Annotated in this window: 51 protein-coding genes, 1 rRNA gene and 1 riboswitch (1 of these 53 running past the window's edge); of the genes, 36 read left to right on the forward strand and 16 right to left on the reverse strand. The window is 35.7% G+C overall.

All coding sequences use genetic code 11. From position 1 onward, the window contains the following. Positions 1-8: 8 nt before the first annotated feature. A 5S ribosomal RNA gene (rrf, locus tag OMO38_RS14195) occupies positions 9-116 on the forward strand. 853 nt (positions 117-969) lie between these two features. Here rrf and OMO38_RS14200 read toward each other — a convergent pair. Together OMO38_RS14200 and OMO38_RS14205 are read right to left on the reverse strand one after the other, a co-directional pair. Beyond that, positions 970-2,346: an alpha-amylase family glycosyl hydrolase gene (locus OMO38_RS14200; protein WP_264750856.1), complete on the reverse strand. Its 1,377-nt coding sequence runs from the start codon at positions 2,344-2,346 to the stop codon at positions 970-972. Positions 2,347-2,424: 78 nt separating this feature from the next. After that, positions 2,425-4,047, reverse strand: a complete 1,623-nt coding sequence (locus OMO38_RS14205) for an ABC-F family ATP-binding cassette domain-containing protein (RefSeq protein ID WP_264750857.1) — start codon at positions 4,045-4,047, stop codon at positions 2,425-2,427. Positions 4,048-4,163: 116 nt separating this feature from the next. Here OMO38_RS14205 and smpB point away from each other — a divergent pair, with 116 nt between their 5' ends. From smpB to OMO38_RS14230, 5 genes are all read left to right on the forward strand, one after another. After that, positions 4,164-4,622: an SsrA-binding protein SmpB gene (gene smpB, locus OMO38_RS14210; RefSeq protein ID WP_264750858.1), complete on the forward strand. Its 459-nt coding sequence runs from the start codon at positions 4,164-4,166 to the stop codon at positions 4,620-4,622. Positions 4,623-4,699: 77 nt separating this feature from the next. After that, positions 4,700-6,178, forward strand: coding sequence for an OmpA family protein (locus tag OMO38_RS14215; RefSeq protein ID WP_264750859.1), 1,479 nt, complete (start codon positions 4,700-4,702; stop codon positions 6,176-6,178). Between the two features lie 95 nt (positions 6,179-6,273). Further along, positions 6,274-7,014 carry a YebC/PmpR family DNA-binding transcriptional regulator gene (locus tag OMO38_RS14220; protein ID WP_264750860.1) on the forward strand — a complete coding sequence of 247 codons (741 nt, stop codon included), beginning with the start codon at positions 6,274-6,276 and terminating at the stop codon, positions 7,012-7,014. 437 nt (positions 7,015-7,451) lie between these two features. Beyond that, on the forward strand, positions 7,452-8,276 hold the full coding sequence (locus OMO38_RS14225) for a UDP-2,3-diacylglucosamine diphosphatase (RefSeq protein WP_264750861.1): 825 nt from the start codon (positions 7,452-7,454) through the stop codon (positions 8,274-8,276). Between the two features lie 13 nt (positions 8,277-8,289). Beyond that, positions 8,290-9,261 carry a glycosyltransferase family protein gene (locus OMO38_RS14230; protein WP_264750862.1) on the forward strand — a complete coding sequence of 324 codons (972 nt, stop codon included), beginning with the start codon at positions 8,290-8,292 and terminating at the stop codon, positions 9,259-9,261. Here the strand turns inward: OMO38_RS14230 and OMO38_RS14235 are convergent. Together OMO38_RS14235 and OMO38_RS14240 are read right to left on the reverse strand one after the other, a co-directional pair. Beyond that, positions 9,250-9,540 (reverse strand): GNAT family N-acetyltransferase, encoded by a 291-nt coding sequence (locus tag OMO38_RS14235; protein ID WP_264750863.1) that lies wholly within the window; start codon positions 9,538-9,540, stop codon positions 9,250-9,252. The two genes, OMO38_RS14230 and OMO38_RS14235, sit on opposite strands and share 12 nt — an antisense overlap. A 163-nt stretch (positions 9,541-9,703) precedes the next feature. Continuing rightward, a complete protein-coding gene (locus OMO38_RS14240) occupies positions 9,704-10,447 on the reverse strand; it encodes an RDD family protein (RefSeq protein ID WP_264750864.1) in 744 nt (247 codons plus the stop codon). 27 nt (positions 10,448-10,474) lie between these two features. On the opposite strand from OMO38_RS14240, the gene OMO38_RS14245 reads away from it, so the two are divergent. The 10 genes from OMO38_RS14245 (at position 10,475) to OMO38_RS14290 (ending at position 19,060) form a co-directional block, all read left to right on the forward strand. After that, positions 10,475-11,464, forward strand: a complete 990-nt coding sequence (locus tag OMO38_RS14245) for a stage II sporulation protein M (protein ID WP_264750865.1) — start codon at positions 10,475-10,477, stop codon at positions 11,462-11,464. Next, positions 11,448-12,410 carry a DUF4013 domain-containing protein gene (locus OMO38_RS14250; protein ID WP_264750866.1) on the forward strand — a complete coding sequence of 321 codons (963 nt, stop codon included), beginning with the start codon at positions 11,448-11,450 and terminating at the stop codon, positions 12,408-12,410. Before OMO38_RS14245 ends, OMO38_RS14250 begins: the two co-directional genes overlap by 17 nt. Further along, positions 12,403-13,212, forward strand: a complete 810-nt coding sequence (locus OMO38_RS14255) for a DUF4129 domain-containing protein (protein ID WP_264750867.1) — start codon at positions 12,403-12,405, stop codon at positions 13,210-13,212. The genes OMO38_RS14250 and OMO38_RS14255 overlap by 8 nt, the downstream gene beginning before the upstream one ends. 114 nt (positions 13,213-13,326) lie before the next feature. Further along, complete coding sequence (locus tag OMO38_RS14260) at positions 13,327-14,484, forward strand: hypothetical protein (RefSeq protein WP_264750868.1); 1,158 nt, start codon at positions 13,327-13,329, stop codon at positions 14,482-14,484. A gap of 190 nt (positions 14,485-14,674) precedes the next feature. Then, positions 14,675-15,142 carry an IS200/IS605 family transposase gene (tnpA, locus tag OMO38_RS14265; RefSeq protein WP_264750869.1) on the forward strand — a complete coding sequence of 156 codons (468 nt, stop codon included), beginning with the start codon at positions 14,675-14,677 and terminating at the stop codon, positions 15,140-15,142. Positions 15,143-15,229: 87 nt separating this feature from the next. Continuing rightward, the gene (locus OMO38_RS14270; protein WP_264750870.1) at positions 15,230-16,261 is read left to right on the forward strand and encodes an AAA family ATPase; all 1,032 of its coding nucleotides are present in this window, start codon (positions 15,230-15,232) and stop codon (positions 16,259-16,261) included. Positions 16,262-16,327: 66 nt separating this feature from the next. After that, positions 16,328-16,474, forward strand: coding sequence for a GxxExxY protein (locus OMO38_RS14275; RefSeq protein WP_264750980.1), 147 nt, complete (start codon positions 16,328-16,330; stop codon positions 16,472-16,474). A 90-nt stretch (positions 16,475-16,564) separates the two neighbouring features. Further along, entirely contained in the window at positions 16,565-17,887 is a 1,323-nt protein-coding gene (locus OMO38_RS14280) for a DUF58 domain-containing protein (RefSeq protein ID WP_264750871.1), read from the forward strand. Positions 17,888-17,911: 24 nt separating this feature from the next. Continuing rightward, positions 17,912-18,616: a phosphodiester glycosidase family protein gene (locus OMO38_RS14285; RefSeq protein ID WP_264750872.1), complete on the forward strand. Its 705-nt coding sequence runs from the start codon at positions 17,912-17,914 to the stop codon at positions 18,614-18,616. Between the two features lie 18 nt (positions 18,617-18,634). After that, positions 18,635-19,060 (forward strand): OsmC family protein, encoded by a 426-nt coding sequence (locus OMO38_RS14290; protein WP_264750873.1) that lies wholly within the window; start codon positions 18,635-18,637, stop codon positions 19,058-19,060. An 85-nt stretch (positions 19,061-19,145) separates the two neighbouring features. Here OMO38_RS14290 and OMO38_RS14295 read toward each other — a convergent pair whose 3' ends face one another. Next, positions 19,146-21,758 carry an MGH1-like glycoside hydrolase domain-containing protein gene (locus OMO38_RS14295; RefSeq protein ID WP_264750874.1) on the reverse strand — a complete coding sequence of 871 codons (2,613 nt, stop codon included), beginning with the start codon at positions 21,756-21,758 and terminating at the stop codon, positions 19,146-19,148. Positions 21,759-21,944: 186 nt separating this feature from the next. Further along, positions 21,945-22,056, forward strand: a riboswitch (SAM riboswitch). Between the two features lie 66 nt (positions 22,057-22,122). On the opposite strand from OMO38_RS14295, the gene OMO38_RS14300 reads away from it, so the two are divergent. The 8 genes from OMO38_RS14300 (at position 22,123) to metF (ending at position 32,528) form a co-directional block, all read left to right on the forward strand. Further along, positions 22,123-23,061: an alpha/beta fold hydrolase gene (locus OMO38_RS14300; protein WP_264750875.1), complete on the forward strand. Its 939-nt coding sequence runs from the start codon at positions 22,123-22,125 to the stop codon at positions 23,059-23,061. Next, a complete protein-coding gene (locus OMO38_RS14305; protein WP_264750876.1) occupies positions 23,062-24,603 on the forward strand; it encodes an ACT domain-containing protein in 1,542 nt (513 codons plus the stop codon). A gap of 96 nt (positions 24,604-24,699) precedes the next feature. After that, on the forward strand, positions 24,700-25,866 hold the full coding sequence (locus OMO38_RS14310) for an O-succinylhomoserine sulfhydrylase (RefSeq protein WP_264750877.1): 1,167 nt from the start codon (positions 24,700-24,702) through the stop codon (positions 25,864-25,866). Positions 25,867-26,019: 153 nt separating this feature from the next. Continuing rightward, on the forward strand, positions 26,020-27,030 hold the full coding sequence (locus OMO38_RS14315; RefSeq protein ID WP_264750878.1) for a homocysteine S-methyltransferase family protein: 1,011 nt from the start codon (positions 26,020-26,022) through the stop codon (positions 27,028-27,030). Between the two features lie 64 nt (positions 27,031-27,094). After that, a complete protein-coding gene (locus tag OMO38_RS14320) occupies positions 27,095-28,186 on the forward strand; it encodes a fatty acid desaturase family protein (protein WP_264750879.1) in 1,092 nt (363 codons plus the stop codon). 221 nt (positions 28,187-28,407) lie between these two features. After that, positions 28,408-31,074, forward strand: coding sequence for a methionine synthase (gene metH, locus OMO38_RS14325; protein WP_264750880.1), 2,667 nt, complete (start codon positions 28,408-28,410; stop codon positions 31,072-31,074). Between the two features lie 181 nt (positions 31,075-31,255). Then, positions 31,256-31,555 (forward strand): hypothetical protein, encoded by a 300-nt coding sequence (locus OMO38_RS14330; RefSeq protein ID WP_264750881.1) that lies wholly within the window; start codon positions 31,256-31,258, stop codon positions 31,553-31,555. A gap of 16 nt (positions 31,556-31,571) precedes the next feature. Next, the gene (metF, locus tag OMO38_RS14335) at positions 31,572-32,528 is read left to right on the forward strand and encodes a methylenetetrahydrofolate reductase [NAD(P)H] (protein WP_056076163.1); all 957 of its coding nucleotides are present in this window, start codon (positions 31,572-31,574) and stop codon (positions 32,526-32,528) included. A gap of 48 nt (positions 32,529-32,576) precedes the next feature. On the opposite strand, the gene OMO38_RS14340 is transcribed toward metF, so the two are convergent. Beyond that, positions 32,577-33,068, reverse strand: coding sequence for a hypothetical protein (locus OMO38_RS14340; RefSeq protein WP_264750882.1), 492 nt, complete (start codon positions 33,066-33,068; stop codon positions 32,577-32,579). A gap of 19 nt (positions 33,069-33,087) precedes the next feature. Next, a complete protein-coding gene (locus OMO38_RS14345; RefSeq protein WP_264750883.1) occupies positions 33,088-34,239 on the reverse strand; it encodes a hypothetical protein in 1,152 nt (383 codons plus the stop codon). A gap of 100 nt (positions 34,240-34,339) precedes the next feature. Between OMO38_RS14345 and folE the strand changes: the two genes are divergently transcribed. From folE to OMO38_RS14380, 7 genes are all read left to right on the forward strand, one after another. Beyond that, a complete protein-coding gene (gene folE / locus OMO38_RS14350) occupies positions 34,340-35,008 on the forward strand; it encodes a GTP cyclohydrolase I FolE (protein WP_056076172.1) in 669 nt (222 codons plus the stop codon). 123 nt (positions 35,009-35,131) lie between these two features. Continuing rightward, entirely contained in the window at positions 35,132-36,598 is a 1,467-nt protein-coding gene (gene cysS, locus OMO38_RS14355; protein ID WP_264750884.1) for a cysteine--tRNA ligase, read from the forward strand. 301 nt (positions 36,599-36,899) lie between these two features. Continuing rightward, positions 36,900-38,063 (forward strand): T9SS type A sorting domain-containing protein, encoded by a 1,164-nt coding sequence (locus OMO38_RS14360; protein WP_264750885.1) that lies wholly within the window; start codon positions 36,900-36,902, stop codon positions 38,061-38,063. Between the two features lie 128 nt (positions 38,064-38,191). Next, a complete protein-coding gene (locus OMO38_RS14365) occupies positions 38,192-40,843 on the forward strand; it encodes a 4-alpha-glucanotransferase (protein WP_264750886.1) in 2,652 nt (883 codons plus the stop codon). A gap of 143 nt (positions 40,844-40,986) precedes the next feature. Then, entirely contained in the window at positions 40,987-41,988 is a 1,002-nt protein-coding gene (locus tag OMO38_RS14370) for a hypothetical protein (protein WP_264750887.1), read from the forward strand. A 183-nt stretch (positions 41,989-42,171) separates the two neighbouring features. Then, positions 42,172-42,633 carry a hypothetical protein gene (locus tag OMO38_RS14375; RefSeq protein ID WP_264750888.1) on the forward strand — a complete coding sequence of 154 codons (462 nt, stop codon included), beginning with the start codon at positions 42,172-42,174 and terminating at the stop codon, positions 42,631-42,633. A 139-nt stretch (positions 42,634-42,772) separates the two neighbouring features. Continuing rightward, positions 42,773-43,282 carry a ferritin gene (locus tag OMO38_RS14380; protein WP_264750889.1) on the forward strand — a complete coding sequence of 170 codons (510 nt, stop codon included), beginning with the start codon at positions 42,773-42,775 and terminating at the stop codon, positions 43,280-43,282. A 99-nt stretch (positions 43,283-43,381) separates the two neighbouring features. On the opposite strand, the gene OMO38_RS14385 is transcribed toward OMO38_RS14380, so the two are convergent. Further along, a complete protein-coding gene (locus tag OMO38_RS14385; RefSeq protein WP_264750981.1) occupies positions 43,382-46,531 on the reverse strand; it encodes a UvrD-helicase domain-containing protein in 3,150 nt (1,049 codons plus the stop codon). Between the two features lie 355 nt (positions 46,532-46,886). On the opposite strand from OMO38_RS14385, the gene OMO38_RS14390 reads away from it, so the two are divergent. From OMO38_RS14390 to OMO38_RS14405, 4 genes are read left to right on the forward strand one after another with little or no spacing between them, the layout of a single operon-like run. Beyond that, positions 46,887-47,633: a carboxypeptidase-like regulatory domain-containing protein gene (locus OMO38_RS14390; protein WP_264750890.1), complete on the forward strand. Its 747-nt coding sequence runs from the start codon at positions 46,887-46,889 to the stop codon at positions 47,631-47,633. Between the two features lie 29 nt (positions 47,634-47,662). Continuing rightward, entirely contained in the window at positions 47,663-48,421 is a 759-nt protein-coding gene (locus tag OMO38_RS14395; protein WP_264750891.1) for a carboxypeptidase-like regulatory domain-containing protein, read from the forward strand. Further along, complete coding sequence (locus OMO38_RS14400) at positions 48,422-49,225, forward strand: carboxypeptidase regulatory-like domain-containing protein (RefSeq protein WP_264750892.1); 804 nt, start codon at positions 48,422-48,424, stop codon at positions 49,223-49,225. Then, complete coding sequence (locus tag OMO38_RS14405; protein WP_264750893.1) at positions 49,222-50,031, forward strand: hypothetical protein; 810 nt, start codon at positions 49,222-49,224, stop codon at positions 50,029-50,031. Before OMO38_RS14400 ends, OMO38_RS14405 begins: the two co-directional genes overlap by 4 nt. 14 nt (positions 50,032-50,045) lie before the next feature. Here the strand turns inward: OMO38_RS14405 and OMO38_RS14410 are convergent, their stop codons facing one another. The 6 genes from OMO38_RS14410 to OMO38_RS14435 all read right to left on the reverse strand — a co-directional run bounded on the left by OMO38_RS14410 (position 50,046) and on the right by OMO38_RS14435 (position 55,918). Beyond that, positions 50,046-50,558 carry a GNAT family N-acetyltransferase gene (locus tag OMO38_RS14410; RefSeq protein ID WP_264750894.1) on the reverse strand — a complete coding sequence of 171 codons (513 nt, stop codon included), beginning with the start codon at positions 50,556-50,558 and terminating at the stop codon, positions 50,046-50,048. 69 nt (positions 50,559-50,627) lie between these two features. Beyond that, positions 50,628-50,849 (reverse strand): PspC family transcriptional regulator, encoded by a 222-nt coding sequence (locus OMO38_RS14415; protein ID WP_034678114.1) that lies wholly within the window; start codon positions 50,847-50,849, stop codon positions 50,628-50,630. Next, positions 50,842-52,116, reverse strand: coding sequence for a DUF2851 family protein (locus tag OMO38_RS14420; protein ID WP_264750895.1), 1,275 nt, complete (start codon positions 52,114-52,116; stop codon positions 50,842-50,844). The genes OMO38_RS14415 and OMO38_RS14420 overlap by 8 nt, the downstream gene beginning before the upstream one ends. A gap of 277 nt (positions 52,117-52,393) precedes the next feature. Next, positions 52,394-53,542, reverse strand: coding sequence for an N-acetyl-alpha-D-glucosaminyl L-malate synthase BshA (gene bshA / locus OMO38_RS14425; RefSeq protein WP_264750896.1), 1,149 nt, complete (start codon positions 53,540-53,542; stop codon positions 52,394-52,396). Between the two features lies 1 nt (position 53,543). Then, a complete protein-coding gene (locus tag OMO38_RS14430) occupies positions 53,544-54,203 on the reverse strand; it encodes a hypothetical protein (RefSeq protein ID WP_264750897.1) in 660 nt (219 codons plus the stop codon). Positions 54,204-54,205: 2 nt separating this feature from the next. Next, positions 54,206-55,918 carry a glycoside hydrolase family 3 protein gene (locus tag OMO38_RS14435; RefSeq protein ID WP_264750898.1) on the reverse strand — a complete coding sequence of 571 codons (1,713 nt, stop codon included), beginning with the start codon at positions 55,916-55,918 and terminating at the stop codon, positions 54,206-54,208. 115 nt (positions 55,919-56,033) lie between these two features. Here OMO38_RS14435 and OMO38_RS14440 point away from each other — a divergent pair, with 115 nt between their 5' ends. Next, positions 56,034-56,564: a hypothetical protein gene (locus OMO38_RS14440; protein WP_264750899.1), complete on the forward strand. Its 531-nt coding sequence runs from the start codon at positions 56,034-56,036 to the stop codon at positions 56,562-56,564. Positions 56,565-56,650: 86 nt separating this feature from the next. On the opposite strand, the gene ribA is transcribed toward OMO38_RS14440, so the two are convergent. Both ribA and OMO38_RS14450 read right to left on the reverse strand, forming a co-directional pair. Then, positions 56,651-57,244, reverse strand: a complete 594-nt coding sequence (gene ribA, locus OMO38_RS14445) for a GTP cyclohydrolase II (protein ID WP_264750900.1) — start codon at positions 57,242-57,244, stop codon at positions 56,651-56,653. Positions 57,245-57,254: 10 nt separating this feature from the next. After that, positions 57,255-57,671, reverse strand: the 3' portion of a protein-coding gene (locus tag OMO38_RS14450; protein WP_264750901.1) for a hypothetical protein. 42 nt of this gene lie beyond the right edge of the window; 417 of the gene's 459 nt are visible here — the last part of the coding sequence; the start codon falls outside the window, past its right edge — the gene reads right to left on this strand; its stop codon occupies positions 57,255-57,257.

Below are 57,671 nucleotides of genomic sequence, written 5' to 3' on the forward strand. Positions count from 1 at the left end.
ACAGCCTTTAGGGTGGTTTTAGCGGTGGGGCTCACCTGTTCCCATTCCGAACACAGAAGTTAAGCCCACCAGCGCCGATGGTACTGCGAAAGCGGGAGAGTAGGTCGCCGCCAGTTTTTTTAAATCCTCATCATTTACTTGATTGAGGATTTTTTTTGTGATATACTTCTGTGAAAAAAAAAGGTAAATGTAAAAAGTAAAAGGAAAGTAAAAGGTAAAAAGTAAAAGGTAAAAGAGCCAATAAGTTACATGATGCTAGATTGATGTTTCGGGTTTAGAGTTTTGTGTTTTACAATGGCTTCTTTTGGTAAAGGAATCTCAATATTATATTACGTTTTACGACAGTATAATTTTGAAATTTTTAGGTAAGCGGGCGAACTCTGTAATTGTCAATTCGGCATTTGTAGATAAATTGTAAAGGAAATAACAGGCCACTCCTACGGAATTCAGATTAGCAGTCATGATAATGTCGTTCTATGTACATTTCACCGCGCTGCGGTTATTAAAATCACATTTGTTAACTGAAACTATCTTATCTAATACTAAAAAGGTTTTGAGTATCTGAATTTCAAAAATAAAGAAAAAATCCGTGAAAATATTTAATTGCTTCACAAAACGTAATTTTGTATAAACATCGAACATCGAACATCGAACATCGAACATCGAACATCGAACATCAAACATCGAACATCGAACATCAAACATCTGACATCTGACATCTGACATCTGACATCTGGCATTAAACAATTAGACGTCGAAGAAGTCGGTAATGACAAAATCCCGTCATCCTCCACTCCTCCCTAGCCCAGATCGCAACGGCATCCTTTTTTGTTGGTGGCCAAAAGCAAGGGCACAAAAAAGATATAGTGGAGAGCTGGATAAAGCTCCTGAAAATTTAAAGTATTCGATAACGGATCAAGGTCTGCCTAATGATTCAGATAAAGTAAAATAGGGTGTGTTTTATGAAAATTACTTTGACTTCACCAAAATCAAATATTGCCAAGGTTTGATATCGAAATGGGTCTGATCTTGTGTTATGATGATTTCTTTTCCGGAAAACAGTTCGGTATATTTCCCTTTAAAATATTTTGTGTCTAGGTTTACTGATGATTCTTTATCGGAGAAATTGATGATTGGCAAAACTGCATCGTTATTTTTCTCCCGATAGAATGATAAGACATTATTCATGTTGTCGTTATGAACGCGAATCATTTCTCCGCCCCATTTTCCGTTCCATAATGCCTGGTTTTTGTGTTTAAGATTGAAGAGAGTTTCGTAGATTTTTGAATTTTTATGTTCTTTCCAGTCGATTAAATCTTTTTCAAAAAATGCTAAACTTCTGTCCAAACCGGCTTCCTGTCCACTGTAGACCAATGGCATTCCGTTGACGGTGCTGGAGAAGACCATTGCTGCTTCCAAACCTTTTCCAAAATTGGAGTACTGATTTCCTTCCCACGAATTTTTGTCGTGATTATCGGTAAAAGTCATTCTGTACGAATTGTGAGGGAAACTGTTAACATCATGCGCCATATATTCAAAAAGGGCAGGAGCGCCTTTGCCTTCTATGGTTGCGAGTTTCATTTTATCCCAAAGAGACCAGGAATATGTCATATCAAATGATTTTCTGTAAAGATCTCTGGATTCCCATTCTGCCAACATGAAAACAGGTTTAATCTGATCAAGCTCTGTTCTTGCATTTTCCCAAAAATCAACTGGAATAAACCCGGCGACATCACATCGGTAACCGTCAATATTTGCTTCCTTCACCCAAAATTTCAACGCGTCCGTCATGTATTTTCTGAAGTCAGGATTGTCGTAATCAAAATCGATTACGTCATCCCAATCATACCAAGGTGTGGGCTGAAATTTTCCTTCTTTAGTTTTTGTGTACCAATCCGGATGCTCTTTTGCCAAAGGATTGTCCCATGCAGAATGATTTCCAACCCAATCAATAATCACATACATTCCCATGGAATGAATTTTGTCCACAAGATTTTTTAAATCTTTCATCGTTCCAAAATCAGGATTGACTCCTCTGAAATCTTTTACAGAATAGTAACTTCCCAATTTTCCTTTTCTGTTAAGTTCGCCAATGGGATGTATTGGCATCAGCCAAATGATATCTACGCCCATTTTTTTTAGTCGAGGCAAATGTTTTTCAAAAGCTTTGAATGTTCCTTCAGGAGTGTACTGTCTGATATTAGCTTCGTAGATCGTCGCATTTTTAGTCCATTCAGGATGACTGATTTCTATATATTCTTTAGGTTGATAACGAAGGTCTTTCGTCTGGGCATTAAAGTTGGTGAAGTAAAAGATGAGTAAGAAATAAAATATCTGACGTTTCATAAGTTTACATATTTTAATTCTAAGTTAAATAAAAAAAGCGTTTCAAAATGAAACGCTTTGGTATAATGTCAAGTATTTTTAAGAATACATCTTTTCTCTTAATTCTTTGATCTTCTTATCAGCAAGATACTCGTCATAAGTTGTTTCTCTGTCGATAATTCCTTTTGGAGTCAATTCAATGATTCTGTTACAAACGGTTTGTAGCATTTCGTGGTCATGAGAAGACAGTAGAAGATTTCCTTTGAAGTTTGACAATGAGTTGTTCAAAGTGGTAATACTTTCAAGATCTAAGTGGTTGGTAGGCTCATCCAATAGCAATACGTTAGCTTTCTGAAGCATCATTCGGCTAAACATACATCTCATTTTTTCTCCTCCGGAAAGCACCTTACAAGATTTTAAAGCTTCATCTCCTGAGAATAACATTCTTCCCAAAAATCCTCTCATAAATTCTTCGTGACGCTCTTCATCGTTTTTGGTAAACTGTCTCAACCAATCAACTAAGTTGATATCTTCCTGGAAGAAAGTTGTGTTATCCAAAGGCATGTGAGACTGGTTTGTGGTAACTCCCCACGCAACATTTCCTTTGTCTGCCTGAGTATTTCCTGCTAAAATTTCAAAAAATTCTGTAATGGCTAAAGAGTTTTTAGAAATGATTGCAACTTTATCTCCTTTTTTAAGATTTAAATCGATGTTTGAGAATAGTAATTCTCCGTCTTTAGTTTTTTCTAAACCTTTAACATCCAAAATCTGATCTCCGACCTCTCTTTCCATCTCGAAAATGATTGCCGGATATCTTCTTGATGACGGTTTAATATCATCGATGTTCAATTTATCGATCATCTTCTTTCTAGCCGTTGCCTGCTTAGCTTTTGCAACGTTTGAACTAAATCGAGCGATGAAATCCTGAAGTTCTTTCTTCTTTTCTTCCGCTTTTTTGTTGGCCTGCGCTCTTTGTCTTGTCGCCAGCTGTGAAGCCTGATACCAGAAAGAGTAGTTACCTGTGTAAAGGTTTAATTTAGCATAATCTAAATCTCCGATGTGTGTACAAACGGTGTCTAAGAAGTGACGGTCGTGAGATACTACAATTACTGTATTTTCGTAATCTGCCAAGAAATCTTCTAACCAAGCGATGGTATCAATATCTAGGTCATTCGTAGGTTCATCAAGGATCAATACATCCGGATTTCCAAAAAGCGCCTGAGCCAAAAGAACTTTTACTTTGTCCTTATTCTCCAGTTCACTCATCATCTGCCAGTGCATATCGTCTTTGATACCAACATTTGAAAGCATGGTCTGCGCATCAGATTCTGAGTTCCATCCACCCATTTCATCATAGACAACACCAAGCTCACCTGCTTTAATTCCGTCTTCATCAGAGAAGTCTTCTTTGGCATACAAAGCATCCATCTCCTCTTTTATTTCGAATAATTTCTTATTTCCTCTAAGCACAGCCTCAAGAACTGTATATTGATCATATGCGAAGTGATCCTGCTCCAAAACCGACATTCTTTTCCCCGGTTCCAGAGATACATGTCCTGTGGTTGGATCTTGCTTGCCTGTAAGTATTTTAAGGAATGTAGATTTTCCTGCGCCATTTGCTCCGATAATCCCGTAGCAGTTCCCTTTCGTAAACATAATGTTTACCTCGTCAAAAAGGACTCTTTTCCCAAATTGTAAAGATAAGTTAGATACTGTTAACATATTAGTTTGTAAATTTGGCGCAAAATTACGAAAAGAATTCGGGTAATTATAATATTGTAATACTCAAGTTTTTAATGTGTGGTATTTTTGTATATTACCGTAATGAAATTTTAGATATGAAGATCGAAAAAACAGTTAATATATTTAACAAAAGAGCCAGATTTGAGTATGAAATCATGGAGGAATTTGAGGCCGGAATGGTACTTACCGGAACGGAAATAAAATCCTTACGCTCTTCTAAGGCATCTATCACGGAGGCCTTCTGTCAGTTTATTGACGGAGAATTGTACATTATCAATATGATGATTGATGAATATAAGTTGGGCACTTTTTATAATCATAAAACAAAAAGGGAACGAAAGTTGCTGTTGCACAAAAGAGAATTGTTAAAACTCGAAAAAAAACTCAAAGATGCAGGTAACACAATTATACCTTTAAAGTTATATATTAACGATAGAGGAAGAGCAAAAGTTCTCATTGCGTTAGGAAAAGGTAAAAAGCTTTTTGATAAAAGAGAGGCAATAAAAGATAGAGAAAGTAAACGAAGCCTCGATAGAATATTAAAGAAAAGTTAAAAATCATCCTGAAAACTTTGTTTATAAAGAAAAATTATATTTATTTTGCAATATCAATTATTTAATCATTTAATTCTATGAAAAATCTAAAATTAGGAATTTCAGCATTGGCGCTTACTGTTGCCTCTACTGTGTTCGCTCAGACTACCAACAATCCGTGGATGATCGGAGTTGGTGCTCATGCAGAGAACCATAAAGCACAGGCAGGTAACTTCAGTAATACGTTTTCTGCTACAAATTTGACGAAGACTATGTTCAATGTGGACAACTTCTCTATCACTCCACCATTATCTAAACTTACTGTTGCAAGAAACATCGGTAAAGGTTTGGTAATCGACTGGCAGACTACTGTTGGAAACGTTGAAAACCAAAGATTCAACATGGGTAAAGAATTCATGTTAATGACAGGTTTAGGTTTCCAGGCTAAAGCAGCTGGTCTTATCTGGGATGAAGAGTCTTGGTTTGATCCGTATTTAAGAGTAGGTGCTAACTACCTTAGACATGACTACACAGATCTTACTTTCCCAAGAACTGACTGGAGAGGTGAAGTTACTTCAAATGGTGATAACGGAAACGAAAACGGTAAAGCTAATCACTTTACGGTTTCTACAGGTGCTGGTGTAAACTTCTGGTTAACTAAAAACTTCGGTTTAGGTGTACAGGGAGATTATGTTTCAACTCCAGGTGACAAAGCAAACTATGCTAACTTTTGGCAAGCTTCTGCTTCTTTGAACTTTAGATTCGGAAACAGAGATAGAGATAAGGATGGTATCTTAGATAAAGACGATTTATGTCCAGATACACCAGGTTTACCAGAATTCCAAGGATGTCCTGATACTGACGGAGATGGAGTTCCAGATAAAGACGATCAGTGTCCAGAAGTTGCTGGTCCAGTTGAAAACAACGGTTGTCCTTGGCCAGATACTGACGGAGACGGTGTAATCGACAAAGATGATGCTTGTCCTACAGTTGCAGGTCCTGCAGAAAACAATGGTTGTCCTTGGCCAGATACAGACGGTGACGGTATCTTAGATAAAGATGATGCTTGTCCTACTGTTCCAGGTCTTCCAGAATACAACGGATGTCCTAAGCCTAAGAAGCAAACTGCTATCGAATTAGAGCAAAGCTTCGGAAGTGTATTCTTTGACTTCAACAAAGCTACAATCAAAGCTGACTCTAAAGGTGCTTTAGATGCTGCTGCTGACTTGATCAAGAAAGACGGAGGTAACTACTTATTAGAAGGTAGAACTGATGCTAAAGGTGCTGAAGCTTACAACTTGAAATTATCTAGAGAAAGAGCTGCTGCTGTAGTTGCTGCTTTAGATGCAAGAGGTGTTGATGCTAATGCTCTTAAATCTATCGGTGTAGGTGAATCTAAAGCTACAGTTTCTGAAAAAGCTTCTGATGCTGAAAGACAAGTAGACAGAAAAGTTGTTGTAACTGCTGTTGAAGATGCTGCTGAATGGAATGCTCTTAAGAAAAGAGATTACGAAGATGCTCCAGTGAAAAAAGCTCCAGCTAAGAAAAAAGCTCCAGCTAAGAAAAAGAAAAAATAATTAATTTTTCTAAATAATAAATACCTCCAGATTTTTCTGGGGGTATTTTTTTTGTTGTTGATTTTGAGTAATTTTGTGAAAATTTAAATTATAAAATGGGAAGAGCATTTGAATATAGAAAAGCATCAAAAATGGCACGTTGGGATAAAATGGCCAAAACTTTTTCTAAAATCGGTAAAGATATTGCCTTAGCGGTAAAAGCTGGCGGTCCTGATGCAGAAGCCAATCCGGCACTGAGAAGGTGCATCCAGAATGCTAAAGGTGCCAATATGCCTAAAGATAATGTAGAAAGAGCCATTAAAAAAGCAAGTGGAGCAGATGCAGAAAACTATGAGGAAATCAACTATGAAGGTTACGGACAAGGTGGTGTTGCATTTTTTGTAGAGTGTACAACGAATAATACAACGAGAACCGTTGCCAATGTAAGAGCAATCTTTAATAAGTTTGATGGTAATCTGGGAAAGAATGGAGAACTGGCATTTATCTTCGACAGAAAAGGAATATTCAGTATCGATTTGACCCAAATCAAAATGGATTGGGATGACTTCGAAATGGAAATGATCGATGGTGGAGCTGAAGATGTAGAAAAAGATGACGAGGAAGTAATGATCACTACCGCATTTGAAGATTTTGGTTCTTTATCTCACAAATTGGATGAATTGAAGATTGAAGTAAAAAGCGCAGAACTTCAGAGAATTCCAAATAATATTAAAGAAGTTACTGCAGAGCAGTTTAAAGCAAACATGAAGATGCTTGACCGTTTTGAAGAAGATGATGACGTTCAAAACGTTTATCATAACATGGAGATTACGGATGAGTTGTTAGAATCATTATAGAGGGTAGCTAATCCTATTGCTGGTATATTTTCGCCACGAATACACGAATTGTTAAATCTTTGATCAGTTGAAAAATTTATTAAACTGAAGTTAAGATTCTATCCGTGCATTCGTGGCATTTTTTCCATTTAGAGCCTGTCTAGAAATGGTTAAAAAATAAAATTTTCAAAGCATTTTTCTTTACCCCAACCCTAAAGAGTGAAAAAGCGCTTTGAAAATTCATCAAAATTACTCACTTTAGAGTTGGAGAAATAATTTTGATTAAATTTAAACAGGCTCTTACTACTGATGGAAATAAATAATATAGCATTCATATACAATTCATATTCAATTAGTTTCTTTGCATAGAATCAATTGTGAAATCGCCATCCTTGGTAAATTGAAATACTGATAGATATGGCGATCACATTTGATTATTTTAAGATAAATATCTGCGAATGAAAAGAAGCGTTGAATTGGTTGTCATTTCGGATGTACATTTAGGAACTTATGGATGTAAGGCAAAAGAACTCTTAAGATATTTGAATTCTATACAACCGAAAACATTAGTTTTAAATGGTGATATTATTGATATCTGGCAGTTTAAAAAGTCTTACTTTCCCAAAACTCATCTGAAAGTTATAAAAAAAATCATTTCATTTGCCACAAAAACTACTGATGTCTACTACATTACAGGCAATCACGATGAAATGTTCAGAAAGTTTACCGATTTTGAATTGGGTAAATTGAAGGTCATTAATAAACTTTGCTTAAATTTAAACGAAAAGAAAACCTGGATTTTTCATGGTGATGTTTTTGATGCTTCTGTTCAACATTCGAAATGGATTGCGAAATTAGGCGGCAAAGGATATGATCTTTTAATTGTGATCAACAATGTTGTAAATTGGTTTTTAGACAAGATGGGTAAAGAAAAGTATTCATTTTCAAAGAAGATCAAAAACAATGTTAAAAAGGCAGTTAAGTATATCGGAGATTTCGAACTGACGGCTTCAGAACTGGCCATTGATAATGGCTATGATTTTGTAGTTTGCGGACACATTCATCAGCCGCAAATTCGTAAAGTGAAGACTAAAAAGGGTTCGTGTACCTATCTCAATTCAGGAGATTGGATTGAAAATCTTTCTGCTCTAGAGTACCATGATGGAGAATGGAAAATTTTTCATTATGAAGAACATCAGCATTTGTTGGCAGATGATGAAACCGAAGAGATCCCGGAAATGAATAATTCAGATCTTTTAAAAATTGTCACTCAGTTTACTTAAATAATAGTTGCAGATGAAAGTATTGTACGCATTTCAGGGAACAGGAAACGGACATGTCGCAAGAGCACAGGAGATTATTCCTATTTTAAAAAAGTATGCTTCTGTAGATACGTTGATTAGCGGACATCAATCTCAGTTACAAACAGATTTCCCAATAGATTTCAAACATCGTGGAGTTTCACTTCTTTACAATAAAACAGGAGGAATTTCCTACCGAAAAATTCTCTTTGAAAATAATTTTCTCGAAGCTATCAATACAATCAAACAAATAGAGCTGAGTCAATACGATTTAATTATCAATGATTATGAACCTTTGACAGCCTGGGCTTGTAAAATGAGAAATTTAAAGATGCTCGAACTGAGTCACCAAGCTTCTATGGACTTCAAAGAAACTCCAAAGCCATCCAAGAAAAACTTTTTAGGAGAATCTGTTTTAAGACATTATTGTCCCAGTACAGACAAAATTGGTTTTCATTTCGAAAATTATCATCCTCAGATTAAGAAACCCGTTATCAGACGAAAGATCAGAAATTTAAGTCCGCAGAAAAAGGGTTTTTATGTCGTTTATCTTCCCAGCTTTTCGGATGAAAATATCACTAAAGTTTTAAACCAAATTCCTGTTGAATGGAAAGTTTTCTCAAAATACACTAAAATACACAGCCGTACAGGCAATGTGGAAATTTATCCAATTGATGAAACTCATTTCTTAGAATGTTTTGAAAGTTGCAACGGAATTCTCTGCAATGCGGGTTTTGAAGGACCGGCAGAAGCGCTGTTTATGGATAAAAAACTATTTGTAATTCCTATTCATAACCAATATGAACAGGAGTGTAATGCATGCGCTTTAGATAAAATGGGAATACCCAATTCTAAAATTCTGGATGTTGCAGACATTAAAAATTGGGTGAATTCAGATTTGCATTTTAAAGTATCTTATCCCGATGATATTGAGGATATTCTTTTAAACGAAGTTTTAACGTTCTAGAAAAATATCTTCAACATCGTTCATTCTTCTCATCACTGCTCTGGCGTAAGAACAGTGAGGATATACGTTCCATTCGTTTTCTCTTGAGAATTTGATGGCTTCTTCAACTAAATATTTTCCCATCCCGCGGCCTTCAAATTCCGGGTGAACGAGTACAAAAGAAATAATCAGTTTTTTATCTTCCGGAAATATGGTGTAGGTTAATCTTCCGACTTCTTTCACCTCATTGCTGAGAGTAATGACTCCGCCGTTTCCTGATTTTTTGTTTTCGAAATTCATACGCTTGATTTTGTTTAAAATTTACAAAAATTGAACCGATTTGAGAACGACTCATTTTCTTGCCATGAATTCACGAATATCTGAAGCTTAAATTAATTATGAATTTTAAGTTTTAAAAAAATATTACCTGTTAAATTGATGTCTTAAAGGCGTAAAATTCAATTTAATCTTTTCCTGTGTAATAATTGTAATCTTTAATGACTACGCCGATAAACTGTCTCTCGGTCATTTTCGTCGGGTCAACTTCCAGTTTGAGAATTCCTTTAATCTTGTCTGAAAGTTTAGAAATAATCTGGCGGTCATCGATTTTCAGAGCTTTCAAATAATTATCTTTAATAATTCTCATATCATTATCGCTCAAGCCAATTACCTGCGGAAATGTAGGAACGTAATCTGTTTGAAGATTTTCTAAAATTGTATGAGAAATATTGATATTGTTTTTTAATGAAATCACAGCGGTTCCGGCAGCAATATCTCCAAAACGCTGGTTGTTTTTGGTGACGATCATGGTAATGAAACCAACAATCAGAATAGAAACATCAATTACGCGAAAAACCCAGCGAATCAAATAATCTCCAAAACTCGCCTGGTAACCGTCGATTTTCACCACACGGATTTTCATTACCTTTTTTCCCAAAGTCTGGCCTTCCATTAAGCTTTCTAAAACAACAGGGTAGATAACCGTAGGAAAAAGCAAAATGCTGTATACCGCACCCTGCGACCAGTAATCAAGACCATTTAAAATATATCCCAAATCAAAAACAGAGAAAAACAGATAAAAAACCAAAATGCCGTAAGCAATCTTAATCACATTATCGATCATGAATGCAAGAAAGCGTTCTCCAATACTTGAAATATTAAAGTTAATATTTACATTTTGTGAGGTATTAATCGCAATTTGAGACATAATTTTTATTATTTTAGCCTTACAATTATGAGAGAAGTTTATTTTATTAAACAAAATAAAGAAAAATGGTTGGGAATCGAACAGGTTATTCAAGGGAAAATCAAAAAAAATCCTGACGACCTGTCTTCGCTGTATATTAATCTGATTAATGACCTTTCTTTTGCCCAGACGTATTACCCAAAAAGTAATACGACGGTTTACCTTAACCACCTTTCTTCTCAGATATTTCAGAAAATTTATAAGACCAAAAGAGTTGAAGAAAACAGAATGCTGTACTTTTTCAAAACTGAAGTTCCGCTTTTGGTGTACCAGTACAGAAGATATTTGCTGTACGCTTTTATATTTTTTATTCTCTTTACGTCAATGGGCGTACTTTCGGCGATTTATGATAAAGATTTTGCCAACATTATTTTGGGTGAATCGTATGTAAACACCACTATCGAAAATATCAAAGCTGGAAATGCAGTGGGAGTTTATCAAAGCGGTTCAACCTGGGGAAGCACGATAGGAATTACTTTAAACAATATCGGCGTTGGTGCCAAATTATATATCTACGGAATTTTTGGTGGAATTGGCTCGCTTTACGTCCTTCTTTCCAATTCTGTAATGTTGGGCTCATTTCAATATTTTTTCTATGATTACGGGGCTTTAAAAGACAGCGCAAGAGGAATCTGGCTGCACGGAGTTTTTGAAATCTTTGCCATGGTTGTGGAAGCGATGTGCGGATTGATTTTGGGAACATCTATTCTTTTTCCAAAGACATTATCGAGATTTGAATCTTTAAAAATCGGATTAAAAGATTCGTTTAAAATATTTTTAAGCACCATTCCATTTACCATCTGTGCCGGAATCATCGAAGGCTATGTAACAAGACATGCTTTGAAAATGCCGGGATTTTTAAATTTAATCATCATCTTCGGATGTTTGTTTATCATAGGATTTTACTATTTTGTGTATCCGTTTATCGTCAATAAAAAACTAAATAACGCAATGACAACCCATGATGCAGTTTTATAAAAACAGAGATTTCGGAGCTTTCGTCAGTGACAGTTTCGGATTTTTCAGACTATACGGCAAAAACTATTTTAAAAATTACATTCTGCTGAATGGGCTTCTCCTTATTCTAATGGTGGTTGTGGTGATCTTCGGTTACCGTGAACTTTTGATGCAGATTTTCGGCTCCAATATAAGTGGGAAAAGTTCTTATCTCGAAAATTATTTTGACGAAAATTTAGGAATGTTCATCACTGTCGGAATACTCACATTTATTCTCTTTTTAGTATTGATGATTGTCAATTATCTTTATCCGGTTTTTTATCTGAGAAGATTGGCTGCCGGTGAAACGAAAATCAGTATGGACGATATTCTAACCGACTTTAGAAACAATGTAAAAAAAATCGGCATTCTCTGTCTCGGGATGATTTTTATCGTCTCTCCGCCTGCTCTTATTGTGATGGGAGTTTCTTATGCAATGATTCTTATTTTGATTGGAATCCCGATTATGTTATTTGTTTTCCCCACGGTGATGAACATTGTCAACTTTCTGATGTATGATTTTTTCAACAGCAAAAGAGGTTTCTTTGAAAGCTTAAGCTATTCCATCCGTGCTCAGTTTTCGTATGCCAATGGAAGAGAAAAATCTCCGTATTGGAAATATTGGGGAGCAACGCTTGTTTTATTCATCATCATGTACATCATAACGACTGTGTTTACGATGATTCCTATGATTATATTTTTCGCTACAATGATTACGACGGAGCCTGATGGTAATTTTGAACAAAATCCGTTATCAGGGTCGATGGGAATATTGTTTTTTGTGATGTATGGATTTTCATTATTGGTTTCATTTTTCCTTTCCAATTTAATGTATGTGAATTCTGGTTTAATTTATTACGACAGCAGAAGAGACCTTCATCAGCAGGTAGAATTGGCAGAAATAGACACGATTGGCAGCAATGAATAAATTTCTGCTATACATATTATTTATATTTACTTTTGGGTTTTCAAATGCTCAGGATGTAGACAGTACGGCTGTTTACGACGATTATTATGAAGAAACCTACGAAGATTCTCTTAGTACAGGACATTACAAAAATATGTACCGGGCAGATTCTGTTTTGATAAAAAATCCTGTTTCTGAAAACAAAGTATATCCAAAAAACTTTAAAGAAAACATCAAATCGAGATACAAAGGTGAAGAATTTGACTATTCGACTTCAAAACCCAGAGAATCTTTCTGGGAAAAGCTGATGAAGAAAGTTCTGAAGATCATACAGAGTATTTTCGGGGAGACAAGCTTAGAAAGTTCAGCGCAGATCACAACGGCTGTTATTCGTCTATTTGCAATTATTCTGGTTGGTTTTCTGCTGTATTTTATCGTTAAATTTATCGTTGGCAGAAATGGAAATTTCTTTTTTGGAAAAAGAAATAAGAAAGTAGTGATCAATGACGAAGAACTTCATGAAAACATCCATGAAATAAATTTCCCTGAAAGCATCGCCACATTTGAGCGCTCAAAAGATTACCGCTCAGCAGTACGTTATCAGTTTCTGTATCTCCTGAAAAAGCTCAGCGATAAAAAGCTTATCATTTGGAATCCTGAAAAAACAAATAAAGATTACGTAGCAGAATTGAAAGCAGCTCATTTAAAAAATGAATTTTCAAATCTCTCCTATATCTTTGACTATGTTTGGTATGGTGAGTTCAGCATTGATGAGCAGAATTATGAGAAATTTAAAAAACAGTATCAGTCATTTAAACCGTAATTAAATTAAAAAATAAAATGATCATAATTCGGAAATTCCATCACTGAATATTTCATAATCTAAAATATGTCCCGACCATTTGGGAGGAGCTTTAAAAACAATAAAAATCTATCTATGAACAAAACTTTCAAAATTTATGCTGTAATCTTCATCATTATCATGGTGATTTTGGCATTGTTTGAAGTTAATAAAAAAGAAGTTGTAGACTGGCGGAAGAATTTTGATGTGAATGAAAAATCGCCTTTCGGATTATTTGTTTTTAACCGCGAAGTAAAGGATTTATTTAAAAGTAATTTAAAAAAAATTGACGTTACCGCTTACGATTATTACAATCAGAATAAAAAGAAACCTCATAATATTCTGATTATTGAAAGCGATATCGACATCCAATCCTGGAAGAAAATTCTTAATGAAGTTTCCAATGGTTCGGATGCGATGCTAATTATGAGTAAGATGCCTAAAGAAATTTCAGACAGTATTGGTTTTTACGATTCTCAAATTTCATTTGAAGATCAAAATGTTCTGAAACTGACGGATAAGAAGTATCAGAATGATTTCATTAAGCTGGATAAATTTCCTTCCGGAAGAGGGTTTTCATACATCAAACCCAATGTAGAGGTGTTGGGCAAAACAGTGGAAGATGAAAATACAGATCAGGTAAATTTCATTAAAACAAAATTCGGGAAAGGTACGATTTATGCCCATTGCGAGCCACTTTTTTTAACGAATTACTATCTCTTAAAATCGGGAAATACAAAATATGCACAGGATGTCTTTTCATATCTTGATGATAAAGAAACGCTGTGGTTTGTAGAAGCCAATACCAAAGAATCCAGATTTTTCATGCGGTTTATTTTGGGAAATCCTGCATTGAAGTATGCCTGGTGGCTTTTATTGGCAGGTTTAATTTTGTTTATATTTTTTAATGCAAAAAGAAAACAGCGCATCGTTCCGATTATTGAACCATTAAAAAATACATCCGTAGATTTTGTCAAAAGTATTGGAAATCTATACCTTCAGGAAGGCGATTTCCATGATATGATGGCAAAAAAAGCACAGTATTTTCTAAATAAAGTAAGGCTCGATTTATTAATTGATACCCAAAATTTAGATGAAGAATTTGCAAAAAAGCTTCAGCTGAAAACCGGAAAAAATATTGAAACAATCAATGAAGCTGTTGTTTTAATTAAGAAAGCGCAGGATCCTTATGCTAGTGTGATGAAAGAAGATTTAGCAAGAATGAACAGGATTTTAGATGAAATTTTGAAATAGAATTTAGGAAGGCGAGCTCCGTAGGAGCGAAATGTTTGAGATGATATGGAGAAGAGTGGAAATTCAGTAAATTTATAAACCTGAATCATTTTTTTAAAGTGAAATGCTTGTAGAGGCCAGCTCCGTAGGAGCGAAATGTTTGTAGTAGCACTGATAGTTAAATATTGAACTCCGTAGGAGTGAAACAAAAATGGCAAATACTTATATTCAGATTTACATTCAAATTATCTTTGCTGTACAAGGAAGACAAAATCTTGTAGCACCTTCAAAACGAGAGATTTTGCAGCGATATATTGCCGGAATTATTAAAAATAATAATCAAAAGTTATTAGCCATCTATGCAAATCCAGATCATGTTCATCTTCTAGTTGGTATTAATAGTTTGAATTTTAAAATATCAGATTTTGTGAGAGAAATTAAAGCAAATTCTTCCAGATTTATCAATGAAGAAAAATGGCTGAATGGAAAATTTTACTGGCAGGAAGGCTATGGAGCATTTTCATATTCCAAAAGTCAGATCGATAAAGTTGTTAATTATATTCTCAATCAAGAAGAACATCATAAAAAAAGAAGTTTTAAAGAAGAGTATCTTGAACTTTTAAATAAATTTGAAATACAATACGAGGAAAAATATATGTTTGAATTTTATGACGTTTAAAAGTGCCGCTCCTATGGAGCTCCGCGCAACAGTTAAAACTAAACTACAAACATTTCGCTCCTACGGAGCTTAAAAAATAAACAAAATATGGAAAACCAGGAAAACCAAAATACACCACCAGCAATTCCGATCGTTTTGGAGAAAAAAGAAAATGATTTTCATTCCCGAATTGATATGTTGGAATTGCGTGAAAGCTTAGAAAAAGTAAAATCGGAAATTGGAAAAGTAATTGTTGGTCAGCATGATATGATTGAGCATCTGTTGGCGGCTTTGTTATCAAACGGTCACGTTTTGATTGAAGGTGTTCCGGGAGTTGCAAAAACCATTACGGCAAAACTTTTGGCAAAGACGATTGATGTTGATTTCAGCAGAATTCAGTTTACACCGGACTTAATGCCATCTGATATTTTGGGAACTTCAGTTTTCAGCATGAAAAATTCTGAATTTGAGTTTAAAAAAGGTCCTATATTTTCGCATTTTGTTTTGATTGATGAGATCAACCGTTCACCTGCAAAAACCCAATCTGCGTTGTTTGAAGTGATGGAGGAAAGACAAATCACGATGGACGGAACGCAGTACGAAATGGAAGCACCTTTTTTAGTAGTGGCAACACAAAATCCAATCGAGCACGAAGGAACGTACAGACTTCCGGAAGCCCAACTCGACCGATTTTTATTTAAAATAAATGTTGGTTATCCGAATCTTGAGCAGGAAATTGCGATCATCAAAAATCAGCACGAAAGCAGACAGGAAGATAAAACAGAGGTCGTAAAACCTGTGATTAGTGCACAACAATTAAGCAATTATCAGAAATTAGTCAAAGAAATAATCGTTGAATCTCAGCTGATGGAATATATTGCTAAAATTATCATCAATACGAGAGAAAACCAGTTTTTATATCTGGGTGCTTCACCGAGAGCGAGTCTAGCTTTATTGACTGCTTCAAAAGCCTTTGCTGCATTGCGGGGGAGAGATTTCGTTACTCCGGAAGACATTAAAGAAGCGAGTTACGCAGTTTTGAGACACCGAGTAATTGTTTCGCCTGAAAGAGAAATGGAAGGACTGACGGCCGATGAAATCATCCGACAGATTTTGGAAGGAATAGAAATCCCTAGATGATTTAAACCACAAAAGGCACAAAAGTTTTTATGCTAAAAAAGTATTAGTAATTCTTCTGTTTCTGCGATCACTGACATACACAGCGTACAATTATTAAATTATATGAATTTATTAAAAGTCCCGAAGGGGATATTGCTAAATTTCAATGTAATAAATCTTTATCATGAGGGACAAGAAACTTTAATTAATAAGTATTTTGAGATGCTAATGTGATGTGCAAACCTTTTATCTCCTTTAAAACCGAAATATTCGAACTTTAAGAGAAAAAAAACTTTTGAGACTTTTGTGGTAAAAAAAATAAAAATGAAAAACCTATACATCAACAACCGTTTTTTCTTCTCACTCATCGGAGTGGGAATTCTGTATGTTTTTGCATTTTTCTTTCCGGGATTGATGAAGGTCGCTCATGTCGTTTTATTACTTGTTTTTTTAGCGGCTATGGTTGATTATCTACTGATGTTTAGAGAAAAAGATGGTGTTTTAGCACAGAGAATTTTACCTGAGAAATTATCCAACGGCGATGAAAATCCTGTAAAAGTTGATATTAAGAATAATTATAGTTTTAAGATCAATACGAAGGTAATTGACGAAATCCCGTTTCAGTTTCAGAAGAGAGATTTTTTAATAGAGAAGCAAATTGCGTCTGGTAAAAATACGTTATTTCAATACATTCTTGAGCCAAAGGAAAGAGGAGAATACAGTTTTGGAGCTTTAAATATTTTTGCGTCTTCACCATTAGGTTTTGTCTCTAAAAGATTTACATTCCAAAAAGATGCAATGTTACCGGCATATCCCTCATTTGTTCATCTCAGAAAGTATGAATTGATGGCATTGCAGAATGAATTTCTGCTTGGCGGTATCAAAAGAATCAGAAAGTTGGGTCACACCATGGAGTTTGAACAGATCAAAGAATATGTTCCCGGAGACGATGTAAGAACCATCAACTGGAAAGCGACTTCTAAGACCAACCGATTGATGGTTAATCAGTTTCAGGATGAAAAATCACAACGTATTTTTATGCTGATTGATAAAGGGAGGACAATGAAAATGCCCTTTAAAGGGTTAAGTCTTTTAGACTATTCGATTAATGCAAGTATGGCATTATCGCACATTATTCTTAAAAAAGGAGACCGCGCCGGAATGATGACTTTCTCCAAAAAGACAGAGAATAAGGTGGCTGCCGATAATAAATCTGGTCAGTTGAGAAGAATCTCAGAAGCGCTGTACAATATAAAAACCGACTTTTTTGAAAGTGATTTCAATAGACTGTATCAGGATGTAAAATATTCTGTCAACCAAAGAAGCTTGGTTTTATTATTCACCAACTTTGAAACGTTAGATGCACTAAACCGTCAGATGAAATATCTCCGCGGAATTGCTAAAAACCATTTGCTGGTAGTGGTTTTCTTTAAAAATTCAGAATTGCAGACTCTGCTTCACAAAAATCCAGAGAGTATGCAGGAAATTTATGACGAAGTGATTGCCGAAAAATTTGAATTTGAGAAGAAACTCATCATTCAGGAGTTGAGAAAGTATGGAATTTATTCTGTCTATACACTTCCTGAAAATCTAAATGTGGATGTAATCAATAAATATCTTGAGATTAAAGCGAGAGGTATTTTGTAAATTGTTTAAACTTAAATATTCAAAGTGAAAATTCCAATCATCATTTTCTGTTTTTATATCGTATTATCATGTAAAGAAAAACTGAAAACTGAAAATGATTTTGTAATTTTTACAGTAAATCCACAGGTTGAAAATATTTCGTTCTACTGGAAAGACAATGACGGAAGAATTTTGAAAAGTATCGACAATCTAAAGAAGTACGTCGAGCGAGAAGATAAGAATTTGAAGTTTGCAATGAATGGCGGAATGTTTGAAAAAAATAATTTACCAAAAGGGCTTTACATAGAAGATTTTAAAATACTAAATACTATAGATACATTAACTGGAGAAGGAAATTTCTATCTCAATCCTAATGCAATCTTTTATCTCACAAAAAATAATGATGCTGAATTAATTGAAACAGAAAAATTCAAGTACAATTCAAACATCAAGTATGCTACTCAATCTGGTCCAATGTTGTTGATTAATGATAAAATAAATCCAATTTTTAAGAAAGATTCTAAAAATCTTAATATCAGGAATGGAGTAGGACTACTGAAAGATGGAAAAGTCGTTTTTATGATGTCGAAAAAAGAAATTAATTTCTATAATTTTGCTTATCAATTCAAAGAACTTGGCTGTACAAAAGCTTTGTATTTGGATGGTTTTGTTTCAAGATCTTATTACCCTAAAGGAAATTGGATTCAAAAAGACGGAGATTTTGGAGTGATGATTGGGATAACTGAATAGAAAAAATAAAAATTAAAAATGAAAATAACACTCAACCGAATCAACGACGATTTTTTATTTGAATGCACCAATGCACAAGGCAATTCAATTCTATTAGATAACACTTCCCAGCCTGGCGCAAAAGGTGTATCACCAATGGAAAGTGTGTTAATGGCCGTTGCAGGTTGCAGCGGAATCGACGTAGTTTCAATTCTGAAAAAACAAAGACAGGAAATCACAGATTTTAAGGCTGAAGTAGAAGGAGAAAGAGTTCCTGTAGAAGACGCAAAGCCCTTTAAATCAATTAAAGTTAAATTCTTTTTAGAAGGAACGATCGATCCTAAAAAAGCCTTGAAAGCATCGGAATTATCATTCGAAAAATACTGCTCAGTTTCAAAAACTTTAGAACCCAATGTAGAAATTGGTTACGAAGTTTATGTAAACGGAGAAAAAGTAGAGCAATAGTGCAATAGAGTAGTAGTGTTTGAGAGTAGTCACGTGAAAAAAATTCATACAATTACTCTCAAACCCTCCGACTTTCAGACCCCAATTACGCCAATCTCGGCTTCATCAATTTAGCCACAGTTGCTGTCCATCCAGTCTGATGTGAAGCGCCTACGCCACGGCCGTTATCTCCGTGAAAATATTCGAAGAAGGTGATGTAATCTTTAAAGTTGGGATCGTAATTAAATTTATAATTTCCTCCGTTGAAAGCTCTTTGACCGCTCTCGTCTTTCAAAAATATTGAGCACAATCTGTTGCTGATATTAGAAGCTACTTCATCAAGATTTTTCTGCTCTCCACTTCCGGTTGGAAATTCAATTTTCAGACTGTTTCCATAGTAAAAATGAAAACGCTGAAGACTTTCTACAATTAAAAAATTAATAGGGAACCAAATAGGGCCTCTCCAATTGCTGTTTCCGCCAAACATTCTGCTGTCACTTTCTGCTGGAGTATAATAAACGATATTTTTATTCCCGTGAACGGTAAATACGAAAGGATTTTCTTCATACACTTTTGACATTGCACGAATTCCGTAAGAACTTAAAAATTCTTTTTCATCAACCATTCTGGTCAGCACTTTCTTAAGTCTTGTTTTACGAAGAATACTCATCAAATGTTTTCTTCCGCTGCCTTCCTCATCCCAGTGAGATACCAAATTGGCGAGCTCTGGTTTGTTTTTCAGAACCCAGTCCATTCTGGCTTTGAAATTCGGCATTTTATCCAGAAGATGATGATCAATAATTTCTACAGCAAATAATGGAATCAGTCCAACGATACTTCTCAATCGTAACGTAACGCTTTCACCGTTTCCAAGTTGAAGTACATCGTAGAAGAATCCGTCTTCTTCATTCCAAAGACCTTCTTTGTCTTCACCCATGTTTTCCATGGCTTCTGCGATATAGAGGTAATGTTCAAAGAATTTGATGGCCATATCTTCGTAAACCTGGTAATATTGAGCCAATTCCATGGCAATACGCATCATATTCAGTGCGTACATGGCCATCCAGCTCGTACCGTCGGCCTGTTCCAGATGTTCACCATCTTTCAGTTCCATATTCCGGTCAAATGCCCCAATGTTATCGAGTCCTAAGAATCCACCGCCGAAAATATTTTTACCGTTTTTATCTTTTCGGTTCACCCACCACGTGAAATTCAAGAGAAGTTTTTGGAAAACTTTTTCTAAGAATAGCAGGTCAGGTTTACCATTCGCTTTTTCATCAATTTTAAAAACTCTAAAGCAAGACCACGCATGCACCGGTGGATTTACATCGCTCAAGTTCCATTCATAAGCAGGCATTTGCCCATTCGGATGCATATACCACTCCTTAGTCAGAAGAAGAAGTTGATTCTTTGCAAAATCTCCGTCAATAATCGCATAAGGCACACAGTGGAATGCTAAATCCCATGTTGCATACCAAGGATATTCCCACTTATCAGGCATCGAGATAATGTCTTTATTATGAAGGTGTTCCCATTCGGTATTTCTCACATAATTATTAAAATCCCTGGGAGCTTCATGATTGGGGTCGCCTTTTAACCATTTTCCAACGTTGTAATGATAGAACTGTTTGTTCCAAAGTAATCCTGCAAAAGCCTGTCGCTGAACGTTTTTTTCGTCTTCGTTACAGACATCCTGCTGAATTTCTTCATAAAATTCATTGGCTTCAGAAATTCTTGCATTAAATATATTTTCAAAATCATAAAAAGCATCATCCAACTCGCTGGGTGCCAATCTGAATTCAAAAATCTCACATCCACCTGCTTTCACATTTGCTTCTACGATAAATGAACCTTTTGAGCCTTTCTTTTCCGGATTAATGGTGTCTTTCTGATGAACAACGAAATCGTTAATACCGTCTTTGTAGTATGCATTTTCTACTTCGGGACATCCATAAAGCTTAGGATTATTGGTTTCATTTTCACAGAAAACCCTTTGCGTATTTTTATTTTTTGAATAGAATTTTTTTAACGGAACACTGTCGTGATTGATCGTAATACAACCGTCATGAGAATCTTCAAGTTGTCCTTTATATTCGTTGTATCCCCATTTCCAGTTGTTTCTAAACCAGCCTGTAGGCATCACAACGATGGGTGCATCCTGGTTACTGCGGTTGCATACCGTAACTTTAACCAATATATCATCAATATTTCCTTTGCAATATTCAATAAAAATATCAAAGTACTCATCTTTATCAAAAATTCCGGTGTCGATGATTTCGTATTCCGGTTCTTTCTTGCTGCGTCTGGCATTTTCAGCAACCAAATCTTCATACGGAAATTTATTGATGGGATATTTGTACACCATCTTCATGTAGCTGTGAGTCGGAGTATTATCCAAATAATAAAATAATTCTTTAATATCTTCTCCGTGATTTCCTTGAGGATTGCTCAGCCCGAAAAACCTTTCTTTGATTCGTTCATCATTTTTATTCCAAAATGAAAGTGCAAAGCAAAAAAGCTGTTTGGTATCTGAGATTCCGGCAATACCTTCTTCGCCCCAGCGATATGCATAGCTTTCGGCATTATCGTGATTGGCAAAACGCCACGCATCACCGTTTGGGCTGTAGTCTTCGCGTACATTTCCCCACTGCCTGTTGCTTACGTAAGGCCCCCAGTTTAACCAGTTCTTATCTTTCAGTCTTTGCTTTTCAACACTCATATAACGTCATTTTCAATGCTAAGGTAGATTTTTTGACAAAAAAAACCAATTTTTTTAAGCTTAATAATTCTTAACATGCCTCTTAAATGCTTTTAATTAAAGGAATCTTAACGATAAATAATTTTTATTTAAATATTTAAGAGAAATGTATTATCTTTGCACCATTCGATCATTCACATATTGAAAATGTTATCAAGAAAGGTTGAGGGATAGACCCTGTGAAACCTTAGCAACCCTTTGCGCAAGCGAAGAAGGTGCTACGTTCTACCAAAATTTTTATTTTTTGGACAGATAACTTACTGAAGTTCTTTTCAGCCATTTCTCATGGCATTTTCAAATTGTATTATCAAAAAGTATAATAGAATTGAAAACAGAACTGCAACATATTAATTTTCCGTATCAAACCGATTCCCACAAGGAATACCATATCTCATTAAGCTATCAGCTTTTTGGGCAAGACCTGTTTTCTGCACCCATCATTTTAATCAATCATGCATTAACCGGAAATTCAAACGTGGCCGGAGAAAAAGGTTGGTGGAAACAGTTGATTGGTGAAGATCAGGTAATTGATACCAATAAATATACAGTGCTCTGTTTCAATATTCCCGGAAACGGATATGATGATTTTTTAATTGACGAGTGGTCAGATTTCACGCCTTCAGACATAGCCAATATTTTTCTTAAAGGTCTTGGAATTTTACATATTAAAAACCTGTATGCAATAATCGGAGGCTCGCTGGGAGGTGGAATTGGCTGGGAAATGCTGGCTAAAAATCCTGCTCTGGCTGAGCTTTTTATTCCTATTGCATGTGATTCTAAAACTCATGATTGGTTACACGCCCAATGTCTGGTTCAGAAATTTTTATTAAACGGAAATGATGAGCCACTGCAGAAAGCAAGAATTCATGCGATGCTGTGCTACAGAACACCACAGTCTTTGAACGACAGATTTCAAAATACATATAATCAGGACAAACAAAAGTTAGAATCGGAAGACTGGCTGAATTATCATGGGAAATCGCTTGCCGAAAGATTTAGTTTAAAGTCTTATCAGCTGATGAACCATTTACTGATGAACATTAATGCAAACGATAAAGATTTAGGTAAAATCAAAGCACGAATGCACATGATCTCTGTAGATACCGATCTTTTTTTTCCGGCTTCTGAAATCCGAATGTGTTTTAATAAGCTGAAAGCTGAGAAGGACGATGTTTTCTATCACGAGATCAAATCAATTCACGGGCACGACGCCTTTTTAATGGAATACGAACAGTTAAATTATATCATAAAAAATATTTTGTAGATGAAAGCGAATGCAAACGAAATAAAATTTTTTAAAAACAGATCAATCATCAAATTTGAAGGAGCAGATTTCTTAGGCGAAATCGGGATTGACGGAAGGGTTTTTAAGGCTCTTACTCTTGCGCGAATCAGTGTAGGAGTAATTTCTCAGCAGGCTGTTGAGAACGGATTGTCAATTCTTGTACACGAAGATGATTCTGAAAAAGCAGTAACCTGTCTGATCGAGGAGTTCGCTCCCGAAAGAAAATCAGGAAAAGTTTCTCAGATTTACAGCATCAACAATGTGTCTGTCATTGGTTTTGTGGCAGATGATTTAAATAAAATACTTTCAGAACTGGCGAGAAACAATGTTTTCCCGTTGCTTTTGAATCAAAACTCAAGCGAGAAGCGTATCAATATTGTGGTGACATCTTCTCAGGATGAGAAAACTAAAAACATCATTGAATCGGAAATTTTCAAGAAACCAAAAACGGTTCACCTGGCCATAATCGGTCACGGAAATGTTGGGAAAACACTAATCGAACAGGTCTTACATTCTTCCGAAGAAATTAAAAGAAGAAAAAATATCCACCTGAAAGTTGTAGCAGTAGCCAATTCCAGAAAGATTGCTTTCAATAAAAAAGGATTTGATAACACGTGGAGCGATGAGGTTTTCGCAGCTGAAAAATCTTCAAATGTTGATGAATTAATTAATTTCTCAAAAGAAAATCAGCTTGAAAACCTGATTGTTGTAGATAACACTGCAAGTGTAGACTTCGTTAAAAACTATCAGGCTTTGGCTGAAAATGGATTTGATTTGGTTTCATCCAACAAAATTTTCAATACACTTCCAATTGAAGAATACCGTAAACTAAGATATACGTTGAACAAAAATAACAAACGTTATCTTTATGAAACCAATGTAGGTGCAGGTCTACCATTAATTGATACAATCAAACTTTTACACCTTTCAGGAGAAAATATCACCAGAATTAAAGGTGTTTTCTCTGGAACATTGAGCTATGTGTTCAATAATTTTTCTTTGAGAGACGATAAATTTTCAACCATCGTAAATGAAGCTTTAGAAAAAGGCTTCACAGAACCGGATCCGAGAGAAGATTTATCAGGAAACGACGTTGCCAGAAAACTGTTGATTTTGGCGAGAGAATTAGACTTAATTAATGAATTCAGTGACATTAATATTCAAAATTTAGTTCCTGAAGCACTGCTTTCAGTTTCAAAACAGGAATTCCTTTCAAGACTGGAAGAATTGGATGAGGAATATGACAAAATAAAGAAAAATCAGGAGCCGAATCATGTTTTGAGATATGTTGGTGACCTGCATGGAGATTTACAGAAAGAAAAAGGTGAGCTGGATGTGAAATTAATTTCTGTTCCTGCAACTTCAGCTTTAGGACAACTGAAAGGTTCAGACTCAATTTTTGAAATCTACACCGAAAGTTATGGTGAAAACCCAATCGTCATCATGGGAGCCGGAGCAGGAGCAAAAGTGACTGCCCGCGGTGTTTTTGGAGATATTTTAAGATTGAGTGAAACAAAATAATTTATTGTATAAAGTAAAAAGTATAAATGTAAGTAGTCCCGAAGGGACGATTTAATAAAGGATAGGATGCAATCCTATTATTCAAAATCAGATAAAATGGAAAACGAAAATTTCGAAACCCTCGCAATAAGAACCCAAACCGAGAGAACTCAGTTTGACGAACATTCTACGCCTTTGTATCTTACTTCAAGCTTTATTTTTGAGGATGCAGAAGATATGAGAGCGAGTTTTGCTGAGGAGAAATCAAAAAATCTGTACAGCCGGTTTTCAAACCCGAACGTCACAGAATTTACAGATAAAATTGTAAAAATGGAAGGCGCAGAGGCTGGTTACGCTTTTGCCACCGGAATGGCTGCAATTTACTCTACCTTTGCAACAATGCTGAATGCGGGAGATCACATCGTGAGCTGCCAGTCGGTTTTCGGGTCTACGCACACGCTGTTCACAAAATATTTCCCAAAATGGAATATCGAAACAACGTATTTCAAGGCAGAAGATTCTGGAAATGTAGAAAACTACATCAGGCCCAATACAAAAATTCTGTATCTGGAAACACCGACCAATCCTGCGATAGAAATTTTGAACTTAGAATTTTTCGGTCAGATTGCTAAAAAACACAATCTCATTTTCATTGTAGACAACTGTTTTGCAACACCTTACCTTCAGCAGCCAATAAAATACGGAGCTGATCTGGTTGTTCATTCTGCGACGAAACTGATTGACGGTCAGGGTCGTGTTTTGGGTGGAGTAGCGGTTGGCAGAGAAGATTTAATCAGAGAAATTTATCTTTTTGCCAGAAATACAGGTCCAGCCATGTCGCCATTCAACGCCTGGGTTTTATCAAAAAGCCTGGAAACGCTTGCGATTCGTGTAGAAAGACACTGCGAGAATGCATTGAAAGTCGCAGAGTTTTTAGAAAATCATCCGAATGTTGAATTGGCAAAATATCCGTTTTTAAAATCGCATCCGAGCTATGAGATTGCCAAAAAACAAATGAAGCTGGGCGGAAACGTAGTCGCTTTCGAAATTAAAGGCGGTATTGAAGGTGGCAGAAACTTTTTAGATAAAATAAAAATGTGCTCGCTGTCTGCCAATCTGGGCGATACCCGAACGATCGTGACACATCCGGCATCTACAACGCACTCCAAACTGTCTGATGAAGAGAGAAATGAAGTGGGAATCACCGCAGGGTTAGTTCGCTGCTCGGTAGGTTTGGAAAATGTGGATGATATTATTGCAGATTTGAAGCAGGCGTTAGGGTAGGATGATTTGGGCAGCTGTATCCGCCTTCCACTCCCGCTTTTTTGCCTTCGCTGCGCTGCGGCAAAAAGAGCTCCGTTCAAGTCGGGCTGCAAAAGATTCAGCGCAGAAATTAGAAAAATTAGAATATAATTCGTGTAATTAGTATTAAAAAAAATGAAAAATTCAGCACAACTATACAAAGCCCTTTCCGAGAGAATCCTGATTCTCGACGGAGCAATGGGAACCATGCTTCAGCGTTACAAATTTGAAGAAGAAGACTACCGCGGTGAGCGTTTTAAAGACTGGGAACATCCCGTGAAAGGAAACAACGACCTGCTTTCTTTGACGCAGCCTCACGCAATCGAGGAAGTTCACAGAAAATATCTGGATGCCGGCGCCGATATTCTGGAAACCAACACATTTTCCGGAACAACCATCGCAATGGCAGATTATCACATGGAAGATCTGGTGTACGAACTCAACTACGAATCTGCAAAAATTGCCAGAAAAGTTTGTGATGAGTTTACGGTTCAAAATCCTGATAAACCAAGATTTGTGGCTGGCTCTATCGGACCGACCAACAGAACTGCTAGCTTAAGTCCGGACGTCAACGATCCGGGTTACCGTGCGATCACTTTTGAAGATTTGAGACTCGCATACAAACAACAGTCAGAAGCATTATTGGACGGTGGTTCAGATATTCTTTTGGTAGAAACAATTTTCGATACACTGAATGCAAAAGCAGCATTATTTGCCATCGACGAAATTCAGGAAGAAAGAGGAATTCAAATTCCAATCATGGTTTCTGGAACGATTACAGATGCCTCAGGAAGAACGTTGAGCGGACAGACTGCAGAAGCATTTTTGATTTCAGTTTCGCATTTGAATTTACTGAGTGTAGGATTTAACTGTGCGTTGGGAGCCAATCAATTAACGCCGTATTTGGAAACACTGGCGCACAATTCAGAATTCCACGTTTCGGCTTATCCGAATGCGGGTCTTCCTAATGCTTTCGGGCAGTACGATGAATCTCCGGATCAGATGGCTGCTCAGATTAAAGAATATGTAGAAAAAGGACTGATCAATATCATCGGTGGATGCTGTGGTACAACGCCGGAACACATCAAAGCCATTGCTGACTTGGTAGACAAATACGAGCCGAGAAAAGTGAAGGATTTTGTATGATTTTTGATTGTTGAAAATTTAGAACGAGTATAAAAACTTTTTTTAAATCCAAATCAACGATCTTATGGACAAGCCATTTTACCTTAAAAATTCCGATGATACCAAACTGTTTAATGAATTAAGAAAAAGAGTGAACCAGCGCGTAGAAACACTTCCCCAAAACAGAGATGTTTACATTCAGATCAAAGCCATTATTTTGCCTTTGGTCTATTTTGGTTTGTATGTGTTTGCGCTTTTCAATGCAGATCGGCCTTGGGTTTATATTTCGAGTTTTGTTTTGATGGGGATTTCTTTGGTTTTAATTTATTTAAATTTAATTCACGAAGCGGCGCACAACAATATCTTTAAAAATAAAAAACTCAACAGTCTCGTTTTGCAGATTTTCGATGTTGTGGGAGCCAATTCATATATCTGGAAGAAGCGGCACATCGCAGCGCATCACGCGTACCCGAACGTTGATGGCTGGGATACCGACATCGAGCAGAGCGGACTTTTACTGATCGTGCCATGGATTAAGGCTAAAGGAATTCAGAAATTCCAACATTTCTTTTTCTTTTTGGTGTATCCTTTATATTTGTTCAACTGGATGTTTATCAGAGATTTCAGAGATTTTTTTGATAAGGAAAGAGTGATTTTAAAAACACAGGGCAAAATTCCGGTTTCGGAAAAAATTAAAATGATCAGTTTCAAATTATTTTACTTTTTCTATCAGATTGCCGTTCCGGTTTTATTTTTTAAAGTTTCAATAGGTCTGGCTTTGGGTGCCTGGTTTTTACAGGTGATTGCAGCGAGTATTTTTGCGCTTTTTGTTCTGTTGCCGCTCCATCCGCTGCCAGACAATGCTTTTCCTAAGCTGGATGAGAAAAACGGACTTCCGTTCAGCTGGATCCGTCATCAGCTTGAGGTGACCAATGATTTAAAAGAAAACAACTGGTTTGTGAGAAATGTGTTGGGAAATTTCAACTTTCACGTTGCCCATCATCTTTTCCCGAACTACAGCTATATGTATTATAATGAAATCACAGAGGAAATTGAGCAGTTTGCCAAAGAAAATAATCTGGGCTACAAACGATTTCCAATTTTTACCGCTTTGGGCAAACATGTCGATTTGCTGAAGCAAAATGCAAACAACGCCTATTTTATTTTAGAAGAATAAATGGGTTAAAATATAAAAGCTGAATATTTAGTACAGTTGATCATAAAGAACTAAGTGTGCTTTTACAAGGTTAAGGTTTTGTAAAACTCAAAACAGTAAGTATTTAAAAAAAACTTAGTGTTCAAAATGATGATTAAAAAATTTAAATTAAAAACAAATCAATTTAGCGATTCCAAACATTGGTAACTGTTAAACTGATCAATTGTTAGATTAAAAAAAACATGAAATATTTAAGATTATCAGGGCTCGAGCCACTGATTATTACTCCGGAATCAAATTTTATCAACGTTGGTGAAAGAACCAATGTTGCCGGATCTAAAAAGTTTTTAAGATTAATAAAAGAAGAGAAATTTTCTGAAGCCTTAGATATCGCAAGAGATCAGGTAGATGGCGGTGCTCAGATCCTTGACGTGAATTTTGACGACGGTTTGATCGACGGAAAAGCTTCTATGATCAAATTCCTGAACCTCATTGGTTCCGAACCTGATATTTCCAAAATTCCAATCATGGTCGATTCTTCCAAATGGGAAATTCTGGAAGCCGGTTTACAGGTTGTGCAGGGGAAATGTGTGGTGAATTCCATCAGTTTAAAGGAAGGAAAAGAAGAGTTCGTAAAACACGCCAAAGCCATCAAAAGATATGGCGCCGCGGTGATTGTTATGGCATTCGATGAGGTCGGGCAAGCCGATAATTACGAAAGAAGACTTGAAATTACCAAACGTTCTTACAATATTTTGGTGGATGAGGTCAAATTTCCTGCTGAAGATATTATTTTCGATTTAAATATATTCCCTGTTGCAACAGGAATGGATGAACACCGTCGCAACGCAATCGATTTCATTGAAGCAACCCGTTGGGTAAGACAAAACCTTCCGTACGCCTCGGTGAGTGGAGGTGTTTCCAACGTTTCGTTCTCGTTCCGTGGAAATGATACGGTACGTGAAGCGATGCACTCAGTTTTCCTTTATCATGCGATTCAGGCTGGGATGAACATTGGTATCGTAAATCCGGCAATGCTTGAGGTTTATGATGAAATTAATAAAGAACTTTTAGAACTCGTTGAAGATGTAATTCTCGACAAAAGAGAAGATGCTACCGAGCGCCTTTTAGATTATTCTGAACGGAATAAATCGGTTAAAAAAGAAAAAGTAGAAGAACTCGAATGGCGTACACATCCTTTGCAGGACAGAATTACCCATTCTTTGGTTAAAGGTATCGACCGTTTCATCGAAGAAGATGTTGAGGAAGCCAGATTACAGTCTGAAAGGCCACTCCACGTCATAGAAGTTAATCTGATGACCGGAATGGGCGTTGTCGGAGATTTATTTGGAAGCGGAAAAATGTTTCTCCCACAGGTGGTAAAGTCTGCAAGGGTAATGAAGAAAGCTGTAGCTTATCTTCAGCCATTCATCGAAGCCGAAAAAGATGTGGCTCAGAAACCGAATGGAAAAATTCTGATGGCAACCGTTAAAGGCGACGTTCACGATATCGGAAAAAATATTGTGAGTGTAGTTTTGGGTTGTAATAATTATGATATTGTCGATTTGGGCGTGATGGTTCCTGCCGAGAAAATTATTCAGGCAGCCATTGATCACAACGTGGATGTTATTGGTTTAAGTGGATTGATCACGCCAAGTTTGGATGAAATGGTCTACATCGCCTCAGAACTGGAAAGACAGAATTTAAATTTCCCTTTATTAATAGGTGGTGCAACAACTTCGAAAGCGCACACTGCTGTAAAAATTGATTTAAAATATAAAAATGCTGTCGTCCACGTAAATGATGCTTCGAGAGCGGTAAACGTGGTAAGTTCATTGCTTGGAGACCGGAATAAAGAATATGTGGATGATCTGAAAAGTGATTATTCAGATTTCAGGGAAAAGTTCCTGAACAGACAGGTTGATAAAAACTATGTTTCCATTGAAGATGCCCGAAAAGATAAGTTTAAAATCGATTGGGAAAATGAAGAAATTTTCACACCCAATAATTTAGGAATTAAGGTTTTCGAAAATCAGGATTTGGAAGAACTAATTCCTTTCATCGACTGGTCACCATTTTTCAGAAGCTGGGATCTCCACGGAAAGTATCCGAATATTTTTGATGATGAGGTTGTAGGCGAGCAGGCAAAAGAATTGTTTGCAGACGGACAGAAAATACTGAAGAAAATTGTTGATGAAAAACTATTGGTTGCCAAAGCAATCTTTGGAATTTTCAAAGCCAATTCAACCGAGACGGATGACATTTTAATTTATGATGAAAATGATCAGGAAAAAGTCAAATTTTTAACGCTGAGACAACAGGTTCAGAAATCAAAAGGTAAAGATTATATCGCTCTGAGTGATTTTATTGCACCTAAAAGTTCTGGAAAGACCGATTACATGGGCGCTTTCTGCGTTTGTACAGGTTTCGGAACGGATGAACTGTCTGATCAGTATGAAAAGGACAACGATGATTACAACGCCATCATGGTAAAAGCAATCGCCGACCGTTTTGCAGAAGCGTACGCCGAATTTTTACATAAAAAAGTCCGTACAGAATACTGGGGTTACGCCAATCAGGAAAATTTAAGCAACGAAGAATTAATTGCCGAAAAATATAAAGGAATTCGTCCTGCGCCGGGTTATCCCGCTTGTCCGGATCATTTGGAGAAACATGCCATTTGGAATCTTTTAAATGTAGAAGAAGAAATTGGAGTTTATCTCACTGAAAGTTTGGCAATGTTCCCAACAGCAGCAGTTTCCGGATATTATTTTGGAAGTCCACACGCCAAATATTTTGGTTTAGGAAAAATTTCTGAAGATCAGCTGAAAGAATATTCTGTAAGGAAAGGAATTTCTTTACAGGAAGCCAGAAAATGGCTGAACCCGAATTTGGCAGACGGAATTTAAAATGAAAAAACTTTTTTCTTTTATAATTTTTATGATCTATAGTTTTGCTCTTGCGCAGAACTGTAAATATCAGCTTACAATTAATTCAGAAAATTTAAAAGAGACAGGAAAATTCAAATTAACTATTAAAAACACAGACTCTCAATCTTTCAAAATTCCGAAAAAAATTAATTTGTGTAATATGAGATTAATTGATTTGGAAATTTTTAATGAAGACACTCAGTCTTTTGAAAAAATGAATTTAGCCAAAAAAGATATTGATTGTTTTGATTTTAAAGATAAATCAATAAAGCTTAGACCTGCTAAAATCAATGTTTACACAGTTGATATTAAATCTGATTTTGCTGTGTTGCAATCGACTGATTTTTTCGAAACCTTTAATGACCGAAAATACAGATTTAAAATTTCTTTTTCTCTCGATACATACGCTCATTGCGGAGAATCAAACAATGTTGTCACCGACTGGATATACAAAAATTAAACTACTACTATAATAAATGAAAATCACAGACCACATAAAAAACGCCAACGGCAAAACTCTATTTTCCTTAGAGGTTGTTCCGCCTCAAAAGGGAATCGGGATTGAAGATTTATATAAAAATATCGACCCGTTAATGGAATTTAAACCTCCATTTATCGACGTGACGACTTCAAGAGAAGAATATATTTACATCGACAAAGGAAACGGTTTGATGGAACGCCGTATCACGAGAATGCGTCCCGGAACTTTGGGAATTTGTGCGGCAATTCAGCATAAATACAATGTAGATACCGTTCCACACTTGCTTTGCGGAGGTTTTACCAAAGAAGAAACAGAATATCTTTTGGTAGACTGTATGTATTTGGGAATCGACAATATTATGGCACTTCGTGGCGATGCGATGAAAGGCCATCAATATTTTGAAGCCACTCCAGGCGGTCATTCAAGTGCTATGGATTTGGTTAATCAGATCAACAATTTGGGGAGAGGTAAGTATCTTCACGACGATCAGGCCTGCGATGAGCACAACAAATTCTGCATAGGAGTTGCCGGTTATCCCGAAAAACACATGGAAGCCCCATCAATGAATTACGATCTGAAATGGCTCAAGCAAAAAGTGGATGCCGGCGCAGATTATATTGTGACCCAAATGTTTTTTGATAATAAAAAGTACATCGAATTTGTAACCAAGGCCCGTGAAATGGGAATTACAGTTCCTATCATTCCGGGAATTAAACCGATTGCTACTAAAAAGCATTTGAAATTATTGCCGCAGGTTTTTAAAATAGATTTGCCTGAAGATTTGATTAATGCCGTGGAAAGTGCTAAAAACAATGAAGCCGTAAAACAGATCGGCGTGGAATGGGCCATAAGCCAATGCAAGGAATTGCTTGATTTTGGCGTTCCTGTACTCCATTTTTACTCGATGGGTAAAAGTGATAATATTAAAAAAGTGGCTGGAGAGCTGTTTTAAATAGTTAATAAAAGTGAAAAGATAAGGCTTCAGAGATTTTCTGAAGCCTTATTGTATGTAATCCGTCTGATACTTTATTAATTGATCAAAAACACTTTTCGTCGTCGGTTTTGAAGAATTGGTATTAAAAATAAACATTCCGCTGTCGATATTAAAAAAGTATTTTTTTGTATCATCACTCACCGAAAACCATTTCAACAGTCCATTCACCAGATTGATATCTTCCCATCTTATTGACGATTCATCCAAATTGAATGTGTGCGGATTCTGATTTAAAGTGTCTCTGAAAATGATTTTTCTATCTTCAATGTAAATCATTCCGCTTCCCTGAAACGCTTTCAGTTTAAAGAACTCATTTTGCGTATTTCCCATATTGTACCGTACAAAAGCATGATATTCCGGAGTACCAATTTCATCCAGGAGAATTTTCTGTTTTTTCTTTCTGCTTTGTGCCGCCAAGTATGCAACCAGAAAAATAATTGCAGGAATGGATAACAGAAAAATGAAAAATAAGATAACGACAAAAATTAATGGTTCCATGATTTGATTTTTTTAAATTTTAAACTGTCGGATGCTTTTCAAACTCTTTTGTGCGGTCAAATAAATATCGGTAAGTTGCCAGTTTTCTTGTTACTTCGGTCTCCAGATGTTTTGCCAGCCCCAGCATTTTAGGGTTAAAATCCCCAATCCACTGCATTTCAAAATCCTCAAATTTTGTAGCCACACGGAAATGGTTGGCCGCCTCTACGATGAGGTAACCTTCAACGCCTTTATTTTGCCACTCCGGAAGAACTCCAAAAATTAAACCAACAAACTTGGAATTATGCTTAAAAGTTTTGTAATAAAGAAACTTCAGCTTATCTAAAAATCCAAATTTCCCATTCAGATATTTAAACCATTGATTCAGATCAGGAATATTGATCCACATCGCAATCGGATTTCCACTTTCATAAGCGAACCATGCAATATGTTCATTCATTACAGGTTTCATCGTGTTGAAAAGTTTTTTGACGTCATTCAGAGACATCTGCTTTCCGCCACCGTGGCTTTCCCATGATTTGTTATAAATTGTGTAAAAATCTTCAGCAAACTTATCCATGTTAGCCTTCGTTACGCGTTTGGACGAAAAATTTTTGTTTTTAGAATGCTTGGCGTGCATAATATTGAAAATCCTTGAAGTAGGAGCGTGGGCTTTTCTGCTGAAGCACAGTTGGTTATAATAGATTTGAAATCCGTAATTCTCAAATAGATCTTTGTAATAAGGGAAATTGTAATTCATCCCGTACAGAGGTTCAGAAAAACCTTCAATGAGTACTCCCCAAAATTTATCGCGTTCCCCGAAATTTATTGAGCCATCCATCGCTTCCATTCCTCTCTGCTGAAGCCAGTTTCTACAGTAGTCAAATATGAAATTGGCAGTCTCCTGATCATTTATGCAGTCGAAAAATCCTATCCCGCCGGTGGGTTGTTTTTCGATGTATTGTTTATTGATAAAAACAGCAACTTTTCCAACTGTCTTATGATCTTTTTTAAACAGAAATCTTTTGCTTTCACCAGTTGTAAAACACTTGTTTTTGCTGTTGTCAAAAACGCTTTCGATGTCTTTGTCTAAAGGCCGGATATACGCTTTGTCATCTTTATAAAGTCTCGCTGGAAACTCCAGAAATTCCTTTTTTTGTGCGCTATTCAGTACTTCTTCTGCAATGATCATAATTTTTCAGGCTAATATAAGGTGAAAGGTAATTCAAATTTGGGGCAAATTAAAATATAGAATTAATTTTATCCGTATTTTTGTTGCAAAATAAATAAAAATGGTTGATTTTACCGATAACGATGATGATATTTTCACAGGGAAAGAGCATACGCCGATTCGTGAAGATGCCTTTGAGAAATCGCCACAGGAAAAAATAGAAAAAATTACTGAACTTTTTGGAGAAATCATGGAAACGCTTGGTCTTGATATGACCGATGATTCATTAAAAGATTCTCCTAAAAGAGTTGCCAAAATGTATGTTAATGAAATTTTCGGTGGATTACTTCCTGAAAACAAACCCGGAATTTCTACATTTTCAAACAAATATAAATACCGCCAGATGTTGGTGGAAAAAGATATCACAGTTTACTCATTCTGCGAGCATCACTTCCTGCCAATAATCGGAAGAGCACACGTTGCTTACATTTCGAGTGGTGATGTAATCGGACTTTCGAAAATTAACAGAATTGTTGATTACTATGCGAAAAGACCTCAGGTTCAGGAGAGACTGACGATGCAGATTGTTGATGCTTTAAAAGATGCTTTGGGAACTCAGAATGTTGCCTGTATCATCGATGCAAAACACCTCTGCGTAAATTGCAGAGGAATAAAAGATACTGCAAGTTCAACAATCACAGCAGAATTAAGCGGGATTTTCAGAACAAATCCGATTACCAGACAGGAGTTTCTGCATTATGTAGGAAGCCACGCGAAATTGGATTATTAGAAGTATAGAAATGATAAAATTTAAAAAAGTTTCAAACCAGATTTTCATCACAACCATTATTTGTTGTGGCTAATTTGTAATGAATTAATCTCAAATTTCAAACCTCAAATCTCAAATCAAATAATGCAACTAAAAATATACAATTCGCTCACAGCGGAAAAAGAAATATTTACACCAATCCACGAAAATAATGTCGGGATGTACGTTTGTGGACCGACGGTTTACAGCAATGTGCATTTGGGAAATGTGCGTACCTTTCTTTCTTTCGATTTTATTTACCGAAGCTTAATGCACTTAGGCTACAAGGTAAGATATGTAAGAAATATTACCGATGCAGGACACCTTACCGACGATGGAGACGTGAACAACGACCGTTTCGTGAAGCAGACCCGTCTTGAAAAACTGGAACCTATGGAAATTGTTCAGAAATATACAGTCGATTTTCACAAAGTTCTGGAAATGTTTAATCTTCTTCCTCCGAATATTGAGCCAACAGCAACCGGTCACATCGTTGAACAAATCGAACTGACTCAGAAATTAATCGAAAAAGGTTTTGCTTACGAAAGCAACGGTTCAGTTTATTTTGATGTATTAGAATACAACAAAAGAGGTCTGAATTACGGTGAACTTTCAAAACGTAATATTGAAGAACTTTTTGCCAACACCAGAGATCTTGACGGGCAGGGCGAAAAGAAAAACCCACAGGATTTTGCATTGTGGAAAAAAGCTTCTCCTGCTCACATCATGCGTTGGAATTCTCCCTGGGGAGAAGGTTTCCCGGGATGGCACCTCGAATGTACGGCGATGAGCACGAAATATCTGGGCGACAAATTCGATATCCACGGAGGTGGAATGGATTTAAAATTCCCACACCACGAATGTGAAATCGCACAGGGAAAAGCCTGCAACGAAGTTGAACCGGTTAATTACTGGATGCACGCCAACATGCTGACCATGAATTCACAGCGTATGAGCAAGTCGACAGGAAATTATATTTTACCTAAACAGTTGGTTTCAGGTGAAAATGATTTCTTTGAAAAACCTTTTCATCCTACAATCGTTCGTTTCTGCTTTCTTCAGGCGCATTACAGAAGTGTTTTGGATATCTCCAATGACGCAATGCTGGCCAGCGAAAAAGGTTTTACAAGAATGATGGAAGCGGTAAAAGTTTTAAATTCAATTACACCAAATGATCAGAAAGAATCTGGTTTTAATCTCAAAGAATGGAAAACCAAAGCATATGATGCTCTGACAGACGATTTCAACTCACCGGTTTTGATCGCTCATTTATTTGAAGCTGTGAAATTTATTTTTGCTTTAAAAGAGGAAAAAGAAACGGTTTCCACTGAAGATTTAGCAGATTTAAAAGCAACTTTAAACGCTTTGATTTTCGATGTTCTGGGTCTTCAGGCAATTGAAGAAAATAATAATGAGAAGCTGGATCAGACGTTACAGGTTTTAATTGAACTGAGAAATCAGGCCAGAAAATCTAAAAACTTTGAACTTTCAGATCAGATCAGAGATAAACTATTGGCTGAAGGAATCGAACTGAAAGACGGAAGAGACGGAACGTCCTATGTTTTAAATTAGAAAATTTCTATAAATTAAATAATGGAAACTCTCACTTTTAAGGTGGGAGTTTTTTTATGAATTTTAATCTTCACTATTTGAATCAGCCGTCCAGTTTGTCATTCCGGAGGAATCTCGCCAATTTTCTAGAATATAGAATAGGAAAATTCGTGTCTAGATTCCTACGGAATGACAAACAAAATGAATAAACAATTATGAAAGTTAATAATATTTAATTCCAACACAGAAATTTTTGTTTTATCAATCTAAAAATTTCTTAACTTAGTAAGACTAAAACAATTACAAATAAAATATTTCTTATATGAAAAAACATTTATTCCCTATTCTTCTCTTATTACTTGGAAATACAGTCAATGCACAGCAGGATTTTTTTGCGCTGGCAGGTAAAGATTCTCCAAGAATTGAGTTCAGTGATTTCCGTTCGATGAATGCAGACGGAGCTTCCGGTCAAAGTATTTTTGGTGTTTCTTCTGAAGCTCATGTTTTTTCTCAGGAAAGAAAAGCTTCAGTTACAGAAGATAAAAATTCGTATAACCATTCACAGTCGATGACTTTGGCTGCTGTGGCTTATGATTCCTCCGGGGATAATTTGGTGTATATGCCTATGTTTTCGTCGAATATTTATGTTTTAAATCAAAAAACAAAAGAAATTACTTTGGTCGAGAATACAGTTGCGCGAGTGACGTCATGCGATATTAATTCCCATATCACAAGAATGGCGACTGGTTACGACGGAAATATCTATGCGATCAATAATGCGGGGACGCAATTTATTCAGATCAGCAAAAAAAATAATCAGTATGTTGTAAATGATCTCGGAATCATCAAAGACGACGCGTCAAATGGTAAAAATTCATTTACCTCAATTGAAAGTGGTTTTGGTGGAGATATGATTGCAGACGGAGATAATAATTTCTATGTGTTCTCTACTTCCGGAAACGTTTTTAAAGTTTCAACTAAAGAATTAAAGGCAAAGTTTGTTGGTAAGATCTCAGGATTGCCTGAAAATTATTCTGTAAACGGAGTAGCAGTAAATTCTAATGGGAAAGTAGTGGTTGCAAGTGCAAAAGGAGCTTCAATGTATGAGTTGAGTGTTGATAATTTAGAAGCGAAGAAGCTTTCAGGAGAAACCAATCTGCATATTTATGATCTGGCAAGTAAGTATTTTGTCAATGACAGAACTGCTTCTGCAGCTGTGTTAGCAAATCTTGATGTATATCCTACAAAGGTTGATGAAGGATTTGTTTACGTGAAAGTCAACGATAAAAATGTGAAAGGTAATCTTAAGCTGAATGTTTTTGATCTTTCCGGAAAAACAATAGTTACTCAGAGGCTGTCTGTGAAAGACGGATCTTTGAATCAGCAGATTTATCTTAAAGATCTTGTAAGCGGATCTTATATCGTAAATATTACGGATGAATCCGGGAAGGCTTTATTGAATAAAAAAATTCTTGTAACAGAATAATTTTTTGATTTGTTAAATGATTGGAAGACCTTTTTTCATATTTGAAGAAAGGTTTTTTAATGATTATTTGATGTTGTAACCGTTTGTTTTTCAATTTTAAAACTGTATTTTTATCGAAAAATAGATAGATGAAATTATATTTTAACGTCGGCTATCGGACAAGAGCTGGTGAAAATCTGCAGTTGGTGATTAGCGAAAATGGCAATGATTCTAAAATTCACGCCATGTTTTATACGGAAGACGGCTTTTGGAAATGTGAAGTCGATTATTTTTCAAAATCAGTATCTTATCATTATCAGCTTGTTAACGATAACAATATTGTGTTAAGACAGGAATTTGTTTCGCATCAGTTGAATTTTCCGCATAATTATAAAGAGTTTTTGATTTTTGATCAGTGGAACAGCAAGAACTTCCCTGAGAATTATCTTAACAACAAAATATTGTACAATAAACTGAATCGTTTTGTTTCTAAAAAACTTTCTGTACTTAAGAAACATACCCATTTGTTCAGAATTGAAGCACCTTTATATAATCCAAACTGGGAAATTGTTTTATTTGGAAACGCTGCATCTTTAGGAAATTGGGATTCCGGTAAGGCAGTACATCTTAGTCAGACTGATTTTGGTATTTGGGAAACGTCTGTAGAAATTTCTGAAAATCACCTGATTCACTACAAATATGCAATTTTTGATAAAGTTTCAGGAAAAGTATTTGATGTTGAGAGTGGCGAGAACAGATATACAATTCCCAATCTTCAGAAAGATGTTCTGCAAATTTCAGCAGATCATTATTTTAAATTTAAATCTTACCAAATGTACCACGATGCCGGCGTTGCGGTTCCGGTTTTTTCGCTTCGAAGTGAAGACGGTTTCGGTGTAGGTGAATTTTCAGATTTAAAAAAGCTTGCTGACTGGGCGGATCAAACTTCGCTGGGCATTATTCAAATCTTACCGATTAATGATACCACTGCAAACTATTCATGGACGGATTCTTACCCGTACGCAGCGGTTTCTGTTTACGCTTTACATCCACAGTATATCTCAATTCAGAATTTAGATTACCAGTTACCTAAAGAATTAGTTAAAGAATATGATGATGAAAAATCACAGCTGAATTCGCTTGAATCAATTGATTACGAAAAGATGATTTCCTCAAAATGGAAATATCTGAAAGCAGTTTTCAATCTTCAAAAAGAAAAAATATATAAAGACAGAAACTTTAAAAAGTTTATAAAAGATAATGAAACCTGGCTTTTACCTTATTCTGCTTTCTGTGTTTTAAGAGATAAATATAAAACTCCGAATTTCAACGATTGGAAAACTCACAAAAAGTATATTTCGGGAAAGATTGCTCCTTTTTTCTCAGCAAAAGGGAAGGATTATGATTCTTCAATGCTTCATGCCTGGGTGCAGTTTGAGTTACATAAGCAATTAAAGGATGCCGTCGACTATATTCATAGTTTAGGGGTTTCTTTAAAAGGCGATTTGCCAATTGGAATTTACAGGCACTCTGTAGAAGCATGGACGGAGCCCGAATTATTCGGAATGGATTTTCAGGCTGGTGCACCACCGGATCAGTTTACAGACTTAGGGCAGAACTGGGAGTTTCCAACGTATAACTGGGAAGCTATGAAAGCAGACGATTACCAGTGGTGGAAAAACAGATTCAAAGCTTTGGAGCAATATTTTGATGCGATGAGAATTGATCATATTCTAGGATTTTTCAGAATCTGGAGAATGCCAGTTTCAGCAACGCAGGGGATTTTAGGATATTTTTATCCTGCGATTCCTGTTGTTTTGGAAGAATTTAATGCAAGACATATTCCTTTTAATTTTGACAGATATTGCAAACCGTTTATTAATGATATGATTCTATGGAATTATTTCGGAGAGCAAAGTAATAAGGCATTAGATTTTTTAAATAATAATTTAGATGGGACATATACTTTTAAGGAAGAATTTGATACCCAAAGAAAATTGTCTGACCACTTCAAGAAAAAACCTGCAGGTTCTATAGAAGATCAGTTGATAGCTCTATGTGCTGATGTTTTGTTTTTGACGGAAGAACGGGACGGGCAGACTGTTTATCATCCGAGGTTTAATGCTTTCAAAACCGAATCGTACAAATATCTTTCAGATTGGGAAAAGAAATCGATCTACGAACTGTATAATGATTATTTCTTCAAGAGACAGGATTACCTCTGGAAAGAAAAAGCAATGGAGAAACTTCCTGTTATTTTAAACGCGACAAAAATGTTGATCTGTGGGGAAGATTTAGGAATGGTTCCTGACTGTGTTCCTGACGTGATGGACGAACTGGCGATTGTAGCTTTGAAAGTTCAGAGAATGCCATCAGAACAGATTCCTTTCTATAATCCTAAAAATGCCGGATATATGAACGTTGTGACAGCTTCGTCACATGATAGTTCAACACTGCGACAATGGTGGAAGGAAGATGACGAGTTAACTCAGAGGTTCTATAATCAACAGTTGACGCAGTATGGTAAAGCTCCCGAAGAGTTGGAGCCTCACTTGGCGGAAATTATTATGAAACAGCATTTGTACAATGATTCGATGCTTGCCATTTTCCCTTTGCAGGAATTCCTAGCTACCGATTATAATCTGGCAAATCCTAACATGGACAATGAAAGAATTAATAATCCTGCAGTGTTTCCGCATTATTGGCGATACAGAATGCATTTAAATGTTGAAAATTTAAAAGAAAATACAAGTTTTAATCAAAAAATTTCAGATTGGGTCAAAGACAGTGGTCGCGCTTAATAAAAATAATAATACTGATTATCAATTGATTAATATTATTTATAAAAGAAGTTTTACTTTCGGGTTTAACTTCTTTTTTTTCTTTACATCAAAAAGACAAGAATGAAAGTTCTGCTATATTTAACCAATTAATGATTATAGAAATGAAAAAAATACTTTTGGGATTTGCTTTGACTTTAGCGACTTTGTCGTTTGCTCAGCAATATCCAAACAACGGATACAATGATGGCTATGGAGATAATGACGGATATTACTCTGATCAGGATGATGAAAATTATTTTCCGGATGACTATTATTACAACTATCCTCAGGATTATTATCCTCAAGATTATTATCAAAGTCAGTACGGCGATTACAGAAATAGTATTGTCAATATCAACTGGAATGTCTTTTTTCAGCAAAACAGATTAAACCGTTGGCAAATCGACCAGATTTTATATCTGAACAATCTGTACTCAAGCTTTTCTAACTGGAATAATTTCTACAGATATAACCCAGACAGATGGTATTATGACAGATTCTATGCAATGGAAAGAATTTTAGGACCAAGAGTATTTGTTGTTTTCCAAAACAATTATTACCACAGACAAAGTCCGATTGCGTATTTCCAAAACTACAGAAGAACTTACTATACACCGAGATTTAGAGTAATGCCGAGATACCGAAATGTAAATATCAATGTGTACAGAGTAGATAGAAGTAGCTTCAGAAGAAATGACAATCCAACTTTAAATGTGGTTAGAAATTCTGGCTTTAGAAACGGGAATAATAATTCTGGTGGATTCCGAAGTCAAAATGGAGTGAGAGGCAATAACGGAAATGGTGGAGGATTTAGAAGTTCTGATAATGGAGTTAGAAATAATAACGGTGGAGTGCGTGAGAATAACGGAAATAATGGTGTAAGAGGAAGTGGAAATTCAGGAGGATTCAGAAATAACAGAAATGCTGAAGCAAGTGCACCGAGAGTTGCTACTCCAACTCCAAGATCTGAAAATGGAGGAACAAGAGGAAATGGAGGCTTCAGATCTCAGCAAAGAAATGAAAGTTCAAGTCCGAGAATTCAAAACAGTTCACCGAGACAGGAAAATAAAAGAGGTGAGGGAAGAAGCGCTGGTGGATTTAGAAACAGCTTAGTAAAAAATTAGTTTTCATATATTATATTTGAGTGGTGTGGAGATCAGGTTTTATTGCCTGATCTCTTTTTATTTAATAAAAATTATAAAAATATTAATAGTAAAGTTTAACATTTTTTATGAATTTCGTATTTAACTTTGCTTAAAATTACCTATCCAATAGATATAAGAAACCAATTAATTAATTTAAAACAAATGAAAAAATTAGTATTAGCAATAGCGTTTATCGGAATGGGAAGTTTTGCAATGGCTCAACAGGTTCCTCAGGATAAAAAAGTAAACAGAGAGGAAATGAAGCAGAAAATGCAGCAGAAGGAACAGGAAAGGATGGCTGAGATGCAGAAAGAACTTAATTTGAACCAAAGTCAGGTTGCTCAGATTAAAGGTCTTCATGAAAAGAGAAAAGCAGAAATGAAGAATGACTTTGAAAAAAACAAAGAACAGCGACAAGCAAAGATGGAACAGATGAAAGCGAAAAGACAGCAGATGGATAATGATATGAAGAAGATTCTATCGCCGGAACAATATGATAAATGGCAAGCCGGTAAAAAAGCAAAAATGGAAGAAAGAAGAGCAATGATGAAAGAAAAAGGTTTTAAAGGCGACAGAAAAATGAGACACGGTTTGAAGCCGGCAACTCAGCCCCAAGTAAACTGATAGTTTATAATTTTTGATTTTTTAATGTTATGAGGATGGAAGCAATTCCATCCTTTTTTGTATTCAATCTAAATCTAAATTTAGCTTAAAACTTTTCAATTCGCCTTATAATGCGTAATTTTGAGTATAAATTTTAATTATGGTAAGCGAAAAAATAGCACAGTTAATAAACGAACAAATATCTCACGAGCAATATGCTGCTCAATATTATCTTTCAATGTCTGCATGGTTTTCTGCAAAAGACTTAGACGGAATTGCCAATTACTTCAGAGTTCAGAGCAAAGAAGAATTGATGCATGCAGATAAAATGTTTGATTATTTGAATGATGTAGGTGGCGAAATTATCGTAGGCGAAATTGCAAAACCACCACATGTTTTCGAAAATGCAGTTGATATTTTCGAAAAAGCGTTGGAGCACGAGAAAAAAGTAACCAGAAGCATTTTTAACATTGTAAAAAATGCAAATGACGAGGGAGATTTTGCTACAACTTCTTTCTTACAGTGGTTCATCAACGAGCAAGTGGAAGAGGAGGCTAGCGCATCACAGTATGTAACGAAAATCAAAATGGTTTGCGACAACCCTTCGGCTTTATATCTTTTTGATCAGGAGTTGGCAAAAAGAGTTTTTGTGGCGGACGCGACAGCTTAATTTAATTTTTTAGCATAAACAGTATCGGCGGGGCCAAAGGCCCCGCCGATACTGTTTATATAAAGTAGAAATGATTCAAATAAATACTGAAAAATTGTTCTACAGATAGATCAACTGTGTTTTCAAAACCTTCATTCCCAAACTTTCAAGCACAATTTTATACGTTTCAATCTGTCTGTCATTCTTTTCAGATTCCTGTCCGGTTTTAAAATCTACGATAATGCAACCTTCAGTACCTTTCAGAATACGGTCGGGACGGTAGATTTTGCTGATTCCACGTTCAGAAATCATAATGTCTTTTTCATTAATCACTTCCCATTTTTCATCAAAAAATTCCGAATGTTTTGAGATAATTTCTTTTAAATCATTTTCTATTTCTTCCTTTTCTGCCAAAGTAATCTGACCTTCCAGCGTGTAGCTGTCTAAGACTTTTGCAATGTCTTTTTCGGTATTTATTTTTGATAGAAGTTCGTGCACAAAAATTCCGGTGCGCACTTTTTTATTTCGCTCCTGATAAGTTTTTGATGGGGTCGCAATTTTTATCGAAGTACTTTTTTCGTACTTATTATTCAGATTTTCAATGTCCTTGGTTTTGTACGTCGACGTTTTGTGTTTGCTGTGTTTTACCAGCATTTCAGGGGTGGTCTCGTACAAATCAAACTCATCCAGATTTTCGGCGTTTTTCGATTGGATGAAGTCCAGAATTTCAAGATTATTTGAGGTTTTATTGGCTTTCTGAAGATAGAAGAATAGCTGTTCTACAGGTCTCGTCGTCGCCACATATTGCAGACACAGTCGGTCTACAAAATTTTTATAAGAATTTATCTGGTTAAATTTCTCAATCTCAGGATCGTACGCTTCAAGATTTTTATTAAACTGATTGATGTTTACAGATTTTAAAGCTTCATCACCATCCGTATCAAACCAATTGTTAAACTGGCTGTCCGAATTTTTATTTTCTAAAGGAATAAAAACAACGGGAAACTCAAGTCCTTTTGCTTTATGAATTGTCATAATCTGAATAGCGTCAATATTTTCAGATGCCTGAATGGTATGTTTTGAAGCCTCCTCATCCCAATATTTCAAAAATTCTTTTGTGCTTGCTCCTGCGTTTTGGGTGAAGTTGAAAAGCATTTCTAGGAAATTTAATAAGAAATCAGTTTCCTTGTTTTCTACTGCAAATTCGTTGATGTAGTATTCAACAAAATTGTAGAGATTAAATTTCGGAAAGTTGTCCTGTTTCAGTTTTAGAGCATATTTATTTTGGATAAACTCTGAGATTTCTTCGTGAGAATCGATTGCCAGAATTTCTTTTATTTCTAAACTGAAATCAGCCATTGTAATTCTTCCTAAACGGTTCAGATAGAACATCAGCATAATCAGATGAGGTTTGTTTTTCGGATTGGTTTCCCATCTGAAAAACTGAATGACAGCCTGTAAAGTATTTGATAATTCTAAAGTTAATCCTTTATCAGAAATAGTTTTGATATTTGTTGTCTCACCTCGGTAACTGACCTTCAGATTCCCTAATTTCTGAGAATAGCTGAAAATATCAAAGTTTCCGCGACATAAAATCGTGATGTCTGAAAAACGAAAACCATTATCCAGACATTCCTGAATGTCTTTCTGCATTTTTTCAGAAACATCATTGTAGAAATCTTCTTTGGTAAGGTTTTCAATTAAATTGATTTTGACGCGCCCGTCGATTTTAGATTTAGAATTCTGCTCAGCATCAATTCCGAAAATGTTTTTATGCTCTTCTTCCAAATCTTTTGAATGAAATTGATAGAGCTCATTATTAAACTGAACGATATTTTTCGCACTTCGCCAATTATCTTTTAAAACCAACAGTTCAGCTTCTTTCGGTGAAATTTCTTTTTTGTTAATAATATCGAGCATCAGTTTACTCTCACCACCACGGAAACGGTAAATACTCTGTTTTGGGTCACCCACCAATGTAAACGATGTGTTTTCGGTAGAAACACTGTGATCTCTCAACGGCATGAAATTCTGCCACTGCAGCTCCGAGGTATCCTGAAATTCATCAAAGAAATAATGCTGAAACTGCGAACCTACTTTTTCATAAATAAATGCAGACGGTTCATTTTTAAGATTTTCGTTGATGAGAATGTTGAATTTTGAAAGAAGAACCAAGTCATTTTCGTCTTCAATTTTTTTCAGCTCATCCTGAATGTCTTTATTAACTTTCAGAGGAAGTAATGCTGATAGGATTTTCTCCTTTTTCTGAGTTTCAATAAATAAAAGGATCAACTGCATTCTGTTTGTCAAAAGCGAGTCGAGAATTTCAAAAATCTCTGCATCTTTATGTTTAGATTTTGTTGCTGCGCCTTTTTGAATATTGTTTAGAGCGCTTTCTTCATTGGCAGGGAAGGGAAATCCGGGTCTTTTTTTGTTGTAAAAGTCTAAAATTTTAGTAAAAAATCCGCCAATCCCATTTTTACCCTGTGAGAAATCATCAACTTCAATATTTCTTGACTTAAAAAGTTCGACAGATTCGGTAGCGATTTCTACTGAACGTTTTCTGTTGGCCACAATTTCTTTTCGAAGCGTATTTTTAATGTCTTCGTATTTGCTGTCGTCAAAACTTTTGTTGTTTTTAAGATGCTCGTAATGAATGTCTTTTACAAATTCTTTTGCCGAATCGTAAAGGTTTTTATTTAAATTAATCCGTTCATTATTCTCAAGACTGTAATCCACATAATCCATAAACGAATTTGAAATGCTGTCGTTTTCGCCTATCTGATCGAGCATTTTGTCGACTGCTTCAATTAGAAATGGTTCTGCATCAATTTCAAGATTAAAATTTTTAGCTAAGCCCAATTCATAAGAGAAACTTCGTACCAGCCGCGAATTAAAACGGTCAATTGTCCCGATATTTAATGTTGAATAATTATGAAGTATATAATCCAACAGCTTTTTTGACCTGTGGTGGAGTTCATCAATCGTGATTTTTACGCCTTCGCTTTCAAAAGCCGTTTGAATATTTTTTAAATCTGCATTCTCAGCATAATTCTGGGCAACAAAATTCCCCAGCCACGATAGAATTCTCTCTTTCATCTCGTTCGCTGCTTTGTTGGTGAAAGTTAAAGCCAAAATATTACGGATGGAATGCTGCTGATTGGGATATCTAAGGCAAATCATCAGAAGCCGCTGTACGAGTGCATAGGTTTTTCCTGAACCTGCAGAGGCATTGATGACCGTGTAAGAATTATTCATATTTAAAGAGATTGATTCATTGTTCGAAACAAAAATAGTAGAATTTATTTCTACCGTAAAAGTGTAAAGTATTACAAAAATTGATAAATGATGATCTGAGAAATTTACATTTTGCAAACTTTTAAATATCTAAATGTGACATCAAAATCTTTTGTCTCTTTTGGAGTTAAAAAATTTGCAGTCAGATAAATGCCATGTAACTATGATATTGAATCTGCAATTTAATTAAAATTTTAACAATTTGAGAATGGTTTTTAACAGTTTCAAAAAGAAAAATTCCAAAAAAAATACTAAAAGCGTTAACGGTGGTTAAACTTCTGAATTACAGTAAAAATTACTTTAGTTTTGCTCAATAAAACAATAGTCTGTGAAATTAAAATTACTCTTTATTTTATCCTTATTTTTCTTCGTCAGTACCAATGCCCAGGAGTATATTTTTGGGAAGGTGACTTCTGAAGATAATTTGGAAATGATTGACGTTACTGTAATTAATATCCGGACGGATGAAAGGGTCACCACCAATCGCGACGGACATTTTATGATTTCCGGAAGGCAGGGAGATAATCTGCGTTTTATAAAAATCGGCTATGACCGCGTAAATACCAATGTTACCAAAGATAATATTGATTCTCCCATCAATATCAAACTGATCAGAAGTGCACAGCTGATTGATGAAGTTGAAATCAAAAAATCTTTGACCGGCGATCTGAAAATCGACACCAAAACTTTAAATCCACCCAAAAAGGTTGAAAAACTGAAAAAGGACTTAGCGGTCTATATTAAGCAGAAATCTGATCCTAGAATACTTGCTGCAAAGCCGGGTGAATTCGTACAGCCAAAAGGTCAGGGCTTTGCTATTGGGAAAGTGAAAGATAAATGGGATGATGTTGATTTTATGAATTATTTGGTGACAGCTCTTGGTTATCAGTATTTTAATGATTTAAAAATAGAAAATTCTCAGGTTCAGCATTTCATCAGCTATGTAATTGCAGGAGGTTTTGAACGGAGAAGTATTTTAAAATACGGTTTTGTAAGCGATGCAGATCTGATGAGGTTTCAGCGGGCTGTTTTATCCAGAATTTCCGCTTACAAAGCACCACAAACGCAAAAGTAAAAAAACACAAATGATAAAAAAGAATTTCGATGAAGAGACAGTTGCTGATCCTCCTATTTTTTATAGGTAATCTGTTTTTTGCACAGCAGAAGATTTCCGGTAAAGTAATGAGCGAAAATGATATGGTCATCAGCTCTGTGCTTGTTGTCAATATTTCAAATGATAAAAAAACGTATAGCGATGCCACAGGTAATTTTGCGGTTGAAGGTTCTTCCAATGATGAATTGCGTTTTGTAAAGGTAGGATACGAAAGAGTTTCTAAAAAGGTGACCGACCCTGAAGCAGATTTGAAGATAACGTTAATCAGAATTCCTGAAGAAATAGAAGAGGTGGAAATTATTAATACTTCCGGAGATATAAAATCAGATTCCAGAAGACTTGCAAAAGTTGACAGACGTGTTGAGCTCCAAAACAGTATTGGTCTGCCCAAAGCTCCTGCAGTACAGAGAGAAGTCGTTCCTACATGGAAAACGGTTTTTTCAAGAGGAATTCCGAATATCTTTCAACTGTATAAAATGCTGAGTGGTGATGCACGCCGTATGAGATCTCTATATAAATTTGAAGATGCATCCAGGTATATGAATTGGGTGATCAGCAGAACTGATGATGATTATTTTGCAGAACTGAATATTCCCAAAGATAATATCAAAGAGTTTTTAGGTTTTGCATATCTGCAGTATCCGATCAGTTTAGACCATATAAAAGATGAAAATATCACTGGAGCTTTGTTTGAAATTGAAAAAGCTGCTCCTGAATATGTTAAACGCTTAGAAAACAGGAATAAATAGATGCCGTGGCTGTCTTGCAAAATTTTCGCTGTACTGTTGATTCTGATTTCTGTCAGGATATTTTCTCAGCAGAAAATTTCGGGGAAGACCGTTAGCGAAAATGATCTGGTGATTACCAGTGTCTTGGTGGTTAATATTTCTAATGATAAAAAAGCATACAGCGATGCGAATGGGAATTTTGAAATAGAAGCTTCTGCTAATGATGAAATCAGATTCTCTAAAGCAGGATATGAAAGATCTTCCAGGCGTGTATTTGATTTGAATTCTTCGATGAACGTTGTTTTGTTGAGAATTCCTGAGGAAATTGAGTCCGTCGAAATTCTTGACCTTTCCGGAGATTTAAATAAAGATTCAAGGAAACTAGCCAGAGAAGATAAAGTCGCCAAACTTCAGAAAGATATAGGACTTCCCAAACCACCGGAAAAACCACGGGAAGTTCCGGCAGAACTGAAAAAGGTTCTCGTTGCCGCAGCTTTAGGTTCTGTAAATGTACAGGCAGTGTATGATTTGATCAGTGGTAAAGCGAGAAGGCAGAAAAGATGGTACAGATATGAAGATGTACAGGATAAAATCAGCTGGCTCCGTAAGCGGATTGATGATGAGTACTTTACAGAATCTGAGATTCCGGCTGAGAGGATTTCGGAATTTTTAGAATTTAGTTTTATCATAAAGCCAGACATCTCATCGGAAATTAAAGAGCGAAATCTGTCTAAAGCGATGCTGGATATCGAAACTTTAATCCCCATCTATGTCGACAGATTAAAAAACAGCAGTATAGATCACACCAAAACTTCCAACAAGTGAAAAATAATTTTATCAAAACCTCTATTGCCGCTCTTTCTCTTATGACTGCGCAAGTTTTTGCACAACAAAAAGTTTCCGGCAACATAACAGATGAGGAGCATGTGAATATGAGTGCCGTTTCTGTTTTAAATATTACTAAAAATATCCAGGCGGTAAGTGATGTTTCGGGGAATTTCACCATTGAAGCTGATGAGAATGATGAACTTCGTTTCGTGAAAGAAAGTTATTACCGTACAGACAAGATCATTAAAAAAGAAAGTTTTACCAATCCGATGAACGTTATGCTTTTAAGAGCAGAAACACTAATTCCTGAGGTGAAAATAGAATACAGACCAACAGGAAATTTGGAAAAAGATAATCAGCATTTGAATGATTCGAAGAAAGTTGCCAAACTGAAATCTTCGATGGAAGAATATATAAAATCGCCAATTTCTGAACCAATTGCAAAAAATGAGATTCCCAAAACTTTTCAGGGTCATGATTTTAATGCAGGTCAGGTCAACGTGATTAATGTGATTGGCGAAGCAGTACGTTTAATCAAAAAAGCGTCCGCTCCTAAAATTACAGCACCGACATTTGGAGAAACTCAGGATTTTTTAAAAAGAGTTAAAAGTGAAATCGATCTGAACTTTCTAAAAAGATATGGGATGAATGAAGAAGGCATTGACCATTTCCTCTACTATGCCGAGCGAGTAAATCATCTTTCAAAAAGATTCAGAAAAACTTTCAAACCTTCAGAGATAGCATATGAATTAAAAACTGCATTTGTAGAATATTCTAAGCTGAATAAATTAAGCGGAGAGTAGCAAAGCGATTCACATTAATGATAAACAACGTCATAAATTTCATCTTTCAATTCTTCCAGATTTTCCGGATGGTAATTGGATAATAGCCAAAGTTCAAGCGGTTTTTTTCCTTCACCATAGCTGGGCTGAATGTACATTTCATCAATCAGATGAAAACCGTTTCTCTGGTAAAACGAAAAACGTCGCTTAGAATCCTCATTTAAATGTTGAGGTTCAATTTCTAAAATAATTCTGGGATAATTTTTAAACAGATAATCGGTGATATGAGAACCCAGTTTTTGATTTCTAAACTGAGCAAAAACCTCAAAATGTTCTACGAAAATATGACTCTTCAGTTCCCAAAGGACAAGGTATCCAATGTTTTCACATTCATTTAAAACCGATATCACTTTTACTTGAGGATGCTCAAACAACCGCACAAACTTATACCAATCACGCCTTTCATCTTCAGGAAAACTGGAAGCATAAGAGTCGTAAATCTGCTGTACGCGGTAATCGTCAGGTGAGGTAATCTGTAAAAATTCCATGAGTAATTGTAATAGGTTGATTGTTGACTTTTATTTATAAACCAAATTTAAGGCTGACTGCAATATAAACTACAAATCAAAAACACTCGGTCTTCTGGTGATAAAAATATCTTTGATCCAAAGGGTAAAAGCCAATCCGAGGTAGATTAAAAAGAAAAAACCTGCCGTCGCAAAGGTAGAGTAAATAAAGAAAACCCGCAGTTTAGAAACAGGAATTCCCAGCTTAGCGCCCATTCTTGTGAGTACTCCAAACCATTCTCTTTCCATCTTATGACGCAGATTATCAAACATGATTGCTTTCTTTTAAAATTTTAAATCCTATGCTGCAATTTAAGCAATTTTTCGGTGTGCAGTAATTTTTGTAATGATAAATCACACTTTGGGTCTGCAGAGCATTTTTTATTTTTAAACCTAAATTTTTCCATCCATCCACGATTGAATTTTTCTCAGCAGAAAGTTCTCTGTAAAATGCCAGAACTTCATCCGCGATTTCTTCGTTGTGATATTTGTGGTATGTATATTTTAAAGGTAAAATGCTGTTAAGGATAATCAGTTCTATGAAATCTTTAGTCAAAACTTTGGGCTGATCAACAGGTGAAAGCTTACCGAAATTAAAATGATGATCCCAATATTCTGAAGCCTTTACATGAGTAAAAATTCCCAGTAGTTCATCCGTATTTTTAGCATTAATAATCTTCGAGAACAAATTCTGATGTTGGTAATAAAGATCTGCCAACTGCGACAGACGCAGGGTAGGGAAGTTAGGAGGTCTTAATCGTAAAAACTTCGGACGGATAATTAAATCAGACAGATCAAATTTGGTTTTTAGGAACTCAAATTCTCTTTTCCAGATTTTCATCTGTTCGTCTTCCGGTTTTTCAAGCCAGCCTGAAATTCCAAACAGCAAAGCTTCAACTTGTGTTTTATTCTGTCTGATTTTATTGAAGACCGTAAAATCTATGCTTTCTGCGATCTGTTTAAAAAGATGCGCATTTACTTTGAGTCCAAAGGCATAGGCGAGGCTGTGAAACAGGACAGCTTCATAATTGTTTTTATGAATTTCTAAGTCTTTTTCAAGTTCTTCAGATTTTTCTTCAAGCTTTGTCAGCAAACTTTCTTCATGAAAATGAACAGGAATTTTATGAGGATTAAAAATATCTTCACACGCAATAAACTGACTTTCTTTCAACAGCTTTTCATACTTCGTAAAAATATTTTCATCAATATGATTTCTCAATTCCAAAGTTGGAATGTTTTTCCTGTTGAGTTCATCAATGTCTGCATCATTTTGAAAAACGACATGAAGTATAATATTATCGTAGTTGGGATCTTTAGAATGTTGGTGGAAAATCCAATCGGAAGATCTTACATGAAGTTCTATATTTCCTGCTAAAATAACGTTGTTTATTTTGATTTTTGCCATCAGAAAATCCGGCCCGGAATCTTTGTTCCACTTCCCGAAATCTAATATTTCAATAGGATTTCCGCTGAGATCACGGAAGTTGAAATGGGTGAATACTTTGAAATTCCAAAGATATTGTAATAACTTTTCGTTCATCGGTGGTGATTTGTGTTACCACTAATTTAGGAAAAATTTAAGTTTGAAAAATTAATTGGAAGAAATTCCTCAGATGTTCAAACTTTTTTTATCTGAACCTTCCTGCATCCTGCAATGAACCTTCAGCAGGCAGAGAAGGTTTCTGCGTCTTAGTAAGAAGATCTTCAGGTTGTATCGGCAATCTTCCAACATTCTGGTACGAAGATTTTGAAGATAATTAATCAAAAAAAAATCAGAGCGGTAAGGCTCTGATTTTTGATTCTATATTATTTAAGTTTTAAGCCTTTGCCGGCTCCTTCTTAAAATTCTCAATCGTCGTTTTATACATCTCCTCGTAGATGGGAAGAATATTTTTAAGATCAAATTTAATCGCCTGTTCTTTAGCGTTAATCTTCATTTGAGTTAATAATTCTTCATTGCTTAAAAGTTTGATGGTGTAATTGCTCATTGCCTCAACATTTCCGATCTCTGCTAAAAATCCTGTTTCACCCTGAATATTTACTTCAGGAATTCCACCAGCATTTGAACTGATTACAGGCGTGTTTGCTGCCATGGCCTCCAACGCTGCCAAACCGAAGCTTTCCTGCTCAGACGGCAATAAAAAGACGTCCGAAAGCCTTAAAATTCTATACAAATCATTCACTTTTCCCAGAAGACGGATTTTTGAAATCAATTCCGGGTTTTCCTCCAAAAATGAATTCACTTTTTCCATGTCGGGACCTTCACCGATGATGATTAATTTAGATTTAACCTTCTTTTCGACACTTTTAAAAATCTGCAATACTTCGTCCACACGTTTTACCGGTCTTAAGTTGGAAACGTGAATCAGAATCTTCTCATCTGCACTTGCAAACTGGGTTCGCTGGCATTCGTTGAGGTCTTCAAATTCTGTATTGTCAATGAAATTTGTAATGACCTGAATTTCTTTTTTAATATGGAAAAACTGCAGGGTGTCTTTCTTCAGACTTTCAGAAACGGAAGTAATCGCATCTGACTGATTGATAGAAAATTCTACCGCGTGTTTATAGCTTGGATGCTGCCCCACCAAAGTAATGTCGGTACCGTGAAGTGTCGTCACCAAAGGGATGTCGTTATTGTCTTCCTTAAGCATCTGTTTCGCCGTAAACGCTGCATAGGCATAAGGAATCGCGTAATGAGCATGAAGTAAATCTAATTTATATAAGTTTACAACACGGTAAATCATTGAGCTCAACGCAATATCATAAGGCTGATACTGGAAAAGCGGGTAGGTCTGAACATTTACTTTATGAAAGAAAATATTGGGATTGGTAATATCTAATCTTGCAGGAAGTGCCGAACTGATGAAGTGTACTTCATAGCCTTTGTTGGCGAGAGACATCCCGAGTTCTGTTGCCACGATTCCGCTTCCGCCGTATGTTGGGTAGCAAAGTATTCCGATTTTCATTTTATATTTTAGATGTATTTTGGTTTGATAGACAGTTCTTTTCGTAATATTCCATAAGAATTCCTGTATTGGTTTTCATCTCGATTTTGTCTTCTTCAAAATCACTTACCAAATTGGGACAAATATCTTTGAAGAAATTTCTGACGTGTCTTTTAATGATTTTTTTCTTGTTTGGAGTCCAGGTTGAATTGTGAAAGTATATCAGTTGTGGTTTTTCATTTTTATACTGAAAAAAAACATTGACCAGATAAGAAGGTGTTACCGTATAATGATGAGCATTTCTGATTCCTCCGTCTGTGCCATAAGTAATATAAGCAGAGACTTCCCCAGTGTGGACTTTTTTGAGCCAGCAGTATTCTGTCTGTGGTTTTTTGGATGTGTAAAATACACATTCTCTCAGTTCCACTGTAATAGGTTCATGGCTGTTTTCCGGATTAACGTACTCAACTTTGTCCAGTGATTTTACCTTAATTTTCTCTCTTTTCTTTGAACCATTTTCTATAAAAATTAATTTTGAATCTCTGTCCATCACTTCAGTTAATTTTCCTGATCTTTTGCTTCCATCCAAAAAATAAAGAGTTGCTTCGAATTTTTTTTGCGCCTTTGCGTACAAAGAGAAAAATAAAATAAGAACTGAGAATATTTTTATAGTTTTCGACATGGTTACTGGTTTTTATAAGAAGAAGAGCCTTCCAAGATAATTCCCATTCCAGGCTTCAATTGGTCATTGACCAGGACCGGAAGTTTTCCTGAAATTTTTGTTTTACCATTGATGGCGTTTGCCGCCGCAGTCATCGAGTCGTCGTTGTTTTCATAAGATACCAAAACGGTCGATATTTTAGCTAAGTCGATATCTTTTAAGGCATAAGCGCTTCCAAAAACATTTAAAATTACATTTTGGGTTTTCTTTAAATCTGCCAAAACCTTTTTAGATTCACCCGAAATTTTATAAGGTTTGTAAGCTGTCGAATTATCTTTATGTAAGCCCACTATCACCGTAGAATTTGCAGGAATTGTTTTGATCTCTGATGCTTTTTTAACGATGACAGCAGAATTTAAATTCAGTTGATTGGCAAAAGTCTGGTAAGGAGCTTCTTCTAACGGAACGTAGTAACAGGTGTTTTTACAGTTCAGAGGAAGTAATTTCTTCTCGTCTTTTATCAACGTTAAAGCATTTGAATAAAGATTTTGAACAAGTTGTTTATGCGAATCATTATTAATATCCTGATTAACGTTTTCAGGTTTTTTTGGACTGTATTGATTTAAACCTAAAAAATATTTGGTTAGTAAAATCTTCTTTACGCTTTCTTCCACTCGTGCCTGAGAAATTTCTCCATTGTCAATCGCTTTCTGAATCAGTTTTTTACCTTCAGCCACCCCTTGGGAAAAAAGCATAATATCATTTCCTGCTTTGAAAGCCAATGCATCCAATTCGCCCGGTTTGTATTTGTTGGCAACAGCTCCCATGTTTAAAGCATCAGTGATAATCAAACCTTTATATCCGAATTTTTCCTTTAGTAAACCGGTAATAATGTTTTTTGAAATCGATGCAGGAATTCCTTTTCCCGATTCTAAGCTTGGAACGTAAAGGTGTGCAACCATCACGCCACCAATTCCTTTATCCATTAAGGCTTTGAAAGGTGCCAATTCGATGGAATTTAACCGTTCTAAATTGTGTGAAACTACCGGAAGATCCAAATGTGAATCGGTATTGGTATCACCATGTCCTGGGAAATGCTTTATCGCTGCCAGAATAATGTTATCCTGTAATCCATTAGAGTAGGAAAGTGCAGATTGAGTAACGTTGAAAACTTCAGAGCCAAAACTTCTGTTCCCGATAATCGGATTGTTTGGATTGGTATTAACATCTACAACCGGAGCAAAATCCCAGTTGATACCCATTCTTTTGCAGTCTTCAGCAATTTTTGCAGCCATCTGATAAATCAGATTTTTATCCTGAATTGCTCCCAGTGTCATCGCCCACGGAAATTTATATGCTGTGGCAATTCTTTGATACAGTCCCCATTCAGCATCCATCCCAATCATCAAAGGAACTTTTGATTTCTGCTGAAATTCATTCACTAAATTGATTTCTCTTGCGGCATCATCCTGCATCAGAATGAGTCCGCCAATTTTATCATTGATGACGATGTTTCTTACCTGATTGATATGATTTTCGTCTTTATTGGTATATAATGCAACGATGAAGAGCTGACCCAATTTTTCGTCCTGAGAAAGAGACTTGTAAGTTTTTTCAACCCACTGTTGAGCTTTCTTTTGATCTGACTGAGATATGTTTTTCGGCTGATATTGTGCTGAAACCTGGCAGTTGATAAACAGTATAATGAAGAGTAATTGAAAACCTACTTTGTTCATGATTTTTGAATAAGAACAAAAATACAATTAAAAAAAACAGCATAAACAAAGTTTTTCAGTTTTTTGGTATATGTTTTGATTCGGCTTAGTTACTAATAATATTAAATTTTATAAAATGAGAAAATTTCTTCCACTTTTGATGCTGGCGTTCGTTAGTCTATTCATATTCAGCTGCGATAATAACGATAATGAAGATGTAGTTGTGACTGAAGATACTTATGCTACAGCATACGATATTGCTCCTACTTTTTCTAGATCAACAAGCAATCTATATCAATTCTCTGATGAGTTTAACTCTCCTCTTGTAGAATCTGATGTTGTTTTAATTTATATGCAGACAGGAGTTGCAAACGGTTCACCTATCTGGAGATTATTACCCTACACGTTTTTTGTAGATAATGCAACTAATGACGAAGTTGACTATTCTTTTGATTTCAGCAAATTTGATATACAGATTAATGTAAATTCAACACCTACATTAAACTTAGACAGTAACTCTACTTATTATGCAGGTAAAAGATTCAGAGTAGTGGTAGTTCCGGCAAAAACAGGTAAAAGCAGCGGAAGTAACGTAGATCATAATGATTATAATGCTGTGGTTAAGTATTACGGAATTGACGAAGCTAAAATTAAATTAAAAAATTAATTTACAAATATCTTTTCAGTTTTTTATAATTAAAAAGCTCCGGAATTTTTTCCGGAGCTTTGCTTTTTTATTGAGTTAGAGCTTTTTTAATCCTGTTCGTCCAGGAGGTGCCCGAAATAATCTTTTTTAGTCTGAAGATATCCCCGGCTAGAATCATTAGCTGGAATCTGCAGAGGAATTCTTGAATTCAAATTAATAGTACTCTGTTCCACGAATTTTACCTTTTCAGGATTGTTAGTCAGAAGATTAATGTTTTCTACGTTTAGAATTTTAAGAATTTCAACGGCAACCGAAAAATTTCTGTCATCTGCAGGCAATCCTAATTTCAGATTAGCTTCTACAGTGTCAAAACCTTGTTCCTGAAGAGAGTAAGCTTTCAGTTTGTTGATAATTCCTATATTACGACCTTCCTGCCTCAGGTAAACAATGATACCACCATTTTCGTGCATGTACTTCATTGCCGCATCAAGTTGCTGTCCGCATTCGCATTTTTGAGAGTGAAAAACTTCGCCGGTTATACATTCAGAATGAAAACGGACATTGACTGGTTTTGAAAAATCTGTATTTTCTGCGATGATGGCCATGTGTGGCATCCAGTCTGTAGATTCTGCAGAAAAAGCTATCATTCGGAAATTCCCGTGATCGGTTGGGACATTAGCTTCCGCCTGAATTTTAATCATTGAGTAATTGTTATTTTTTACTGTTTATTGAATCTTCAATAAATGTAACATTTGTTTTTAATCTTACCAAATATCTGTTCAGAACCTCATCTTCATCTTTTTTTAGATATTTTCTGAGCTTCTGGATTTTTTTGTAAGATTTTTCTAGATTTTTAAAAGTCTTGTTTTTTCCGGAAACGTTTCCTGCATCAATAGCGTACAGGTAATTCTGTAAAGTATATTTCAGAGTATTTATTTCCTCATTTACTGCAGTATTTTTGAATTTAGGAAAACTAGAAATTAAATTGGTGATTTCAGCAGCATTTACATTTTCACTAATATTGATAGAAATACTGCTGATTCCCGCTTCATTCTCTGCTTTTTTTGCATCGCTGTAAAAACTGGTAGACAGGGGAGAAACGTTGGGTTTTTCTGTAGCGCAGGAAGT

The sequence above is a fragment of the Chryseobacterium kimseyorum genome (genome assembly GCF_025971945.1).
Taxonomy (GTDB): domain Bacteria; phylum Bacteroidota; class Bacteroidia; order Flavobacteriales; family Weeksellaceae; genus Chryseobacterium; species Chryseobacterium kimseyorum.

Coding starts and splice junctions, on each gene's coding strand:
- OMO38_RS14200 (WP_264750856.1), bottom strand. CDS start 2,346: ATGAAACGTCAGATATTTTATTTCTTACTCATCTTTTACTTCACCAAC.
- OMO38_RS14205 (WP_264750857.1), bottom strand. CDS start 4,047: ATGTTAACAGTATCTAACTTATCTTTACAATTTGGGAAAAGAGTCCTT.
- smpB (WP_264750858.1), top strand. CDS start 4,164: ATGAAGATCGAAAAAACAGTTAATATATTTAACAAAAGAGCCAGATTT.
- OMO38_RS14215 (WP_264750859.1), top strand. CDS start 4,700: ATGAAAAATCTAAAATTAGGAATTTCAGCATTGGCGCTTACTGTTGCC.
- OMO38_RS14220 (WP_264750860.1), top strand. CDS start 6,274: ATGGGAAGAGCATTTGAATATAGAAAAGCATCAAAAATGGCACGTTGG.
- OMO38_RS14225 (WP_264750861.1), top strand. CDS start 7,452: ATGAAAAGAAGCGTTGAATTGGTTGTCATTTCGGATGTACATTTAGGA.
- OMO38_RS14230 (WP_264750862.1), top strand. CDS start 8,290: ATGAAAGTATTGTACGCATTTCAGGGAACAGGAAACGGACATGTCGCA.
- OMO38_RS14235 (WP_264750863.1), bottom strand. CDS start 9,540: ATGAATTTCGAAAACAAAAAATCAGGAAACGGCGGAGTCATTACTCTC.
- OMO38_RS14240 (WP_264750864.1), bottom strand. CDS start 10,447: ATGTCTCAAATTGCGATTAATACCTCACAAAATGTAAATATTAACTTT.
- OMO38_RS14245 (WP_264750865.1), top strand. CDS start 10,475: ATGAGAGAAGTTTATTTTATTAAACAAAATAAAGAAAAATGGTTGGGA.
- OMO38_RS14250 (WP_264750866.1), top strand. CDS start 11,448: ATGATGCAGTTTTATAAAAACAGAGATTTCGGAGCTTTCGTCAGTGAC.
- OMO38_RS14255 (WP_264750867.1), top strand. CDS start 12,403: ATGAATAAATTTCTGCTATACATATTATTTATATTTACTTTTGGGTTT.
- OMO38_RS14260 (WP_264750868.1), top strand. CDS start 13,327: ATGAACAAAACTTTCAAAATTTATGCTGTAATCTTCATCATTATCATG.
- tnpA (WP_264750869.1), top strand. CDS start 14,675: ATGGCAAATACTTATATTCAGATTTACATTCAAATTATCTTTGCTGTA.
- OMO38_RS14270 (WP_264750870.1), top strand. CDS start 15,230: ATGGAAAACCAGGAAAACCAAAATACACCACCAGCAATTCCGATCGTT.
- OMO38_RS14280 (WP_264750871.1), top strand. CDS start 16,565: ATGAAAAACCTATACATCAACAACCGTTTTTTCTTCTCACTCATCGGA.
- OMO38_RS14290 (WP_264750873.1), top strand. CDS start 18,635: ATGAAAATAACACTCAACCGAATCAACGACGATTTTTTATTTGAATGC.
- OMO38_RS14295 (WP_264750874.1), bottom strand. CDS start 21,758: ATGAGTGTTGAAAAGCAAAGACTGAAAGATAAGAACTGGTTAAACTGG.
- OMO38_RS14305 (WP_264750876.1), top strand. CDS start 23,062: ATGAAAGCGAATGCAAACGAAATAAAATTTTTTAAAAACAGATCAATC.
- OMO38_RS14310 (WP_264750877.1), top strand. CDS start 24,700: ATGGAAAACGAAAATTTCGAAACCCTCGCAATAAGAACCCAAACCGAG.
- OMO38_RS14315 (WP_264750878.1), top strand. CDS start 26,020: ATGAAAAATTCAGCACAACTATACAAAGCCCTTTCCGAGAGAATCCTG.
- OMO38_RS14320 (WP_264750879.1), top strand. CDS start 27,095: ATGGACAAGCCATTTTACCTTAAAAATTCCGATGATACCAAACTGTTT.
- metH (WP_264750880.1), top strand. CDS start 28,408: ATGAAATATTTAAGATTATCAGGGCTCGAGCCACTGATTATTACTCCG.
- OMO38_RS14330 (WP_264750881.1), top strand. CDS start 31,256: ATGAGATTAATTGATTTGGAAATTTTTAATGAAGACACTCAGTCTTTT.
- metF (WP_056076163.1), top strand. CDS start 31,572: ATGAAAATCACAGACCACATAAAAAACGCCAACGGCAAAACTCTATTT.
- OMO38_RS14340 (WP_264750882.1), bottom strand. CDS start 33,068: ATGGAACCATTAATTTTTGTCGTTATCTTATTTTTCATTTTTCTGTTA.
- OMO38_RS14345 (WP_264750883.1), bottom strand. CDS start 34,239: ATGATCATTGCAGAAGAAGTACTGAATAGCGCACAAAAAAAGGAATTT.
- folE (WP_056076172.1), top strand. CDS start 34,340: ATGGTTGATTTTACCGATAACGATGATGATATTTTCACAGGGAAAGAG.
- cysS (WP_264750884.1), top strand. CDS start 35,132: ATGCAACTAAAAATATACAATTCGCTCACAGCGGAAAAAGAAATATTT.
- OMO38_RS14360 (WP_264750885.1), top strand. CDS start 36,900: ATGAAAAAACATTTATTCCCTATTCTTCTCTTATTACTTGGAAATACA.
- OMO38_RS14365 (WP_264750886.1), top strand. CDS start 38,192: ATGAAATTATATTTTAACGTCGGCTATCGGACAAGAGCTGGTGAAAAT.
- OMO38_RS14370 (WP_264750887.1), top strand. CDS start 40,987: ATGAAAAAAATACTTTTGGGATTTGCTTTGACTTTAGCGACTTTGTCG.
- OMO38_RS14375 (WP_264750888.1), top strand. CDS start 42,172: ATGAAAAAATTAGTATTAGCAATAGCGTTTATCGGAATGGGAAGTTTT.
- OMO38_RS14380 (WP_264750889.1), top strand. CDS start 42,773: ATGGTAAGCGAAAAAATAGCACAGTTAATAAACGAACAAATATCTCAC.
- OMO38_RS14395 (WP_264750891.1), top strand. CDS start 47,663: ATGAAGAGACAGTTGCTGATCCTCCTATTTTTTATAGGTAATCTGTTT.
- OMO38_RS14400 (WP_264750892.1), top strand. CDS start 48,422: ATGCCGTGGCTGTCTTGCAAAATTTTCGCTGTACTGTTGATTCTGATT.
- OMO38_RS14410 (WP_264750894.1), bottom strand. CDS start 50,558: ATGGAATTTTTACAGATTACCTCACCTGACGATTACCGCGTACAGCAG.
- OMO38_RS14415 (WP_034678114.1), bottom strand. CDS start 50,849: ATGTTTGATAATCTGCGTCATAAGATGGAAAGAGAATGGTTTGGAGTA.
- OMO38_RS14420 (WP_264750895.1), bottom strand. CDS start 52,116: ATGAACGAAAAGTTATTACAATATCTTTGGAATTTCAAAGTATTCACC.
- bshA (WP_264750896.1), bottom strand. CDS start 53,542: ATGAAAATCGGAATACTTTGCTACCCAACATACGGCGGAAGCGGAATC.
- OMO38_RS14430 (WP_264750897.1), bottom strand. CDS start 54,203: ATGTCGAAAACTATAAAAATATTCTCAGTTCTTATTTTATTTTTCTCT.
- OMO38_RS14435 (WP_264750898.1), bottom strand. CDS start 55,918: ATGAACAAAGTAGGTTTTCAATTACTCTTCATTATACTGTTTATCAAC.
- OMO38_RS14440 (WP_264750899.1), top strand. CDS start 56,034: ATGAGAAAATTTCTTCCACTTTTGATGCTGGCGTTCGTTAGTCTATTC.
- ribA (WP_264750900.1), bottom strand. CDS start 57,244: ATGATTAAAATTCAGGCGGAAGCTAATGTCCCAACCGATCACGGGAAT.